The sequence below is a fragment of the Cellulomonas sp. P1_G12_2 genome (assembly GCF_056405535.1).
The window spans coordinates 172,450-228,290 of the sequence record NZ_JBFUBX010000004.1; the positions used below are offsets into that span (position 1 = coordinate 172,450).

56 protein-coding genes (2 of these 56 only partly in view) are annotated in these 55,841 nt (G+C 71.8%); 31 read left to right on the top strand and 25 right to left on the bottom strand.

From position 1 onward, the window contains the following. On the top strand, positions 1-508 hold the final stretch of the coding sequence (locus AC1DXT_RS14770) for an App1 family protein (protein WP_477062053.1). It extends 680 nt beyond the left edge of the window; the window shows 508 of its 1,188 coding nt (coding positions 681-1,188); its start codon lies off the left edge, out of view; the stop codon is at positions 506-508. Here the strand turns inward: AC1DXT_RS14770 and AC1DXT_RS14775 are convergent. Continuing rightward, on the bottom strand, positions 505-711 hold the full coding sequence (locus tag AC1DXT_RS14775) for a hypothetical protein (protein WP_477062054.1): 207 nt from the start codon (positions 709-711) through the stop codon (positions 505-507). The two genes, AC1DXT_RS14770 and AC1DXT_RS14775, sit on opposite strands and share 4 nt — an antisense overlap. Before the next feature lie 218 nt (positions 712-929). Between AC1DXT_RS14775 and AC1DXT_RS14780 the strand changes: the two genes are divergently transcribed. From AC1DXT_RS14780 to AC1DXT_RS14790, 3 genes are all read left to right on the top strand, one after another. Further along, entirely contained in the window at positions 930-3,689 is a 2,760-nt protein-coding gene (locus AC1DXT_RS14780; RefSeq protein WP_477062055.1) for a cellulose binding domain-containing protein, read from the top strand. A 166-nt stretch (positions 3,690-3,855) separates the two neighbouring features. Further along, entirely contained in the window at positions 3,856-5,340 is a 1,485-nt protein-coding gene (gene mqo, locus AC1DXT_RS14785; protein WP_477062056.1) for a malate dehydrogenase (quinone), read from the top strand. 23 nt (positions 5,341-5,363) lie between these two features. Continuing rightward, positions 5,364-5,627 carry a hypothetical protein gene (locus AC1DXT_RS14790; protein WP_477062057.1) on the top strand — a complete coding sequence of 88 codons (264 nt, stop codon included), beginning with the start codon at positions 5,364-5,366 and terminating at the stop codon, positions 5,625-5,627. Here AC1DXT_RS14790 and AC1DXT_RS14795 read toward each other — a convergent pair. Genes AC1DXT_RS14795 through AC1DXT_RS14805 form a run of 3 tightly spaced genes read right to left on the bottom strand, consistent with a single transcriptional unit; the run spans position 5,624 to position 7,055 of the window. After that, entirely contained in the window at positions 5,624-5,974 is a 351-nt protein-coding gene (locus tag AC1DXT_RS14795) for a DUF2277 domain-containing protein (RefSeq protein WP_477062058.1), read from the bottom strand. The two genes, AC1DXT_RS14790 and AC1DXT_RS14795, sit on opposite strands and share 4 nt — an antisense overlap. Before the next feature lie 11 nt (positions 5,975-5,985). After that, complete coding sequence (locus AC1DXT_RS14800; protein WP_477062059.1) at positions 5,986-6,582, bottom strand: methylated-DNA--[protein]-cysteine S-methyltransferase; 597 nt, start codon at positions 6,580-6,582, stop codon at positions 5,986-5,988. Next, positions 6,579-7,055: an RNA polymerase sigma factor gene (locus tag AC1DXT_RS14805; RefSeq protein WP_477062060.1), complete on the bottom strand. Its 477-nt coding sequence runs from the start codon at positions 7,053-7,055 to the stop codon at positions 6,579-6,581. Before AC1DXT_RS14805 ends, AC1DXT_RS14800 begins: the two co-directional genes overlap by 4 nt. Positions 7,056-7,117: 62 nt before the next feature. Between AC1DXT_RS14805 and AC1DXT_RS14810 the strand changes: the two genes are divergently transcribed. The 7 genes from AC1DXT_RS14810 to AC1DXT_RS14840 all read left to right on the top strand — a co-directional run bounded on the left by AC1DXT_RS14810 (position 7,118) and on the right by AC1DXT_RS14840 (position 15,175). After that, positions 7,118-8,098, top strand: coding sequence for a pirin family protein (locus tag AC1DXT_RS14810; protein ID WP_477062061.1), 981 nt, complete (start codon positions 7,118-7,120; stop codon positions 8,096-8,098). Further along, a complete protein-coding gene (locus tag AC1DXT_RS14815; protein WP_477062062.1) occupies positions 8,095-8,580 on the top strand; it encodes a YbaK/EbsC family protein in 486 nt (161 codons plus the stop codon). The genes AC1DXT_RS14810 and AC1DXT_RS14815 overlap by 4 nt, the downstream gene beginning before the upstream one ends. A 47-nt stretch (positions 8,581-8,627) precedes the next feature. Further along, entirely contained in the window at positions 8,628-10,301 is a 1,674-nt protein-coding gene (locus AC1DXT_RS14820) for an NAD(P)/FAD-dependent oxidoreductase (RefSeq protein ID WP_477062063.1), read from the top strand. Continuing rightward, positions 10,298-11,773 carry an ATP-binding protein gene (locus tag AC1DXT_RS14825; RefSeq protein ID WP_477062064.1) on the top strand — a complete coding sequence of 492 codons (1,476 nt, stop codon included), beginning with the start codon at positions 10,298-10,300 and terminating at the stop codon, positions 11,771-11,773. Before AC1DXT_RS14820 ends, AC1DXT_RS14825 begins: the two co-directional genes overlap by 4 nt. Then, positions 11,770-12,114 (top strand): UBP-type zinc finger domain-containing protein, encoded by a 345-nt coding sequence (locus AC1DXT_RS14830; protein ID WP_477062065.1) that lies wholly within the window; start codon positions 11,770-11,772, stop codon positions 12,112-12,114. The genes AC1DXT_RS14825 and AC1DXT_RS14830 overlap by 4 nt, the downstream gene beginning before the upstream one ends. Before the next feature lie 145 nt (positions 12,115-12,259). Next, positions 12,260-13,267, top strand: a complete 1,008-nt coding sequence (locus tag AC1DXT_RS14835; protein ID WP_477062066.1) for an ANTAR domain-containing protein — start codon at positions 12,260-12,262, stop codon at positions 13,265-13,267. Positions 13,268-13,279: 12 nt separating this feature from the next. Continuing rightward, positions 13,280-15,175: an ATP-binding SpoIIE family protein phosphatase gene (locus AC1DXT_RS14840; RefSeq protein WP_477062067.1), complete on the top strand. Its 1,896-nt coding sequence runs from the start codon at positions 13,280-13,282 to the stop codon at positions 15,173-15,175. Between the two features lie 8 nt (positions 15,176-15,183). On the opposite strand, the gene AC1DXT_RS14845 is transcribed toward AC1DXT_RS14840, so the two are convergent. After that, the gene (locus tag AC1DXT_RS14845; protein ID WP_477062068.1) at positions 15,184-15,918 is read right to left on the bottom strand and encodes an anti-sigma factor family protein; all 735 of its coding nucleotides are present in this window, start codon (positions 15,916-15,918) and stop codon (positions 15,184-15,186) included. Further along, on the bottom strand, positions 15,915-16,421 hold the full coding sequence (locus tag AC1DXT_RS14850) for a sigma-70 family RNA polymerase sigma factor (protein ID WP_477062069.1): 507 nt from the start codon (positions 16,419-16,421) through the stop codon (positions 15,915-15,917). Before AC1DXT_RS14850 ends, AC1DXT_RS14845 begins: the two co-directional genes overlap by 4 nt. A gap of 153 nt (positions 16,422-16,574) precedes the next feature. On the opposite strand from AC1DXT_RS14850, the gene AC1DXT_RS14855 reads away from it, so the two are divergent. Next, the gene (locus tag AC1DXT_RS14855; protein ID WP_477062070.1) at positions 16,575-17,084 is read left to right on the top strand and encodes a COG4315 family predicted lipoprotein; all 510 of its coding nucleotides are present in this window, start codon (positions 16,575-16,577) and stop codon (positions 17,082-17,084) included. 57 nt (positions 17,085-17,141) lie between these two features. On the opposite strand, the gene AC1DXT_RS14860 is transcribed toward AC1DXT_RS14855, so the two are convergent. After that, positions 17,142-17,540, bottom strand: a complete 399-nt coding sequence (locus AC1DXT_RS14860; RefSeq protein WP_477062071.1) for a VOC family protein — start codon at positions 17,538-17,540, stop codon at positions 17,142-17,144. A gap of 168 nt (positions 17,541-17,708) precedes the next feature. Here AC1DXT_RS14860 and AC1DXT_RS14865 point away from each other — a divergent pair, with 168 nt between their 5' ends. Next, positions 17,709-18,275, top strand: a complete 567-nt coding sequence (locus AC1DXT_RS14865; RefSeq protein ID WP_477062072.1) for a DUF6529 family protein — start codon at positions 17,709-17,711, stop codon at positions 18,273-18,275. Between the two features lies 1 nt (position 18,276). Then, positions 18,277-18,735 carry a Rieske (2Fe-2S) protein gene (locus AC1DXT_RS14870; RefSeq protein WP_477062073.1) on the top strand — a complete coding sequence of 153 codons (459 nt, stop codon included), beginning with the start codon at positions 18,277-18,279 and terminating at the stop codon, positions 18,733-18,735. 108 nt (positions 18,736-18,843) lie between these two features. Here AC1DXT_RS14870 and AC1DXT_RS14875 read toward each other — a convergent pair whose 3' ends face one another. After that, positions 18,844-19,053 (bottom strand): dodecin family protein, encoded by a 210-nt coding sequence (locus AC1DXT_RS14875; protein WP_056094697.1) that lies wholly within the window; start codon positions 19,051-19,053, stop codon positions 18,844-18,846. 193 nt (positions 19,054-19,246) lie between these two features. Between AC1DXT_RS14875 and AC1DXT_RS14880 the strand changes: the two genes are divergently transcribed. Both AC1DXT_RS14880 and AC1DXT_RS14885 read left to right on the top strand, forming a co-directional pair. Further along, positions 19,247-19,696 carry a DUF6325 family protein gene (locus AC1DXT_RS14880; RefSeq protein WP_477062074.1) on the top strand — a complete coding sequence of 150 codons (450 nt, stop codon included), beginning with the start codon at positions 19,247-19,249 and terminating at the stop codon, positions 19,694-19,696. Positions 19,697-19,715: 19 nt separating this feature from the next. Beyond that, positions 19,716-20,009, top strand: coding sequence for an SHOCT domain-containing protein (locus AC1DXT_RS14885; protein WP_477062075.1), 294 nt, complete (start codon positions 19,716-19,718; stop codon positions 20,007-20,009). A gap of 6 nt (positions 20,010-20,015) precedes the next feature. Here AC1DXT_RS14885 and AC1DXT_RS14890 read toward each other — a convergent pair whose 3' ends face one another. Further along, complete coding sequence (locus AC1DXT_RS14890; protein WP_477062076.1) at positions 20,016-20,999, bottom strand: endonuclease/exonuclease/phosphatase family protein; 984 nt, start codon at positions 20,997-20,999, stop codon at positions 20,016-20,018. Between the two features lie 132 nt (positions 21,000-21,131). On the opposite strand from AC1DXT_RS14890, the gene AC1DXT_RS14895 reads away from it, so the two are divergent. Continuing rightward, positions 21,132-21,608 (top strand): PPOX class F420-dependent oxidoreductase, encoded by a 477-nt coding sequence (locus AC1DXT_RS14895; RefSeq protein ID WP_477062077.1) that lies wholly within the window; start codon positions 21,132-21,134, stop codon positions 21,606-21,608. 25 nt (positions 21,609-21,633) lie between these two features. Here the strand turns inward: AC1DXT_RS14895 and AC1DXT_RS14900 are convergent, their stop codons facing one another. The 4 genes from AC1DXT_RS14900 to AC1DXT_RS14915 form a co-directional block, all read right to left on the bottom strand. Next, positions 21,634-21,861 (bottom strand): CDGSH iron-sulfur domain-containing protein, encoded by a 228-nt coding sequence (locus AC1DXT_RS14900; protein ID WP_477062078.1) that lies wholly within the window; start codon positions 21,859-21,861, stop codon positions 21,634-21,636. Beyond that, a complete protein-coding gene (locus AC1DXT_RS14905; protein ID WP_477062079.1) occupies positions 21,858-22,835 on the bottom strand; it encodes an iron-containing redox enzyme family protein in 978 nt (325 codons plus the stop codon). Before AC1DXT_RS14905 ends, AC1DXT_RS14900 begins: the two co-directional genes overlap by 4 nt. Before the next feature lie 238 nt (positions 22,836-23,073). Next, the gene (locus AC1DXT_RS14910) at positions 23,074-23,514 is read right to left on the bottom strand and encodes an Hsp20/alpha crystallin family protein (protein WP_477062080.1); all 441 of its coding nucleotides are present in this window, start codon (positions 23,512-23,514) and stop codon (positions 23,074-23,076) included. A gap of 156 nt (positions 23,515-23,670) precedes the next feature. After that, positions 23,671-24,192, bottom strand: a complete 522-nt coding sequence (locus AC1DXT_RS14915; RefSeq protein ID WP_477062081.1) for a hypothetical protein — start codon at positions 24,190-24,192, stop codon at positions 23,671-23,673. A gap of 409 nt (positions 24,193-24,601) precedes the next feature. Between AC1DXT_RS14915 and AC1DXT_RS14920 the strand changes: the two genes are divergently transcribed. Genes AC1DXT_RS14920 through AC1DXT_RS14935 form a run of 4 tightly spaced genes read left to right on the top strand, consistent with a single transcriptional unit; the run spans position 24,602 to position 27,325 of the window. Next, complete coding sequence (locus tag AC1DXT_RS14920; RefSeq protein WP_477062082.1) at positions 24,602-25,255, top strand: hypothetical protein; 654 nt, start codon at positions 24,602-24,604, stop codon at positions 25,253-25,255. After that, a complete protein-coding gene (locus AC1DXT_RS14925) occupies positions 25,252-25,662 on the top strand; it encodes a phage holin family protein (RefSeq protein ID WP_477062083.1) in 411 nt (136 codons plus the stop codon). Before AC1DXT_RS14920 ends, AC1DXT_RS14925 begins: the two co-directional genes overlap by 4 nt. After that, on the top strand, positions 25,659-26,264 hold the full coding sequence (locus AC1DXT_RS14930; protein WP_477062084.1) for a DUF3618 domain-containing protein: 606 nt from the start codon (positions 25,659-25,661) through the stop codon (positions 26,262-26,264). Before AC1DXT_RS14925 ends, AC1DXT_RS14930 begins: the two co-directional genes overlap by 4 nt. A gap of 23 nt (positions 26,265-26,287) precedes the next feature. Beyond that, positions 26,288-27,325, top strand: a complete 1,038-nt coding sequence (locus AC1DXT_RS14935; RefSeq protein ID WP_477062085.1) for a YihY/virulence factor BrkB family protein — start codon at positions 26,288-26,290, stop codon at positions 27,323-27,325. A 9-nt stretch (positions 27,326-27,334) separates the two neighbouring features. On the opposite strand, the gene AC1DXT_RS14940 is transcribed toward AC1DXT_RS14935, so the two are convergent. Further along, positions 27,335-27,931 (bottom strand): dihydrofolate reductase family protein, encoded by a 597-nt coding sequence (locus AC1DXT_RS14940; RefSeq protein ID WP_477062086.1) that lies wholly within the window; start codon positions 27,929-27,931, stop codon positions 27,335-27,337. A 140-nt stretch (positions 27,932-28,071) separates the two neighbouring features. Between AC1DXT_RS14940 and AC1DXT_RS14945 the strand changes: the two genes are divergently transcribed. Then, positions 28,072-29,400 carry an FAD-binding oxidoreductase gene (locus AC1DXT_RS14945; RefSeq protein WP_477062087.1) on the top strand — a complete coding sequence of 443 codons (1,329 nt, stop codon included), beginning with the start codon at positions 28,072-28,074 and terminating at the stop codon, positions 29,398-29,400. Between the two features lie 45 nt (positions 29,401-29,445). Here the strand turns inward: AC1DXT_RS14945 and AC1DXT_RS14950 are convergent, their stop codons facing one another. Next, positions 29,446-30,282 carry a helix-turn-helix transcriptional regulator gene (locus tag AC1DXT_RS14950; RefSeq protein WP_477062088.1) on the bottom strand — a complete coding sequence of 279 codons (837 nt, stop codon included), beginning with the start codon at positions 30,280-30,282 and terminating at the stop codon, positions 29,446-29,448. 126 nt (positions 30,283-30,408) lie between these two features. Between AC1DXT_RS14950 and AC1DXT_RS14955 the strand changes: the two genes are divergently transcribed. Both AC1DXT_RS14955 and AC1DXT_RS14960 read left to right on the top strand, forming a co-directional pair. Beyond that, positions 30,409-33,795, top strand: coding sequence for a DUF5107 domain-containing protein (locus AC1DXT_RS14955; RefSeq protein WP_477062089.1), 3,387 nt, complete (start codon positions 30,409-30,411; stop codon positions 33,793-33,795). 159 nt (positions 33,796-33,954) lie between these two features. Beyond that, on the top strand, positions 33,955-34,890 hold the full coding sequence (locus AC1DXT_RS14960; protein WP_477062090.1) for an aldose 1-epimerase family protein: 936 nt from the start codon (positions 33,955-33,957) through the stop codon (positions 34,888-34,890). Positions 34,891-34,920: 30 nt separating this feature from the next. Here AC1DXT_RS14960 and AC1DXT_RS14965 read toward each other — a convergent pair whose 3' ends face one another. After that, positions 34,921-37,299, bottom strand: a complete 2,379-nt coding sequence (locus AC1DXT_RS14965) for a beta-galactosidase (RefSeq protein WP_477062091.1) — start codon at positions 37,297-37,299, stop codon at positions 34,921-34,923. Positions 37,300-37,732: 433 nt separating this feature from the next. Between AC1DXT_RS14965 and AC1DXT_RS14970 the strand changes: the two genes are divergently transcribed. Genes AC1DXT_RS14970 through AC1DXT_RS14985 form a run of 4 tightly spaced genes read left to right on the top strand, consistent with a single transcriptional unit; the run spans position 37,733 to position 43,298 of the window. Beyond that, positions 37,733-40,918 (top strand): [FeFe] hydrogenase, group A, encoded by a 3,186-nt coding sequence (locus tag AC1DXT_RS14970; RefSeq protein WP_477062092.1) that lies wholly within the window; start codon positions 37,733-37,735, stop codon positions 40,916-40,918. A 4-nt stretch (positions 40,919-40,922) separates the two neighbouring features. Next, positions 40,923-41,963, top strand: a complete 1,041-nt coding sequence (locus tag AC1DXT_RS14975) for an ABC transporter substrate-binding protein (RefSeq protein WP_477062093.1) — start codon at positions 40,923-40,925, stop codon at positions 41,961-41,963. Continuing rightward, positions 41,941-42,720, top strand: a complete 780-nt coding sequence (locus tag AC1DXT_RS14980) for an ABC transporter permease (protein ID WP_477062094.1) — start codon at positions 41,941-41,943, stop codon at positions 42,718-42,720. The genes AC1DXT_RS14975 and AC1DXT_RS14980 overlap by 23 nt, the downstream gene beginning before the upstream one ends. Then, a complete protein-coding gene (locus AC1DXT_RS14985; protein ID WP_477062095.1) occupies positions 42,717-43,298 on the top strand; it encodes an ATP-binding cassette domain-containing protein in 582 nt (193 codons plus the stop codon). Before AC1DXT_RS14980 ends, AC1DXT_RS14985 begins: the two co-directional genes overlap by 4 nt. Before the next feature lie 12 nt (positions 43,299-43,310). On the opposite strand, the gene AC1DXT_RS14990 is transcribed toward AC1DXT_RS14985, so the two are convergent. From AC1DXT_RS14990 to AC1DXT_RS15000, 3 genes are all read right to left on the bottom strand, one after another. Further along, complete coding sequence (locus AC1DXT_RS14990; RefSeq protein WP_477062096.1) at positions 43,311-43,733, bottom strand: SRPBCC family protein; 423 nt, start codon at positions 43,731-43,733, stop codon at positions 43,311-43,313. Positions 43,734-43,912: 179 nt separating this feature from the next. After that, the gene (locus AC1DXT_RS14995; RefSeq protein WP_477062097.1) at positions 43,913-44,521 is read right to left on the bottom strand and encodes a GNAT family N-acetyltransferase; all 609 of its coding nucleotides are present in this window, start codon (positions 44,519-44,521) and stop codon (positions 43,913-43,915) included. A gap of 195 nt (positions 44,522-44,716) precedes the next feature. After that, positions 44,717-45,253 (bottom strand): hypothetical protein, encoded by a 537-nt coding sequence (locus AC1DXT_RS15000; RefSeq protein ID WP_477062098.1) that lies wholly within the window; start codon positions 45,251-45,253, stop codon positions 44,717-44,719. 555 nt (positions 45,254-45,808) lie between these two features. Here AC1DXT_RS15000 and AC1DXT_RS15005 point away from each other — a divergent pair. Further along, positions 45,809-49,021, top strand: a complete 3,213-nt coding sequence (locus AC1DXT_RS15005) for an nSTAND1 domain-containing NTPase (protein ID WP_477062099.1) — start codon at positions 45,809-45,811, stop codon at positions 49,019-49,021. A gap of 169 nt (positions 49,022-49,190) precedes the next feature. Further along, a complete protein-coding gene (locus tag AC1DXT_RS15010; RefSeq protein ID WP_477062100.1) occupies positions 49,191-50,501 on the top strand; it encodes a vanadium-dependent haloperoxidase in 1,311 nt (436 codons plus the stop codon). Positions 50,502-50,547: 46 nt separating this feature from the next. On the opposite strand, the gene AC1DXT_RS15015 is transcribed toward AC1DXT_RS15010, so the two are convergent. The 4 genes from AC1DXT_RS15015 to AC1DXT_RS15030 form a co-directional block, all read right to left on the bottom strand. Then, positions 50,548-50,757, bottom strand: a complete 210-nt coding sequence (locus tag AC1DXT_RS15015) for a hypothetical protein (RefSeq protein WP_477062101.1) — start codon at positions 50,755-50,757, stop codon at positions 50,548-50,550. A 405-nt stretch (positions 50,758-51,162) separates the two neighbouring features. Then, entirely contained in the window at positions 51,163-52,179 is a 1,017-nt protein-coding gene (locus tag AC1DXT_RS15020) for a TIGR00341 family protein (protein WP_477062102.1), read from the bottom strand. A 102-nt stretch (positions 52,180-52,281) separates the two neighbouring features. After that, positions 52,282-52,545 carry a hypothetical protein gene (locus AC1DXT_RS15025; protein WP_477062103.1) on the bottom strand — a complete coding sequence of 88 codons (264 nt, stop codon included), beginning with the start codon at positions 52,543-52,545 and terminating at the stop codon, positions 52,282-52,284. Between the two features lie 25 nt (positions 52,546-52,570). Next, a complete protein-coding gene (locus tag AC1DXT_RS15030) occupies positions 52,571-53,380 on the bottom strand; it encodes an S-methyl-5'-thioadenosine phosphorylase (RefSeq protein ID WP_477062104.1) in 810 nt (269 codons plus the stop codon). A gap of 65 nt (positions 53,381-53,445) precedes the next feature. Here AC1DXT_RS15030 and AC1DXT_RS15035 point away from each other — a divergent pair, with 65 nt between their 5' ends. Further along, positions 53,446-54,504: an NAD-dependent epimerase/dehydratase family protein gene (locus tag AC1DXT_RS15035; RefSeq protein WP_477062105.1), complete on the top strand. Its 1,059-nt coding sequence runs from the start codon at positions 53,446-53,448 to the stop codon at positions 54,502-54,504. 10 nt (positions 54,505-54,514) lie between these two features. Here the strand turns inward: AC1DXT_RS15035 and AC1DXT_RS15040 are convergent, their stop codons facing one another. Then, positions 54,515-55,663 (bottom strand): sensor histidine kinase, encoded by a 1,149-nt coding sequence (locus tag AC1DXT_RS15040; RefSeq protein ID WP_477062106.1) that lies wholly within the window; start codon positions 55,661-55,663, stop codon positions 54,515-54,517. Continuing rightward, positions 55,660-55,841, bottom strand: the end of a protein-coding gene (locus AC1DXT_RS15045; protein WP_477062107.1) for a response regulator transcription factor. The gene runs 538 nt beyond the window's last position; 182 of the gene's 720 nt are visible here — the last part of the coding sequence; its start codon lies off the right edge, out of view; it ends in the stop codon at positions 55,660-55,662. Before AC1DXT_RS15045 ends, AC1DXT_RS15040 begins: the two co-directional genes overlap by 4 nt.

Consider the following 55,841-nt stretch of genomic DNA (forward strand, 5'->3'; position numbering starts at 1 on the left):
GGCCCGGCTGTACGCGGAGCTGCGCGCGGGCGACCGCGAGGTCCCGGTGGTCTACCTCTCCACCGGCGCCTGGAACGCCGCGCCGACTCTCGCCCGCTTCCTGCGGCGGCACCGCTACCCGGCGGGCCCCCTCCTGCTCACCGACTGGGGCCCCACCAACAGCGGCTGGTTCCGCAGCGGTCCCGCGCACAAGGTCGCCCAGCTGCGGCGGCTCTTCGACGAGCTGCCGGACGTCCAGTGGGTGCTGGTGGGCGACGACGGCCAACGGGACCCGCAGATCTACGCGGGCGCTGCCCAGCACTTCCCGGAGCGTGTGCGGGCGATCCTCATCCGGCAGCTGACGTTCGGGGAGCACGTCCTCGCGCACGGCGTGCCGGTGCCGACGACGGACCAGGTCCGTGCCGAGCAGGACGCCGCCCGACGTCCGGACGGCATCCCGGTGATCCAGGGGGAGGACGGCAAGGCGCTGCTGCGGGGCGTCCGCGAACGCGGCGTCGACCTGTCCTAGAGCCGCTCGGGGTCGTCCCACTCGTCGCTGCTGGCGATGGCCTCGTCGTCGGCCTCGAGCTCGACGGCGTGCAGCGAGCGGGGGGCGTGGTCGGGGTCGCCGCCGGAGCGTGCGTCGGCGGCATCGAGCTCGGCCTGGGCACGTGCGGGGTCGGCAAGGTGCTCGGCGGAGGGGTCGGACGTCAGGTCGCGGTCGCGGCTCATGCTTCGGTTCTACCGCTCGCGGTCTCCCCGCGCACGCGCGGACCAGCACCTGGTCCGGCGCGTCCCGCGCCTCGCACCCGCCGGGCTAAACGATTCGCGCTCTGCTGCACGTTCGAAGCGCTTCGATACGGTCGCGGCGGTCGTCGCTCGGCGTCGATCCCAGGGACCCGGCACCGCCGCCGGAGGCCCCTCACGGCCCTCACGAAGGAGTGCTGCGGATGTCCGCCCCCTCGCTCGTCGCTCGCACGCCCGCCCGGTTCGCGGCCCTCGCCGCCGCCGGCGCCCTGGTCGCCAGCGCGCTCGTCGCCGTCGCCACCCAGGAAGCCGCCCATGCCGCCGTCTCCCCGTACACCTGGGGGAACGTCGAGATCGTCGGGGGCGGCTTCGTGCCCGGCATCGTCTACAACCAGTCGGAGAAGGGGCTCGTCTACGCCCGGACCGACATCGGCGGCGCGTACCGCCTCGACCAGGCCACGAAGCGGTGGATCCCGCTGCTCGACCACGTCGGCTGGGACGACTGGAGCCACAACGGCGTCCTGTCGCTGGCCACGGACCCGGTGAACCCGAACAAGGTGTTCGCCGCGGTCGGCACGTACACGAACAGCTGGGACCCGAACAACGGCGCGATCCTGCGGTCGTCGGACCGCGGCGCCACCTGGGCCAAGACGACCCTCCCGTTCAAGGTCGGCGGCAACATGCCCGGCCGCGGCATGGGCGAACGGCTGCAGGTGGACCCCAACGACGACCGTGTCCTGTACTTCGGCACCGAGGGCGGCAACGGTCTGTGGCGGAGCACCGACTCCGGCGTGACCTGGGCGAAGGTGTCGAGCTTCACCAACGTGGGCAACTACGCGCAGGACCCCAGCGACCCCAACGGGTACCTGACCACCAACCAGGGCGTCGTGTGGGTGACGTTCGACCCGACGAGCGGCACCAAGGGCTCGCCGACCAGGACGATCTACGTCGGCGTGGCCGACAAGGAGAACACCGTCTACAGGTCCACGGACGCCGGGGCGACCTGGTCACGGATCGCCGGGCAGCCGACGGGGTACATCGCGCACAAGGGCGTGTTCGACGCCGTCGGCAAGCAGCTCTACATCGCGACGAGCGACACGGGCGGCCCCTACGACGGCGGCCACGGTGACCTGTGGCGGCTGGACGCGGCCACCGGCGTGTGGACGCAGATCAGCCCCGTACCGTCCTCGAGCACGGACAACTACTTCGGGTACAGCGGGCTGACGATCGACCGCCAGGACCCGGACACGATCATGGCCGTCACGCAGATCTCGTGGTTCCCGGACATCCAGGTGTTCCGGTCCACCGACCGCGGCGCCACGTGGTCGAGGATCTGGGACTGGAACGGCTACCCCGACCGCACCCTGCGCTACACCCAGGACATCTCGGCCTCCGGGTGGCTCACGTTCGGCAAGCAGTCGGCGCCGCCGGAGACCAGCCCGAAGCTCGGCTGGATGACCGAGTCGTTCGAGATCGACCCGTTCGACTCCGGCTCGTTCCTCTACGGCACGGGCGCCACCATCTACGGCGGCTCCAACCTGACCGCGTGGGACACCGGCGGCAAGGTGGCCATCTCCGTGAAGGCCCAGGGCCTGGAGGAGACCGCGGTGCTCGACCTGGCGGCCCCTCCGGGCGCCACGCAGCTGGTGTCGGGTCTCGGGGACATCGGCGGGTTCGTGCACACCGACATCACCAAGGCGCCGCCCGCCTACTCGGCCACCGCTCCCTTCATGGGCTCGGTCAACGGCACCGACTTCGCCGAGAAGACGCCGGCCACGATGGTGCGCGTCGGGTCCGGGGACGCCGGGAGCTCCCACCTCAGCGTGTCCACCTCCGGCGGCAGCTCCTGGTGGGCCGGCCAGGAGCCGGGCGGCGTGACGGGCGGCGGCAACGTGGCCATGGGCGCCGACGGCAGCCGCATCGTCTGGAGCGCCGACGGAGCCGGCGTCCACACGTCGTCGACGCTGGGCTCCAGCTGGACGAAGTCGACCGGACCGGCCACCGGTGCGCGCGTCGAGTCCGACCGGGTCAACCCGTCGAAGTTCTACGCGTTCTCGGGCGGCACGTTCTGGACCTCGACCGACGGCGGCGCCACGTTCACCGCCTCGGCGGCCAGCGGACTTCCGAGCGCGGGCAACGTGCGGTTCGCCGCGGTCCCGGGCAAGGAGGGTGACGTCTGGCTCACCGGCGGCACCACCACAGGCACCTACGGCATGTGGCACTCCACCAACTCGGGCGCGTCGTTCACCAAGATCGCCGCGGTCGACCAGGGCGACGCCATCGGGTTCGGCAAGGCCGCGCCCGGCGCCACGTACCCGGCCATCTACACCTCGTCCAAGATCAGCGGGGTCCGCGGGATCTTCCGCTCGATCGACGCTGGCGCCACCTGGGTGCGGATCAACGACGACCAGCACCAGTGGGGCTGGACGGGGTCGGTCGTCATCGGTGACCCCGACGTGTACGGGCGCGTCTACGTGGGCACCAACGGTCGGGGGATCATCGTCGGCAACCTGACGGGAACGGACCCGACGACGTCACCGACGCCGACGCCGACCACCCCGACGCCGACGGCCACACCGACCCCGACCGCCACGCCCACCCCGACGGTCACACCGACCCCGACCCCGACGCCCACGGTCCAGCCCGGGGCGTGCTCGGTCAGGTACACGATCAACGACTGGAACACCGGCTTCACCGCGTCCGTGCGCATCACCAACGGGAGCAGCGCGGCGATCACGGGCTGGAGGCTCGGGTTCACCTTTCCCGCGGGCCAGCAGATCACCAACCTGTGGTCGGGCGCCTACACACAGTCCGGGTCGACCGTGACGGTGACCAACGCCGCGTGGAACGGCTCGATCCCCGCGGGCGGCAGCGTGGAGCTCGGGTTCAACGGGTCCCACACCGGGACCAACCCGAGGCCGGCCGCGTTCACGGTCAACGGGAGCACGTGCAGCAACGGATGAGCTGCGGGGTGGGCGGCGTGTGACACGGACCCGCCGCCCGCCCCGCTCCCGGGCCCGGCTCGCCGCACCGACCCCGCGGCGGGCCGGGACCTCGGTCCCTTGACGTAAGGAAGATCACACGCACACGGGCGGAAGGGTATCTCGACGTCAACATACGATCGAAAACGTGTCAGAACGCGAAGAGACCATCGACGTCGTCCTCGTCGGGGGCGGGATCATGAGCGCCACCCTCGCCGCGCTCATCACCACCCTCGAGCCCACGTGGACGGTCGAGATCCACGAGCGGCGCCCGGCTCTCGCCGAGGAGAGCTCGAACGCGTGGAACAACGCCGGGACCGGTCACGCAGCCCTCTGCGAGCTGAACTACACGCCCGAACGGCCCGACGGCTCGATCGACATCACCAAGGCCGTGACGATCAACGAGCAGTTCGAGCTGTCCCGCGAGCTCTGGCACCACCTGGCGACGCACGACCGCCTCCCGGGTGGCGACGGGTTCCTGTCGACCACGCCGCACATGACGTTCGTGCGCGGTGCCGACAACGCCGACTACCTTCGCCGGCGCTTCGAGACCCTGCGCAAGCACCCGCTGTTCTCCGACCTCGAGTTCAGCACCGACCCCGCGCAGATCGCCCGGTGGGCCCCGCTGCTCGTGGACGACCGTGACCCGGCCGAGCCGATCGCGGCGACGCGCGCTGCAGCGGGCACCGACGTCGACTTCGGACGACTGACCCGCGCGATGATCGGTGACGCGGTCGAGCGCGGCGCGCGGCTGCACCTCGAGAGCGAGATCACCCGGCTGCGCCAGAAGAGGGACGGCACCTGGTCGCTGCGCGTCGCCGACCGGCGCTGGAACGGGCACCTGCGCACCCGCAAGGTCCACGCTCGGTTCGTGTTCGTCGGCGCGGGCGGTGGCGCCCTGCCGCTGCTGCAGAGCTCGGGCATCCCCGAGGCCAAGGGCTTCGGCGGCTTCCCCATCAGCGGGCAGTTCCTCAAGACCACCAACCCGCAGATCGTCGCCCGGCACCAGGCCAAGGTGTACGGCAAGGCCGACATCGGTGCTCCCCCGATGTCCGTCCCGCACCTCGACACCCGCGTGGTCGACGGCGGCACCGCCCTGCTGTTCGGGCCGTACGCCGGCTGGAGCATGAAGTTCCTCAAGGGCGGCTCGTGGACCGACCTGATCCGGTCGATCCGCCCGGGAAACCTGGTTCCGATGCTCGCGGTGGGCGTGCGGAACCTCGACCTGCTGAAGTACCTGATCGGCGAGGTGACCGCCACGGACACCAGCCGCCTGCGCACGCTGCGCGCGTTCATGCCGACCGCGCACCCGCGCGACTGGGAGCTCGTCACCGCAGGCCAGCGCGTCCAGGTCATCAAGAAGGACAGGGCCAAGGGCGGGGTGCTGGAGTTCGGCACCGAGCTGGTCACGTCCGCGGACGGCTCCATCGCCGGCCTGCTCGGTGCCTCTCCGGGGGCGTCCACGGCGGTCGCGACGATGCTCGACCTGCTCGAGCGGTGCTTCCCGGAGCGCTCCGAGGCCTGGCAGCCGCGCCTGCGCACGATGATGCCGAGCCTGGGTGGCGCCGCGTGGGACGAGTCGTTCGAGCTGGAGCACCTCGCGGACGACGAGCAGGTGGGGTCCGAGCGCTGACCGGGATGCGCGAGTATGGGGCCGTGACCGACCCCGTCGAAGCCGTCAGCGCAGAGATGCGCCACGCCAAGGTCCGCGCGGCCACCGACCACACCACGGTCGGTCAGGTGATCACCACGGCCGACGGGCGAGTCACCATCGCCTGCGCGTGCGGCATGGAGCTCACCAACGGCCCCACGTGGTCGCTCGACGAACACATCCGCCTGCACCGTGCCGAGGCACGGTTCCTCGCCCTCGCGGCCGTCGCCCCCCTGGGCATCCCCCGACTGGTGCGCTGGCCCCTCTAGACCCTCGCGTGGACGTGCTCGTCCGCGTCGTCGTCCTCGTGCTCGTGAGGCAGCCCGAGCTCGTGCGCCCGCTCGTGGGCCTCCCGCGCGGCGATCCGTGCCTGCACGTCGGCCCGGCGCAGCGGCGGCACCGTGGTGGGCGGCTGGCGGCGCTGGGGCAGCTCGTCGAGCAGGCGGGCGGTGATCGCGGCGACCTCCCGGACGGCGGCCTCGAACGGCTCGCGCGTGGCGTCGCTGAGCGACTGGACGCCCGTGACCTTGCGGACGTACTGCCGCGCGGCGGCCTCGATCTCCTCCGAGGTGGCCGGCGGCTCGAGCCCTCGGAGCGTGGTGATGTTCCGGCACATGCCGACCGACGTTACGCCGCCACCCCCACACGCGTCTCGAGGTCGAGGAGCGTCAGCTTGGCCGCTGCTCCGCCCGCGTACTGCCCGGGCGAGCCGTCGGAGCGCACCACCCGGTGGCACGGGAGCACCACGGGCAGCGGGTTGAGCGCGCACGCGGTGCCGACCGCCCGGACAGCCCGTGGGCTCCCCGCCAGGCCGGCCATCTCGGCGTAGCTGGCCGTGTGCCCGTACTCGATGTCGGGCAGGTGGAGCACGACGTCGCGACGGAAGCCGCGCAGCAGCTGCAGGTCGAGCGGCAGGTCGAAGGTGGTGCGCCGACCCGAGAAGTACTCGTCGAGCTCACGGGCCACGTCGTCCAGCTGCCCCGGCGCCTCGAGCACCCGCGGGCTGACCGTCGAGGCGAGCGCGGTGAGGACGGCGTCGTGGTCCTGCACCCCGAACGCGACGCGGACCAGTCCCACGGGTGTGCGGGCGATCAACAGCGGGCCGACCGGGCTGTCCACGGTGCGGTAGGCGACGTCGAGCAGGTCGTCCGCGGCTGCGCGGACCGCGAGGTCCCGGTGCAGCCGGACGAGATCGGACTCGTCCACGTCGGGCACGTAGGTCATGACTCCTCCTGGTCGATCGCGGGGTAGGTCCGGCGCAGGGTCGCGACGCCGTCGGACGCCGCTCGCCTGGCCGCGGCCGCTGTGCCGCCGACGAGCGCGGCGACGTCGTCGTAGGGCAGTCCGCCGAGGTGGTGGTAGGCGACCACCTGCCGCTGCTTCGTCGGCAGCTCGGCCAGGGCCGACCACAGGTCCAGGTCACGGCTCGGTGCTGCGACCGGGCGGTCGGGCACGTCGGCGACCGGGAGCGCGTGCCGGGCCGCCCGCCGCACGATGTCGATCGCCTTGCGGTGCGCGATCGTCACCAGCCAGGCCTCCACGTTCGCGTCGGCCGGGAGGTCCGGGTAGGCGCGCAGGGCGGCGAGGAACGTGTCCGACCACGCGTCGTCGGCGTCCACAGGTCCCACCACCGCGCGGCACACACGCAGCACGGTGGCGCCATGGACGGACACCACGCGCTCGAAGGGTTCCTTCACGCTCACAGTGTGCAGACGCACCAGGTCCCCCGCGCGTGAGGTCCGACTTTTACAGTGGGGCCATGACGAACCTCGAGGTACGGCCGGTGCCGGAGCTGTGCGACCTCGTACCGTCCCGTGGACCCGTCGTCGAGCTGCACGAGGCGCGGGACGTCCCGCTCGGCGGGGTGCGTGCCATGCGCGTGCGGCGGACGCTCCCCCAGCGCGCCCTGCCGATGGTCGGGGCGTGGTGCTTCCTCGACGAGTTCGGCCCGCAGCACGTCGACATGCGCGTGCTCCCCCACCCGCACACCGGCCTGCAGACGGTCACCTGGCCCGTCGCGGGCGAGATCCTGCACCGCGACAGCGTCGGGTCCGAGGCGGTGGTCCGTCCCGGGCAGCTCAACCTCATGACGGCCGGCCACGGCGTCTCCCACTCCGAGTTATCGCTCGGCTCCGAGCCGATGCTGCACGCGGTGCAGCTGTGGGTGGCGCTGCCCGACGGGGTGGCCTCGGGTGCGCCGGGGTTCGTGCAGGTGAGCGGCCTGCCCGTGTGGGAGGCGCCCCGCGCCCGTGCGACCGTCTTCGTGGGCGACCTCGACGGCTCCTGGTCGCCGGCGCGCGTGCACACGCCCCTGCTCGGCGCGGACGTCGTGGTGGATGCGGGCGCCGACGTCGAGATCCCGCTGGTGCGTGGCTTCGAGCATGCCGTGCTCCTGCTGAGCGGGACCGCCGAGGTGGCCGGGACACCCCACACCACCAGCGGGCTGCTCTACCTCGGCGACGGTCGCGACCACGTGCGGGTACGGTCGCGCGACGGCGCCCGGCTCCTCCTGCTCGGCGGCGCACCGTTCGCCCACGACCTGGTGATGTGGTGGAACTTCGTCGGCCGCACCCATGCCGACATCGCCCAGGCGCGCGCCGACTGGGAGTCCGACGACCGTGCCGAGCGCTTCGGGGTGGTCGCAGGCCACGACGGCGCGCGGATCCCCGCTCCCGAGCTGCCCAACATCCGCCTCCAGCCGCGCCGTCGGCTCCCCCGCACCCCGCAGGAGAACCCGTGACCGACCTGTCCCACCTGCCGACCCGCTCCCGCCTGGTGGCCAACGCTCTGGCCGACGCCGGCGTGGTCGGCACCGTCGTCACCCTGCCCGACTCCGCCCGCACCGCTGCCGAGGCCGCGGCAGCGCTGGGCATCGAGGTCGGGGCGATCGCCAACAGCCTGGTCTTCTGGGCCGACGAGCGACCGTTGCTGGTCCTGACGAGCGGCCGGCACCGCGTGGACACCGCTGCGCTGGCCCGTCAGCTGAGCCGCTCGCACGTCGGACGGGCGACCCCCGAGCAGGTGCGGGCCGCCACCGGCCAGGCGATCGGCGGCGTCGCGCCGCTCGGTCACCCGCACCGGATCGAGACGGTGGTCGACGTGGCGCTCGCGGACCACCCGCAGGTCTGGGCGGCGGCAGGGACTCCGCACACGGTGTTCCCGACCACGTTCGACGAGCTGGTCCGCATCACCGGCGGCGCCGCACTGGTCGTCGGCGACTGACCCGGTCGCCCGCACCGCACCACACTGGGCACGACGAAGGGAACCGCGTGGAAGCCACCTCGACCCGCAAGCCCGCGCTGCTGACCGTGGACGACGATCCCGCGGTCAGCCGCTCGGTGGCACGTGACCTGCGGCGACGCTACGGCGACGCGTACCGGGTGGTCCGCGCCGACTCCGGTCCGCTCGCCCTGGACGCCCTGCGCGAGCTCAAGCTCCGCGGCGACCAGGTGGCGGTCCTGCTCGCGGACCACCGGATGCCGGCGATGACCGGCATCGAGTTCCTCGAGCAGGCCATGGACATCTACCCCCACGCGCGTCGCGTGCTGCTGACCGCGTACGCCGACACGGACGTGGCCATCGACGCCGTCAACGTGGTGGACCTCGACCACTACCTGCTCAAGCCCTGGGACCCACCGGAGGAGAAGTTCTACCCGGTGATCGACGCGCAGCTCGAGGCGTGGAACGCGAACCCACCGAGGACCGTCGCCGAGACGAAGGTGGTCGGGCACCGCTGGTCGGCGCGCTCGTCGGAGGTCCGCGAGTTCCTCGCCCGCAACCAGGTGCCGTACCGCTGGTACTCCTCCGACTCCCCCGAGGGCAAGCGGCTGCTGGACGTGGCGGGCGCCGACGAGAGCCAGCTGCCCGTGCTCGTCACCAGCGAGGGGACGGTGCTCGTCTGCCCCTCCGACGGCGAGATCGCCGCGCAGGTCGGGCTCGCGGTCAGCCCGGCCGAGCGGTTCTACGACCTCGTCGTCATCGGCGGCGGCCCCGCAGGCCTCAGCGCCGCGCTGTACGGGGCGTCGGAGGGGTTGCGGACCGCGCTCGTCGAGCGGAGCGCGACCGGCGGCCAGGCGGGACAGAGCTCGCGCATCGAGAACTACCTCGGTTTCCCCGACGGGGTCTCCGGGGCGCAGCTGACCGACCGGGCCCGCCGGCAGGCGCTGAAGTTCGGGGCGGAGATCGTGATGACCCGGGACGCGGTCGGGCTCGAGGTCAAGGGCGCGGCCCGCTCGGTGCGGTTCGACGACGGCACCTCCGTGGACGCCCACACCGTGATCGTGGCCAGCGGGGTCGCCTACCGGGAGCTCGACGGACCCGGGATCGGCGCCCTCACCGGCCGCGGGGTCTACTACGGGTCGGCCCTCACGGAGGCCACGGCCTGCGAGAACCAGGACATCTACGTGGTCGGCGGCGCCAACTCCGCGGGCCAGGCGGCCATGTACCTGTCCCGGCACGCCCGGTCCGTGACGCTCGTCGTGCGCGCGGCGTCGCTCTCGCTGTCCATGTCCCGGTACCTGGTCGAGCAGGTCGAGGCGAACGAGCGCATCCACGTGCGGACGCAGAGCGAGGTGGTCGAGGCCGTCGGCGACGACCACCTCGAACGGATCGTGCTGCGAGACACCGCGACCGGGCACAAGGAATCTGTGGACACCGGTTGGTTGTTCGTGTTCATCGGGGCCGCTCCGCTGACCACGTGGCTGGACGGCACCGTCACCCGCGACGAGCACGGCTTCGTGTGCGCAGGCCACGACCTCCTCGTCGAGGGCAAGGTGCCGGACTCGTGGCCGCTGGACCGACCCCCGTACCACCTGGAGACCAGCGTCCCCGGGGTCTTCGCGGCCGGCGACGTGCGCGCCGAGTCCGCCAAGCGTGTGGCGTCCGCCGTGGGCGAGGGCGCCATGGCCGTGATGCTCGTCCACCGTTACCTGGAGCAGCTGTGACCACCACCGAACCGATCGCGACGACCGTCCGCACCCAGCTGGCGTGCGACATCGACGAGCTGCGGACACTGTTCCTGTTCGAGCACCTCAGCGACGAGCAGCTGCTCTGGCTGTGCTCGCACGGGCACGTCGAGATCATCGACCCGGGCGTGCTGTACCGCGAGGGTGACCCGGCGACGGACTTCTACGTCATGCTCGAGGGCTCGCTGGCCATGTACCGCCGTGTCGGGGCCGACGACGTCGAGATCGCCCGGACGAACCAGGTGGGGGTCTACGCCGGCGCCTGGGCGGCGTACCTCGGCGACCGGGTACCCCAGACGTACACGCAGACCCTCCGGGTGCTCGAGCCGTCCCGCTACTACGTGCTCGCCGCGGCCGACTTCGCCTCGTTCATGGACGACTGGTTCCCCATGGCGGTGCACCTGCTGGAGGGCCTGTTCTTCGGTCAGCAGAGCTCGCAGGCGGCGACCGGCCAGCGCGAGCGGCTGCTGGCGCTCGGCTCCCTCTCGGCGGGGCTCACCCACGAGCTCAACAACCCGGCGGCCGCCGCCACGAGGGCGACGGCGACCCTGCGTGAGCGCGTCGCGGGGATGCGGCACAAGCTCGCGATGCTCGCGTCCGGGATCTACGACCGGGAGCAGCTGGAGCAGATCATCCATCTGCAGGAGAAGGCCGTGAAGGCTCTGGCGGCCCAGCGCGCGTCCGAGGTCGTCCCGACGGCCCTCGAGGTGACCGACCTCGAGGACTCCCTGGGCGAGTGGATGGACGAGCACGACATCAGCGGCGGGTGGGAGCTGGCCCCCAACTTCGTCGCCGCCGGCCTGGGCCCGGAGTGGCTCGACGCCGTGGCCTCCTGGGTGGGACCGGACGTGCTCGAGGGTGCGGTCCGTTGGCTCTCCTACACGCTCGAGACCGAGTCGCTGATGAACGAGGTCGAGGACGCCACCACACGGATCTCCTCACTGGTCGGCGCCGCGAAGCAGTACTCGCAGATCGGCCGCGCACCCGACCAGACCGTCGACGTGCACGAGCTGCTCGACAGCACCGTCACCATGCTCGAGCGACAGCTGGGCGAGGGCATCACTGTCGTCAAGCACTACGACCGCACCCTGCCGCCCATCCACGTGTTCGCCGCCGAGCTCAACCAGGTGTGGACCAACCTCATCGACAACGCCGCGCAGGCGATGGAGGGCCACGGCACGCTGACCCTGACGACTCGCCGGGTCGACGACTGGCTGGAGGTCGAGGTCGCCGACACCGGACCGGGCATCCCGGACGGCGTCGTCGACCGGATCTTCGAGCCGTTCTTCACCACCAAGCCCGTCGGCTCCGGTACGGGGCTCGGGCTCGACATCTCGTGGCGGATCGTCGTGGGCAAGCACCACGGCGACCTGACCGTCACCTCCGTGCCGGGCGACACCCGCTTCCGCGTCCGGCTGCCCTACACCTCGACGGAAGGACCTACCCCGTGACCGAGACCGTCATCGACCCGACCGTCCCCCCGAGCGGCACGGGCTGCGTCGAGTGCGACGCCACCGACGGCTGGTGGTTCCACCTGCGCCGGTGCGCGACCTGCGGTCACGTGGGCTGCTGCGACACCTCACCGTCCCAGCACGCCACCGCGCACTACCGGGAGACGGGCCATCCGGTGGTGCGCACGTTCGAGCCCGGGGAGGACTGGTTCTGGTCCTACCCGGCGGACGACTACACGGACGGCCCGGCGCTCGCGTCGCCCGAGCACCGCCCGCTGGAGCAGACCGTGCCGGGCCCGGCGGAGAGGGTCCCGGACGACTGGCGCCGACGCCTGCACTGACCCTCTCGACAGGTGGCGGGCGCGATCCTGACGTACGCTGCGGTCGCGCACGGCGGGCCCCCGCGCCCGGGTGGCGCACCGGGTTCAGCCTCGAGCCCGCGTACCGATCTCTCGCCCCGAACGCTGGGGCGTCGGGGAGGATGTCGTGCCCACTCCCACTCCCATTCCTGCGCAGGTCGGTCGGTTCGGCTACACGGCTCCGACCGGTAGATGGTCGTGGTCGGACGGGATGTTCCTGATCCACGGGATGTCCCCGGGCGACGTCGTACCCACCCTCGCCCTCATGTCGAGGCACATCCACCCGGAGGACCGCGGGCGGGTCCTGGACGCCCTCGGCCGGTGCGGTGTGGACGGGCAGCCGTTCGGTTGCCACTACCGCCTGCTCGACCTCGGCGGGGCCGAGCGGTCGGTCACCCTGTCCGGGGCCGGCACGTCGGACGACGGCGTCCTGCGGACCGTCACCGGATTCCTCGTGGACATCACCGCGTCCCAGCGCGACGCGGTCGCGCACCGCGTGAACGAGGAGCTCTCGCAGGCGCTGCGGTCACACGCCGTCATCGACCAGGCCAAGGGCGCGTTCATGCTCGGGTACGGCCTCGACAGCGACTCGGCGTTCGAGCTGCTGCGTTGGGGCTCCCAGCAGCGCAACGTCCGGCTGCTGACGCTGGCGGAACGCATCGTCGCTGCGGTCGAGGTGGGTGGCGGGCTCGGCTCGGACACCCGCCAGCGGCTCGACGACTTCTTCTTCGCCAGCCTCGACGAGAGTGCAGGTGAACCGGTGACCCAGCACACGAGCCCGACCCTGGGGATCACCTTCGACACCGCCGGTGACGTCCCGCTGGTCCGGGTCGAGGGTCCGGTCGACCTGGCGACGGCGCACCAGCTGACTGCGGCCATCACGCAGCTGATGATCGCCGCCCGCGAGGTCGGCGCCATGGTCGTGGACCTGCGGGACGTGACCCACCTGGGCTCGGTCGGCGTGTCGGCTCTGACCGCCGCCCACCGGCGGAGTGCGTCCGCAGGTGTGAGGATGCGTATCGTGCTCTCCCCCGGGGCCAGCCTCGGCCTGGCCGGAGCGCACGGGCTTGACGTCATCAGCGCATCCGCCGACGACGGCGCGAGCACGCACGGACGCGCGATCCCCACGAGCTGAGGAGCGGAGCCTATGGCGCCCGACGCGTACGTCGACCAGGACGCCGTGCTCTCCGCGTTCGACGCCTCCCCCGGCGTTCAGCTCGTGGTCCGTGCGGACGGTCTGCGGATCGTCGCCGCGAACCAGGGCGCACGCGAGGCACTCCAGCGTGGCCCGTTGCTCGACGTCAGCCTGTACGACCTGCGGGACCCGGGCTTCGAGGCTCTCGTCGCGGCCCTGACGGAGGTGGCGCACGGTGGGAAGCCGGTCCACGACGACCAGGTCTCCGTGGTCCCCGACTGGTCGGACCCGGCGTCGGGGATCTGGCTCGACCTGACCGTCACCCCCTGGCGCGACGCCGACGGCACCGTCCTGGGCGCGATCGCCGCGGGGATCGACGTCACCACTGCCACCCGTGCCGCCATCCTCGAGCGTGCGGGAGCAGCGACCGCCGACCGACGTCTGGCGCGGGCGCGCGAGGTGGTCCTGCGGCTGCAGGGGGCGCTCCTGCCGTCCACCGTCCCCCTGCTCCCCCGCGTGGACGTCGCGGCGTCCTATCTGGTCGCCGGCCTGGAGCAGGCCGCCGGGGGCGACTGGTTCGACTCGGCGACGCTGCCCGACGGACGCGTGTCGCTGACCGTCGGCGACGTGGTGGGCCACGGCGTGGAGGCGTCCGCGATCATGAGCCAGCTCCGGGCGGTGCTGGCGGCCCGCCTCCTGGAGGGTGCCGGGATCCCGAGCGCGCTGGAGGCCGTCGAGGCGTTCGCCGGGCGGGTCTCGGGCGCGTTCGCTGCCACCCTGTGCGTCGCCCTGCTCGATCCGCACACCGGTGACCTCGAGTACGCCACGCGCGGCCACCCCGCTCCCCTGGTCGTGGGACCGGACGGCGCGCACCTGCTGCCGACCACCGGCGACGGGCCGCTCGGCTCCCGGACCAGCGGCAACGTGCTCAGGGCGAACCTGCCGGACGGGCACGCGATCCTGCTGTTCACCGACGGGCTCGTGGAGAACATCCACCGGCCGGTGCGCGACGGGCTCGCGGTGCTCGAGCGCACCGCCTTCGACGCGTACCGCGACTCGGCCGGGGGGCGCTCGGTGGCGGGACGCATCTGCCAGGTGGTGCCCCGCGTTCTGACCGACGACGGGTTCACGGACGACGTCACCGTGCTCGCGGCGCACCGCCGCAGCGCCCCGCACCCGCTCGACCTGAGCGTCCCCGCCGACCCGCACGAGCTCGCCGGGGCGCGCAGCGCGGTGGACGCCTGGGGCCTCGGCGTCGGACTCGGCTCGCGCGACCGGTCGGCCCTGGTCCTCGGAGTCAGCGAGGTGATGGCGAACGCGATCGAGCACGCCTATCGCGGGACTGCGGACGGCACCGTGGAGCTGCACGCGACCATCCGGGACGACGCGATGATCGAGGTCGTCGTGCGGGACCACGGACTGTGGCGCGAGCCCGACCGAGACCCGGGAGATCGCGGCCGCGGCTTCAGCATGATGGCGTCCGCGGGCCTCCAGGTGGACGTGGCGACCAGTGTCGACGGCACCACCGTGACGCTCGAGTGCCCGGCTCGTCGGCCGGCACCCGTCGACCAGGCCGACGCGGTCGCGGAGTCCGTCCGGCTGGCCTCCGCTCCCTTGGTGATCAGCGCAGACCCGACCGAGGCGCACGTCGTGCGTGTCGGGGGCGCGGTCGACCACCGGGCGGCGGCGGCGCAGGTCGAGGCCGAGGTCCTGCGACGCTCCCGCAACGGGCTCGTGCCGGTGACGGTCGACCTCGAGGGCGTAGTGCATCTGGGCAGCGCCGGTGTCCGCGTGCTCGAGTCGCTGCTGCGGACGACGGACCGGCTCAACGTCGTCGCGCCGCCCGGGACCCCGGCGGCGCAGACGCTCGACGTGGCGGGAACGCCCTTCCGGCCCTCGCTGCCCTGACGGTCGCGTCAGGTCTGCGCGGCCGCCACCGCCGCGTCGGAGCCCTGCACGCGGATCTCCACCCGCTGGATCGTGCCCGTCGGGATGCTCGACGACGCTCCGAGTCCTCGCGCGCCGCCGTCGAGCGCGCGCCAGGTGGCCACCACGGTGCTGGTCCCGTCGTCGGCCACCAGGACCAGCTCGTACGTGGCGTCGGTGCCGTACGGTCCGGGATCGGCGGGGTAGCGGCACTCCCAGTCGATCCGGGTGCCCCAGGCCTTCTGCTGCAGGGTGAGGTCCGCGGTGACGGCCACGGACCCGACCGGCTCCAGCTGGAGGGCGGTGACCTGGCTGGTCGACGACGGTGCCGGCGAGGCCACCGGTGCTCCCGCGTCGACCGGTCGCCCGAGAAGGACCCCGGCTATCCCGCCGAGCAGCAGCAGGGCCGCCGCGGCTCCGACGAGGCCGGCGACGCGGCGTCGCCGGTCCCGGTGGGCGGCTCGAGCGAGGGTGGCCAGCTCGACCACCTCGGCGTCGGGTGCACCGCCCAGTGCCTCCGCCTCGTCCGGCGTCACCATCCGGAGCAGCCCGGGCAGCCCGACGAGGTCGGCCACGGCCGACTGGCAGGCGTCGCACGTGCGCAGGTGCTCCTCGAAGGTGCGTCGCTCCTGCGAGCTGAGCGCTCCGAGGACGTAGGCGGCGTCCCAGTCACGGAACGGGTCGTCGCCCGGTCCGTACCGCTCGTCCGCGTCCCGGCCGGTCATGCGGACACCCCTCTCTCCTGGAGCGCGAGCCGCAGCGCGCGCAACGCGTAGTGCAAGCGGGACTTGACGGTGCCCTCGGGGATCTCGTGCTCGGTGGCCAGCTCCGCCACGGACCGCCCCCGGTAGTACGCGCCCACGACGACCGCCCGGTGCTCCGGAGTCAGCTGCTCGAGGGCGTCCGCGACCAGCCAGCTGTCGAGCACCGCCTGCGTCCCGTCGGGCTGGACGGAGTCGGGCGTCTGGTCGGTGGTCCGCTCCCGCACGTGCCGCGCGCTCCTGCGGTCGTCGATGACGAGGTTGCGCACCACGGTGTAGAGCCACGCGCGGGTCGCGTCCTGCTCGCGGGCCAGCACCTCGGGGTGCTTCCACGCCCGCACCATCGCCTCCTGCACGACGTCCTGCGCGAGCGCATGGTCGCCCGTGAGACGCACGACGTAGTGCTGCAGGGGGCGCGCGTAGGCCTCGTGGAGCGCGCGCAGGAGCGCGTCGGGTTCCTCGGCCACGCCGCCTCCCTCCCCACAGTCGCTGCGTCCTACCCGGTCAACGATGCACCCGTGCCCCAGGTTCACCGCACGGTGAACCTGCACGCGCCCGGCCTCGTGGTCCCAGGTAGCAGGTCCCGGGGGCGGGACCGGCACCGACCAGAGGAGACCACCGTGCGACGCACCATCACGCTCACGATCACCGCCCTCGTGGCGGCGGCCACGCTGACCGCCTGCGGGGGCTCCGACGGCGACACCACCGAACCTGCGAGCGAGGCCACCACCTCGGAGGAGTCCACCGCCGCGGAGACGCCCGCCGACGAGATGTCCACCGACCTCGCGACGGCGGAGACGTCGCTGGGCACCATCGTCGTGGACGGCGACGGCATGACGGCGTACTACTTCCTGAAGGACACCAAGGACTCCGGCGCGAGCGCCTGCTCGGGCGACTGCGCGACCGCGTGGCCGGCCATCACCACCGAGTCCGACACCCCCACGGTCACGGGGGTCACGGGTGAGGTGGGGACCATCACCGGCACCGACGGCGCCAAGCAGATCACCATCGACGGTCGGCCGATCTACACGTTCGCGCAGGACACGGCCCCGGGCGACGTCAAGGGTCAGGGCGTCAACGACGTCTGGTACGTCATCGCGCCGGACGGCTCGGAGATCGACGACGACTGACACAGGTACCGGGCGGCGACCTGCGCGGTCGTCGCCCGGCGCCTCCGCCGCGGCCCCTCAGCCCGCGGCGCCCTCCGGGTGCGTCTCGACGTTGAGGACGTTCCCGTCGGGGTCGGCGAACCAGGCGGCCCGCATGTTCCCGTCGGACAGGACTCCGTCGGCCCACGTGACCTCGCCGGGCAGGTCGAACGTCTGGAACTCGATCCCGGCTCCCCGTAGTGCGGCCACCTCGGCATCGAAGGCGTCGGTCGGTAGCTGGAACGAGATCGCGGTCGCCTTGTTGGTCCCGGCGTACGCGGACGGGTACACGAGGAACCCCCCGTTGGACGTGCTGTAGACGACGCCGTCAGGCACCTCGCCCGCACTGGTGAATCCGAGCGTCCCCTCGTAGAACGCTCGCGCTCGCTCCATGTCGGTGACGGCGAGCACGGGCATCGAGGCGTGGTCGGAGAGCATGAGTGTCCTCCCGTGCGGGCCCACCGTCCGTCGGCGGACCGGCACATCGACGCTAGAACCAGTTCGGACATCCGTCCAGCGTCCTTGCACATCCGTGCAGCACCTCACCCGCCCACTCGTCGTCGCCAGGGCTACCGCTGCACACCCTCCGGGCAGCACGATCGACGGGTGAGCACCGCGACGCGAGCGGCGGACCTGCCGCCGCAGTGGGGGCTGGCCGCTCTCGGCGCCGTCGGCCTGGCGGTCGCGGCCGCGCTGGCCGCCTACGCCCAGGTGCACCCCGGCGACGGCGCCGCCCTGACCACGCTCGGGTTCAGCGGCATGCTCCAGATGAAGTCGTGGCTCACCACCGCGGCTGCCGCCCTGGTCGTGGTCCAGATCCTGTCCGCCCTGGCGATGTGGGGCCGGCTGCCCGGGGTGAAGGACGCCCCCGGCTGGGTCACCGGACTGCACCGCTGGAGCGGCACGGTCGCGTTCCTGCTCACGTTGCCGGTGGTGTTCCACTGCGTCTGGTCGCTCGGGTTCGAGGTCGAGTCCGCCCGGGTGCTCGTGCACTCCGTGGCGGGCTGCGTGTTCTACGGGGTCTTCGCCGCCAAGATGCTGGCGCTCCGCCTGCGCCGCCTGCCCTCGGCGGCGGTCCCTGTGCTGGGCGGTCTCCTGGCGGGCGTCCTCGTGGTCCTCTGGTTCAGCTCCGCGCTCTGGTTCTTCGGCCAGAGCGGGTTTGCGAGCTACTGACGTGGACGCCCCCGAGGTCGGTCGGCGGTCGGTGCTCGAGGGCGCCGGCGTCGCTCTCGCGGCCGGTGCCGTGGGGTACGTGGGGTTCGCCACGCTCGGCCCGGCACCGGGCGCGGACGACGACGGCCAGTACTCCACCGGCCCGGACGCCGAGCAGGACGACGGCGTCGACTCCCACCGGCTGGCCGCCGTGGACGACATCCCGGACGGAGGAGGCCTCGTCATCGCCGACAGGAAGCTCGTCCTCACGCGCGACGGGGACACGGTCCGGTGCTTCTCGGCGGTCTGCACCCACCAGGGGTGCCTGGTCGGCGGTGTGCGCGACGGTGAGATCCGGTGCCCGTGCCACGGCAGCGCGTTCGACGCCGCCACGGGAGCGGTGGTCCAGGGACCCGCGACGGAGCCGCTCGAGGCCGAGGAGATCGAGGTCACCGACCAGGGAGAGGTGCTGCGCGCATGAGGTCGTTCTGGACGCGGCTGCCCACGCTCGTGTGGATCGCCGGTGCCGGTCTCACCGCGGGCGCGCTGCTCGCCGCCCTCCGGGGGTGACGCTCGGCTGCCTCCAGGGCTACTGGTCCAGGACGAACGTGACCTCGAGGACCACCTGGTAGGCGGTGATCTTCCCGTCGGACACCTCGACCTTCTGATCCTTGACCCAGGCACCCTGCACGTTGCGCAGCGTGGTCGACGCCCGCTCGATCCCGCCGCGGACGGCGTCCTCGAAGCTCGTGTCGGAACGGGCACTGATGTGCGTGATGCTGGCGACGGTCGTGGACATGGGGTCTCCTCGTCGAGTCCGTGTGCGGACCTCCAGCCTTCACCCGAGCCACCCCCGCCGCAATCGGGATGCGGCCCCTGGACACGCGAAGCGCCGGTGGTACGTTTCGGGAGTATTGGGACCTCGGGTGGCTGCGACTCTCCCCCGCCCGGCCCCGTGACAGATCTCAGCCGACGATGGCGAGGGGACGGTCATGACAGAGGACCTGGCAGGGTTCGAGGAGATGGGGCCGATCGACTACGTGGTGGTCGCGTTCCCCCGGGCACACTTCACCGGTGAGGCGTTCCCGCTCCTGATCGACCTGGTCGAACGCGGCATCATCCGCATCCTCGACCTCGTGTTCATGCAGAAGGCGGCGGACGGTACGGTCACCGCGCTCGAGCTCTCCGAGCTGCGCGACGGCGGCGTCGACCTGACGATCTTCGAGGGCGCATCGTCGGGTCTGCTCGATGACGACGACCTGAGCGAGGCGGCGAACGCGCTGGAACCCGGTGACGCGGCCGGGGTGTTCGTCTACGAGAACGTCTGGGCCGCACCGTTCGCGGTCGCCCTCCGTCGCGCCGGCGGTCAGCTGGTCGCCGGCGGACGCATCCCGGTGCAGGCGATCATCGCCTCCCTGGACGCCAGCGAACCCGTCGCCTGAACTCGCCGAGGAGCACACCATGCCCGGACTGATCCGAGGTGTCGCACGCACCGCCGCCATCGCGGGGACGGCCACGGCCGTCTCGAACCGGGTGTCCCGCCGCCAGGCCGGACGCTGGGCCGCCCAGGCGGAGCCGGAGCCGCAGTACGCAGCCCCTCCGCCGGCTCCTGCCTATGCACCGCCCCCGGCCGCCGAGGCACCCGACATGGACGAGAAGCTCGCCCAGCTCGCGCAGCTGGGCGCGCTGCGGGACTCGGGCGTGCTCAGCGACACGGAGTTCGAGGTGCAGAAGAACCGCATCCTCACCAGCTGACACCGCCTAGACGAACTGGAACGTGCCCACCACCGGCGCGTGGTCGGACTCCGGGTACTTGCGGTCCACCGCGAAGGCAGCGGACTCGTCGTGCAGCAGCTCGTTGTGGATCTCCGAGCCGCGGTAGCGGGCCAGGAGGTTCCGGGTGACCAGCATGTGGTCGAGCATCTGCCCCCGACCCTGGTGGTAGAGCGTGAAGCGGGCGGGCTCGGGCACGGTCTGCTCGATGGGGACGAGCACGCGCGAGACGAGCGCAGGGTTGCCGGTGTTCTCCACGTCACCCCGGACGGCCGTGACGGAGACCTCGTCGGGCTCCGCGTTGAAGTCACCGGCGACGACGATCTGCGCGTCCGGGTCGACGTCGAGGATCCGGTCGACCAGGCGGCGCGTCTCGAGCGCCTGGGCCATCCGCTTCATCGAGGACACGAAGCTGCCCTCCGCCCACCCGTCTGCGGTGCGCCAGGTGAAGTTGTCGATGCGTTGGCCCGGGATGTCGGTCGGGATCTTGGACTTCCAGTGCACGTTGACCACGTGCAGGGTCGATCCGTCCGGCACCGTGATCTCGACGTGCAGGATCGGGCGCTCGACGCCGATCTCGACGGCTGACGCGTCGGGAGGGACCGCGCTCAGGCGGCGGTAGGTCACGGGTGCGACGAGGTCGTTGCGCAGCTGCTCGGCCCCGGTGACAGGCAGGTGCGTGACGACGACGAGGTTGCGCTCGTTGTAGACGGCGTCGCTCAGCGGTCTCGTGCTCGTCATCGTCGCCCCCTGCAGCGGGGTGCCGTGGAGGAGCTCTGCCAGCGCCAGCAGTGCGCGGGGTTGTCCCGGACGTTCCTGACCATGGACCTCCTGGAGGCACAGGATGTCGGCCCGCAGCCGCAGGATCTGGGGGCGCATCAGGGCGATCCGCTCGGCCAGGGTGGGGAGCTCACCCGGCGCGGTCTCGTCCAGGTTCTCCAGGTTGAACGTGGCGACTCGCAGCTCGACCATCGCAGCCCCCCGGCGCGTGCGGCGGCGCAGCCGGTGCCACGCCGCACCACTGCCAGGATCCTCCCGCCATGACGGCACGGGAAGGCCTCCGCAGGGCGAACGCAGACAGAGCGCCGGCCGTAGCGTGGGGCCATGCCCCGACCCGTCGCCACCACCCGCACCGTCGACCTGACCGGACTGCTCGACTTCGTCCGCGACCGGCACAGCTTCATCCTCGTGACCACGCGCACCGACGGACGGCCCCAGGTCTCCCCGGTCTCAGGCGGGGTAGACGACCACGGCCGCCTCGTCATCTCCACCTACCCCGGACGAGCGAAGTCGGTCAACGCGGAGCGGGACCCGGCGGTGAGCGTGTGCGTGCTGTCCGACGACTTCGGCGGGGCCTGGGTCCAGGTGGACGGCGACGCCGAGGTGCTGCACATGCCGGAGGCCGAGGACGCCCTCGTGGACTACTACCGCTGCATCGCCGGCGAGCATCCCGACTGGGACGAGTACCGCGCCGCGATGCGGGTCCAGGGCAAGTCGCTGATCCGGATCACCCCGACCCGGTGGGGTCCGGTCGCCACCGGAGGGTTCCCCGCCGACGTCGCCGCCCGCCTGGACGGCTGACAGCGCTGCTCGTGGCTGGTGTCGGTCAGGGTGCGGTGAAGCCGATGGCCTTGTGCGTCCCGTCGCAGTACGGCTTGATCGCGGACGCGCCGCAGCGGCAGAGGGCCACGGTCGAGCGACGGCGCGGGATCGGCTGCCCGCTGTCGTCGGTGATCATCACGTCGCCCCGGACGAGGATCGGGCCGTCCGGGCACGCCACGATCGACGGCGTCCGGGTCGGTCGGCGGTCCACGGGGCGGTCGGAGGTGGTCATGCGGTCCGCAGCGAGGAGACGCCGGCCTCCCAGGCGGACAGGAGGTGCTGCCCGACCACCTCGTCCAGGTACAGGCACGTCGCGGCGCCGAACAGGACGTCGTGCAGCAGCTCCGGCTCCTGCTGGACCAGGGCACCCGCCAGGTCGCGCCCGGCGATCTGCTCGTGCACGGCGTCCGCCTCGACGTGCTCGTCGAAGTACTCCGTCGTGCTCTGGTCGAACCCGTGGCGGCGGAACCCGTCGCCGTAGAGCCGGTTCGGCAACGACGACGTCATCTCGAAGGCGGCGAGGTGTCCGGCGGTCGCACCGCGCCACCGCCGGTGCAGCCCGAACAGGGACATGACGTTGACGCCGGCCAGGGTGACCGCGGGGATCTGCTCGACGTAGGCGCCGTACTCCGGGTCCAGCGCGGCGCCCCGCATGGTCCGCGCGAACAGCTCGCAGTGCATCCGCTCGGGGTCGCCGCCTCCGTACTCGTCGGCCTGGATCTCCACCAGTGCGGCCTTGGGTCGTCCGACGAGGCGCGGGATCGCCCACGTGTGGGGGTCCGCCTCCTTCAGCTGGTAGATCGACCGCTGCACCAGGAGCTCGCGGAGCTGCTCCTGCGTCGCCCGCTTGGCCACGTACCGCGCGACGCTGGGACCGGGGCTCGGCGCCGTCAGGGCGAACAACGCCTCGGCGACCGCCGCCCGTTCGGGCGCGACCTCCTCAGGGACCTGGACCCGCTCGGACAGGTGCCGCTCGACCGCGGACTCGATCAGGCGCCGCGCACCCAGCACCTCCGGCGACCACTCCCAGTCGTCGTCGACGCCCTCGAAGCCGCGGTAGAAGAGCTCGTACATGACGTAGAGCGTCAGCTGCACGTCCTCGTCCGAGAGCAGGTCGGCGGAACGCTCGAGCACCCGCCGGGTCAGTGGCGCCAGCTCTCCGACGCCCGTTCCCCCGTCGAGCGGAGTGCTCAGGACCTCCGTCACGGCACGACTCAGTGGCCCCCGCGGGCTGGGTAGTTTCACGGCCGGTCCTTCTCGACGCCGGCGTCCCTCCAGCCCGACCCTGGAGCGGGGGGCGCCTGCGAACAGCCTCACATGTGTCGCGGCTGCCGCAACCGGGAACACGGGGCGGTGGCGGGGGCGCGGGCCTCGGCTCGCCCGCACAAGGCGTGCACTCGTCGCCCGGTGTTGCTCTCGCAGCCGAGCGCCCCCGCCACGACCCTCACGCGATCGCGTCGCTCCCGGACGTGATCGCTGCGGTGTCACCCGCGTGCTGCACCTCGATGCGCCGCGGCTTGGCATCCTCCGCGACGGGGATCGTCAGGGTCAGCACACCGTCGGCATACGTCGCCGAGATGGCGTCCAGCGCGAGGCCCCGGCTCACGGTGAGCTGTCGGGCGTAGGTGCCGACGGGGCGTTCCTTGGCCAGCCACTGCACGTCCTGCTCGGCGCGCGCCGTGCGCTGCGCCCGGATCGTCAGGGTGCGGTCCTCCACGTTCACGTCGATCGTTCCCGGGTCCGCGCCCGGCAGGTCCACGTGGAGCACGTAGTGGTCGCCCGAGCGGTACAGATCCATCGGCATGGTCGCCGACGCCCGTTCGGCAGTCAGCACCTGGGCAAACAGGCGGTCGAACTCCTGGAACGGGTCGAATCGCGTAGCCATGACCCCACCTCCTCTGCGTCGAGGGCACCGGACCGTCCGGGCCCCGAGTGTCGGCCGACCCCGCAGGGCCGGACTGGCTACACCAGCAGACTTAGCACTCTCGCCGCGAGAGTGCCAGTGGTGAGAACGGGCGTTCGCGCGCGGCGAACGCCCGCGTCAGGTCTCGCTCACGTCGCGCGCGCCGGCCGCGACACGGTCCCGTGCCACCGTCGCGAGCCGCTCCAACAGCTCGACCTGGGCGAGCCCGCGCCGGTCGAGCTCCTCGAACCGCTCGCGCTCCAGACCGAGCGCGCTGCTCCAGGACGCGAGCGACTCCCAGAGGCCGCGCTTCGCGTTGACACCGCCCCGCAGCAGCTCGAGCTCGAGCAGTGCGGACAGGGGTGACGCCGAGGTGAGCCGTCCGTTGGGCTTGAGGCGGCCGAGCCGCTCTCCGGCCGCGGCACCCACGGGCTTCCAGCGGCTCAGCCGCACCCCGAGACCCTCCGCGAGATCGAGCAGGGTCGCGCGCTCTCGCGTCAGCTCCTCCGCGAAGCCGCCGATCGGGTGGCCCAGCGGTGTGCCGTCATACGCGCGCGCCATCCGTCGCGACCTCGCGATCGCACCCGTCGCACCGGCGACGTGGTCGGAGAGGTAGATCCTCAGCAGTCGTCGGTCGACGTCGACCCCGTGCGAAGCCATCGGTCCTCCTCGAGGTGCGCGCGCTGGGACGGCGATCGGTCCCGACCGTACCCGCGCGACCACCGCTCGCAACCGGCGGCGACTTGCGCAGCGGAACCAGCAGGAACAGGACGGCTCGGGTGGCGAGCGCGGAACGACGGGCCTACCGTCCGATGAGTCGGATCGACATCGTCACCGGCACACCGTCACCCGGGACAAGAAGCGTCTCCGGGGCAGGGCACGGGCTCTGGGCACAGGAGCGCAGGCCCGCGCACACGCCTGATCGCGTTCTCTGAAGCGATCGGCCTGGACCCGTGCGGACGGTCGCGCGGCAGAAAGTCCGCGCCCACCCAACCCCTCTCGGATCGGTTGCGCCCGGCCACGTCGGCCGGGCTGTCGGCCGTCCGACGACTCGAGATGAGACCGCACCATGACTGACGACTACACCAGCAGCTATCCCCTCCCGGAGAACGGGAGCACCGCGGACACCGCCAGGGAGCAGGCCAGCACCCTCAAGGCGAAGGCCGCGGATGCCGGCGGGCACCTGCTCGACGACGCGAAGGGCGAGGCCGCGGCGGTCACCCACGAGGCCCGGCGACAGCTGGGCGACCTCTGGTCGCAGGCCCGCACCGAGGTGACCGGACAGGCCGCCACCCAGCAGTCCCGGCTCGCCGGCGGACTGACCTCCGTGGGCGGTCAGCTGTCACAGATGGCGTCCGCCCCGGCCGAGCAGAACCTCGCCACCGACCTCGTTCGCGAGGTGGGCGACAAGGTGGACGCCCTGGGCCGCTGGCTCGAGGGCCACGGGCCGGACGAGGTGCTCGACGAGGTCCGCAGCTTCGCCCGGCGCCGCCCGGGCACGTTCCTCGTCATCGCCGCCGGTGCAGGTGTCGTCCTCGGCCGGCTCACCCGTGGACTCAAGGACGCGCCCTCCGCACCCGCCCCCGCACCCGCACCCGTCCGCAGGTCGGTGACCGAGCCCCTGCCCGCGACGGCGTACTCCGACCCGGTGGAGGAGCGTCCCCGCTTCACCGACCCGTTCGCGTCGCCCGTCCCGAGCTCGACCGCATGGGACCAGCGATGAGCGACCCGGTCGGCGCTCCCCCGCGCCAGTCCGTCGGCGACCTGCTCGGCGACGTTACGCGCGACCTGTCGACCCTCCTGCACCAGGAGGTCGAGCTGGCCAAGGCGGAGCTGCGTCAGTCCGCGAAGGCGGCGACCAAGGGCGGCTCGATGTTCGCGGGCGCCGCGGTGGCCGGCCACTTCGTCCTGCTGTTCCTGTCGATCGCCCTGTGGTGGGCCCTCGGCGACGCGATGGACTCCTGGGCGTGGTCCGCAGTGATCGTCGCGGTCCTGTGGGCGATCGTCGCCGCGGTCCTGGCCGCCCGCGGTCGTGCCGAGACCAAGCGCGTCTCCGGTCTGCCGCAGACCACCGACACCGTCAAGAAGATCCCGAACGCCCTGCAAGGACATGAGGAGAAGAACGCATGAGCACCGACCCGGACCAGATCCGCGAGGACATCGAGCGCACACGTGCCGAGCTCAGCTCGGACGTCGACGCCCTGACCGACAAGGTCAGCCCCACCCAGGTCGCGCAGCGGCAGGCCGACAAGGTCCGCTCCGCGGTGTCGGACGTGAAGGAGCGCGTCATGGGCGGTGTCGCCGGCGGCGCCGACTCGGCGGGTCACGCCGCCGCCACGGTCGGGGACGCCGCGTCCCAGCTGCCGCACGCCGCCAAGGACAAGGCTCGGGGCAACCCGCTGGCCGCCGGGCTGGTCGCGTTCGGCGCGGGGTGGCTGATCTCGTCCCTGCTGCCCAGCACCCGGCAGGAGCAGCAGCTGGCGCAGTCCGCCAAGGAGCAGGCCGCGCCGTTGGTGCAGGAGGCCAAGGACGCCGCCCAGGGCCTCGCCGACACGCTGCGTGAGCCGGCTCAGGAGGCGGCGGCCGCCGTCAAGGACCGCGCCGCAGAGGCCGGTTCGACGCTGCGGGACGAGGGCCGGTCGGCCGTCGACGACCTGCGCACGGACGCCACCGACGCGGCGGACGCCGTGAAGGGCGCCCACGCCGCCGACGACACCGCGCGCGGCTACTAGGGAACCGCGCGACGGGGCACAGCGTGGTGCCCCGTCGCGCGGATCCCCGCAAGCCCGACTCCCCCGACGACATCACGAAGCGGTCCTGGCTCTACGTGCTGCGCAAGACCCTGCGCGAGTTCGGCAAGGACCAGTGCACCGACCTGGCGGCCGCGCTCACGTACTACGCCGTGCTCGCGATCGCACCCGCCCTGCTGGCGATCGTCTCGCTCCTCGGCCTCGTGGGTGACCCGCAGAAGATGGTCGCGGACGTGCTGAAGATCGCCGGCGACGTCGGTGTGAGCGGCGTCGACGACACCGTGGAGCCCATCCTCACCCAGCTCACCGAGGCGCCGGCCGCCGGGTTCGCGCTGGTCCTCGGGCTCGTCCTCGCGCTCTGGTCGGCCTCCGGCTACGTGGCCGCGTTCAGCCGGGGCATGAACCGCGTGTACGAGATCGACGAGGGCCGCCCGATCTGGAAGCTCCGTCCGACGCTGCTCCTCGTCACCGTGCTCCTCGTGGTCGTCGCCGTGGCCATAGTGACGGCCGTCGTGCTCTCCGGAGCCGTGGCCCGGTCGGTGGGGTCCGCCGTCGGACTGAGCGACGTCACGGTCACCGTCTGGAACGTCGTGAAGTGGCCGGTCATCGTCGCGCTGGTCGTCGTGGCGATCGCGATCCTCTACTACGCGACGCCGAACGTGCGGCAGCCGAGGTTCCGCTGGATCAGCCTCGGCGCCATCGTCGCGCTCGTCGTGTGGGTGCTCGCCTCGCTGGGGTTCGGCTTCTACGTGGCCAACTTCGGCAGCTACGACAAGACCTACGGCTCCCTGGCCGGCGTCATCGTCTTCCTGCTCTGGCTCTGGATCACCAACCTGGCCCTCCTGTTCGGGGCCGAGCTGGACGCCGAGATCGAGCGCGGGCGGCAGCTGCAGGGCGGCATCGAGGCCGAGAAGACTCTCCAGCTCCCGCCGCGGGACACGCGTGCGAGCGAGAGGAAGCAGGCCAAGCAGGAGGAGGACGAGCGGCTCGGTCGCGCCCTGCGCGAGTCGCGCGGCGCGAGCGCCCAGGACGACGACGCCTGACGAGGGGAGCTACGCCGTGCGGACGGGGTAGCGCAGGTGTGTCACCCCGACGCCCTGGCTCACCGTCGGATCGCCGAGGGTGGAGGGCGTGCCGACGAGGTGGTCGAAGAGACGAACTCCGGAACCCAGCAGGACCGCCGCGACGTCGACGCTGATCTCGTCGAGCAGGCCGGCGTTCAGACACTGCTGGATGGTGTCGGCGCCGTGCACCCCGACGGACTTCCCCCCGGCAGCGGCCTTCGCCTGTGTCACCGCGCTCTCGAGGCCGTCGGTCACGAAGTGCACGGTCGAGTCCGGTCGCGGCCATCCATCGGGTACGTGGTGGGTCAGGACGAATGCTGGCCCCCACGCGTGGTTGCCACCCCAGCCTTGTGCGACCTCGAACGTCCGTCGGCCCGTGAGCACGGCTCCGAGCCCGCCGGTGAGACCGCGGACGTGCTCGGCGCTCGGCTCGGACACCCTGAACGTCATGGGGTCCGATCCTCCGGTCCGGATCTCGACGTCCCCCGAGCCGAAGTACCAGCTGAACACCTCGCCTACGCCGTCGTCGGGGTCGGCGACGAAGCCGTCGAGTGACACGGACATGATCGCGACGAGCCTGCTCATCTCGCCCTCCTCGGTGCCGGGTGGTCCCGATGACCACATTCTCCTCTGTCCACGAACGGCGCTCGCCGGATTCGACAGGGTGGGCATGCGGCACGAGTGACCCTTGGCAGACCCGCCCGTCACCCGCCAGAGTCGTGCCCATGCCCATGCCCACGGCCGGAGCGCTGCCCGCCAGGTTCGAGGGCGAGGTCCTCGCCCCCGGCTCCCCCGACTACGACCTCGCGCGTGCGGTCTGGAACGGCGCCGTCGACCGCCGCCCGGCGTACGTCGTCCGGTGCGCCGGCGCCGAGGACGTGCGCACCGCGGTCCGGGTCGCGCGCGAGCTCGGCCTGCCCCTGGGTGTGCGGGGCGGCGGGCACAGCGCCGCAGGGTGGGCGGTGCCCGACGGCGGGCTGATGATCGACCTCTCCCGGATGCGGGGCGTCGTCGTCGACCCGGGGTCCCGCACAGCGCAGGTGCAGGGCGGTGCGCTCCTCGGGTCGCTGGACGCGGCCACGCAGCCGTACGGGCTCGCGACGACGGCAGGGATCGTGTCGCACACCGGCATCGGCGGGCTGGCCCTCGGCGGGGGCGTCGGCTGGCTCGCCCGGCAGGTCGGTCTGACCTGCGACAACGCACTCGGGTACGAGGTCGTCACCGCCGACGGCGAGCTCGTGCGCGCGACCGCCGACGAGCACCCCGACCTGTTCTGGGCGCTGCGGGGCGGCGGGGGCAACTTCGGTGTCGTCACGCGGTTCGACCTCGCGCTGCACGACATCGGCACGCAGGCACTCGTCGCCGAGGTGGACCTCGACGCGGCGAGCGGCCTCGACGCGCTCCGGACCTGGCTGGCGGCGTCGGAGGCCGCACCGCGGCGCGCGACCCTCGTCGCGGAGGCCCGCGCAGGGGGTCCGCTCACGCTCGGGTTCGTCTGGGTCGGACCGCCCGACGACGCCGCGCCGTTGGTCGCGCAGCTGGACGGCCTCGGGACCCCGCTGGCCCGACGTGTCACGCCGATCAGCTACCTCGACCTGCAGCGACAGTCGGACGTGGGAGCGGCGCACGGCTTCCGGCGCTACGCCAAGAGTCACTACGTCCGGGAGCTGCCCGATGCGGCGCTCGAGGCGTTCCTCGCCCACACCGAGGCGGACGTGGGGGCGGCGAGCCTCACGGCCTACGGCGGCGCGGTCGCGGACGTCGACCCGGACGCCACGGCCTTCGCGCACCGCGACACGCGGTTCGAGTACGACGTCGGCGCCAGGTGGGCGGACCCGGCCGATGACGAGGGCCACGCCGCGACGTGCCGGCGGCTCGCCGCGACGATCGAGCCATGGAGCGTCGGGGTGTACGTCAACGCGCTCGGGGCCGAGGGTGCCGCGGGCGTGCACCGGGCGTACGGAGCGGCCACGTACGCACGGCTCCAGGAGGTCAAGGGAGCCTGGGACCCGGACAACGTCTTCCGGCACAACCAGAACATCCCACCGGCGTGAGCCGGTCCGGGCGACCGGTCCTCTCGCAGTCGTCGGAGCGCGACCTCACCCCTTGTCGTGCGAGCGGTACTCCGTGGGGCTCATGCCGTGGATCCGCCGGAACTGCCGGGAGAAGTACAAGGGGTCGCTGAAGCCGACCTGGGCGCTGATCGACGCAACCGAGCGGTCGGTGGTGTCGAGGAGCTCGCGTGCGGTGCCCATCCGGAGACGGGTCTGGTACTCCAGGGCGCCGTAGCCCGTGGCGCGTCGGAACAGCGCCGAGTAGTGGGACACGCTCAGCCCTGCCATGCCGGCGAGGTCTGCCAGCGAGATGCGAGTCGAGACGTTCGCGCGCAGGTGCTCGAGCGTCGCCTCGATCGGGTCGGCCTGCTGCCTGCTGATCGTGCGACGGTCGGCCGCCAGGAGCGCCATCGCATGCCAGGCAGCGCCGGAGGACGCCAGCAGCGTGGCCATGGTCTCGTCGCGCTCCATGCGCCGGATGATCGTGTCGATCAGCGAGACGACGCGCGCCGGGTCGCTCAGGCCCAGGACCGGCTGGTCCGGCGTGGCGCCCATGGCTGCGAACAGCGACGGGACCTGCTGGCCGACGAGGTGCACCCACCAGATGGTCCAGGGGTCTGCGGCGTCCGCCTCGTACCTGTGCGGCAGGCCTGCGGGGATCGCGAGCGCCTGCCCCGCCCGCACCTGGTGGACGCCTGAGGGCAGCGTGCAGGTCCCCCGCCCCGCCGCGCAGACGATCACCACGTGCTGCGCCGCCCCGTTCTTGCGGGCACGTCCGTGCGACGAGGCCCGGGGGAAGTAGCCCACATCGGTGACGAGCAGCTGCGACATCGGTGCCGACGAGAGTGCCTCGGCGACCAGTGGTCGCGGGAGGACCCGCATGCGCTGACCGGGGAACCCTTCGCGCCGGCGAGGCTGCGGCTCAGGCATCGGATCCATTGATTCGTCCATATCCGTCGAGGGAACTGCCATTCTGCACCCCCGTGGCCGGACCGTAGCGTCCTGCACATGCTCGAAGAAGAGTCCCGCCTGGACCTCCCGGCCGTGCCCGACGACCTCGTGGGTCAAGGCGTCGCCGCATGGCGCCAGCCGGTCACGATCGACACGTACATGCCGGATCCGGCAGACCGCTACCCGGCGTTCCTGGAGAACCGCGTCTACCAGGGCTCGTCGGGCCGCGTCTACCCGCTGCCGTTCCACGAGCGCATCAGCCCCACCAAGGCCCCCCACTCGTGGGACGCCATCCACCTGGAGAACTCGTGGATCCGGCTGATGATCCTGCCGGAGCTCGGTGGGCGCATCCACGTCGGGATGGACACGACCAACGGGTACGACTTCTTCTACCGGAACAACGTCATCAAGCCGGCTCTCGTCGGCCTCGCGGGTCCGTGGCTCTCCGGCGGCGTCGAGTTCAACTGGCCGCAGCACCACCGCCCCGCGACGTTCCTGCCGGTCGAGGCGACGATCGAGCACGAGGCCGACGGTGCGGTGACGGTGTGGTGCTCGGACCACGACCCGTTCGCCCGGATGAAGGGCATGCACGGCATCCGCCTGCGGCCGGACTCGTCGGTGATCGAGCTGCGCGCCCGCCTGTTCAACCGCACGGACGAGGTCCAGACCTTCCTGTGGTGGGCGAACGTCGCCGCGGCCGTCAACGACGACTACCAGTCGTTCTTCCCCACCGACGTGCACGCCGTGGCGGACCACGCCAAGCGCGCGGTGACCGCGTTCCCCGCAGCTGATCGCCCGTACTACGGGATCGACTACCAGGCCCGCAAGGACGCCGAGCACCCGGACGGCGACAGGATCGACTGGTACCGCAACATCCCGGTGCCCACCTCGTACATGGCGCTCGGCACCCGGTCCGACTTCTTCGGGGGCTACGACCACGGCCGCCGCGCGGGCTTCGTGCACTGGGCTGACCACCACATCGCGCCCGGCAAGAAGCAGTGGACGTGGGGCAACGGTGCGTTCGGCAAGGCGTGGGACGCGAACCTCACGGACACGGACGGGCCCTACGTCGAGCTCATGGCCGGCGTCTTCACCGACAACCAGCCGGACTTCGCCTTCCTGGCCCCCGGCGAGACGAAGACGTTCAGTCAGTACTGGTACCCGATCCAGGAGACCGGTCCGGTCCACGAGGCCAGCCTCGAGGCCGCCGTGCGGCTCGACGCCACGCCGGGAGCGGCGTCGACCGACATCCGGGTGGCCGCTGCGGTCACCCGCGTCCGCGACGGGGCCACGGTCCGGGTCACCGGACCCGACGGCGAGACGTTGTGGCAGGCCACGGCGGATGCCGCACCAGACCGTCCGATCGTGCATGCCGCGCAGCTCGCCGGAACGTGGCACCCCGAGGACCTGACCGTCGTCGTGGAGCACGACGGCGAGGAGCTGCTTGCCTGGCGGCCCCATGCGACACACACCCTTCCCGACCTCCCCGAGCCTGCGCAGGAGCCGGTGGCACCGCGGGACGTGCCGTCCGTCGACGAGCTCTACCTCACGGGTGTCCACCTGGAGCAGTACCGCCACGCGACGCGCTCACCGGAGCCGTACTGGCTCGAGGCGCTGCGGCGCGACGAGGGCGACCACCGCTCGCACACCGCGCTGGCGGCGCGGCGGTACCGGGCCGGGCAGTACGCCGAGGCAGAGCACCACCTGCGCGCCGCGTTGGCGCGGCAGACACGCCTCAACACCAATCCGGCCGACGGCGAGACGGCCTTCCGCCTCGGGCAGGTGCTCGCGCGGACCGGCCGCACCGACGAGGCCTACGAGATGTGGGGCAAGGCGCAGTGGAACCAGGCGTGGCGGGGGGCGGCACACCTGGCGATGGCGCGGCTCGACGCAGCACGCGGTCGCGACCGCTCCGCTCTGGACCACGCCCGCGTCGCGGCTGTCGCCGACGCCGACCACCTCCAGGCTCAGTCGGTGCTGGCCGTCCTGCTGCGACGTGCCGGCCGCGACGCCGAGGCCGCCGAGGTGCTTGCCCGTGCCCTCGACCGGGACCCGCTGGACGTCTGGACCCGCGACCTGGCGGGCATGGACGTCGCCACCGACGCCCCCACGCTGCTCGACGTCGCCCTGGAGTACGACTCTCTCGGCTCCTGGAGCGACGCCGTCCGGCTGCTGGAGGTCGCCGCCACAGTCGAGCCCACCCCGGGTCAGGTCGAGGTTCGGCCGCTCGTGCACCTGCACGCTGCCCGAGTTCTCGAGCGAGCCGGCGACCGCGCGGCGGCCGAGCGGCACCGCGACCTGGCGCGCACGGCACCCGTCGAGCACTGCCTCGCCTCGCGGCTCGACGACGCCGATACGCTGAGGGCCCACGTGGCGAGCCATCCGGACGACGCACGTGCGTGGGCGATCCTCGGTCACTGGCTGAACTTCCAGCGCCGCCACCTCGACGCGATCGACGCGTGGCGGACCTCCGCGGACCTCGACCCGAGCGACCCCGTCGTGTGGCGCAACCTCGCAGTTGCGTCGTTCAACGTCGCGGCCGACCCCGACTCCGCGTCGGAGCTCTACGAGCGGGCGCTGGCCGTCGCCCCCGGCGACCCCCGCCTCGTCTACGAGCGCGACCAGCTGGCGAAGCGCTCGGGCGTCACGCCCGAGGAGCGCCTCGCGGCGCTCGCCGGCGAGCGTGCCGCCGTGGACGCCCGCGACGACCTGAGCGTCGAGCTCGCTCAGCTGTACACCGCGACCGGCGCGGCCGAGGTCGCTCTCGAGCTCCTCCTGGCCCGGTGGTTCCAACCGTGGGAGGGCGGCGAGGGGCAGGTGCTCTCCGCATGGGACGAGGCGCTGCTGGCCCTCGCACGCCGGTCGCTCGAGGAGGGCGACGGCGCGGTCGCGCTCGAGCACGTGCGCGCCGCGCTCGAGCCCGTCGCGAACCTCGGCGAGGCCCGGCACCCGTTGACCAACAGCGCGCAGCTCCACCTCATGCTCGGTGACGCGCTCGCAGCGACGGGCGACGACGCCGGTGCGCGCGCCGCATGGTCCAGCGCAGCCAGCTCGACGGGCGACTTCCAGAGCATGGCGCCCGTCGCGCTCTCCGAGATGACCTACTACGCCGTGCTCGCGATGCGCCGCCTCGGCGACGAAGGCCCTGCCGACTCGCTCGTCGAGGAGCTTGCCGAGCACGCGGCTGCCCTGCGTTCGGCGCCCGCGACGGTCGACTACTTCGCCACCTCGCTGCCGACGCTCCTCCTGTTCCAGGACGACCTGCAAGCGGCCGGCACGACGACGGCGATGCTCCTCGAGGCCCAGGTCGCTGCGCTGCGTGGAGACCACGTGACCGCCGCTGCGCGCGTCGACGAGGTCCTGGTCCGCGAGCCCAGCCGGCTGCGCGCCCTCGACCTGCGGCGCGAGCTGTCCGGGCTCCTGGACTCCGAGCCCGGCCGATGATGCCGAGCCGCGGGTCCCGCGCGGTCGACCGAGGCGGTGGCGGTCACCACACCTATACAGTTCCGCACCCCGCACGTCGAGAACCACCCGACACCCTCAGAGAGAAGCGATGACGATCCAGCAGGTCCGCAACGGCGAGCGACGGGTCGGGCTACCCAAGTGATCGACGCCCGGGGGGCCGAGCGGACCGGACGGCTGGTCCGCCTGGCCTCGCCGGGTGGGCGGACCCACGCCACGGTCGACCTGCGCGGAGGCGGTCTGCACAGCCTGACGCTCGACGGAGAGCCGCTCGTCCACACCTACGACGCCGCGGGATCCGCGCCGTACTGCTCCGGTGCGCTGTTGTTCCCGTGGCCCAACCGGGTGCGCGGCGGGCACTGGTCGCACGACGGCACCGAGCACCAGCTCGAGGTCGACGAGCCGGAGCTGGGACATGCCAACCACGGCTTCGTCCGGGAGGCCATGTTCCGCATCACGTCGATGAGCCCGGAGAGCGTCACGGTGTCGACCGTGGTCGAGCCGCGGCCCGGCTACCCGTTCCAGGTCGGCCTCGACACGACCTACACCGCCGAGGCCACAGGGCTCCGCGTGGACCACACGGTGCACAACCTGTCGGCCGGACCGGCACCGGTGGCACTCGGCGCCCACCCGTACGTCCGCGTCGGCACGGCACCCCTCGACGCTCTGCAGCTCACGGTCCACGCTGCGCGCCACCTGCCCGTCGACGCCACGCTGATCCCGGTGCGGGACGAACAGGTCGACGGCGACGTCGATCTGCGGGCGGGTCGGGGCCTGGCGGGCAGGGAGGTCAACACCTGCTATCACGGCCTCAGCCCCGAGGGGCACGCGTACCGACACAGGCTGGCAGCTGCCGACGGGCGCGCGGTCGAGGTGTGGACGGACATGTCGTTCGCCTATGTGCAGATCTACGTCACGGATCAGTTCCCGGACCCCGACCAGGGCCGGACCCGTGCCATCGCGGTCGAGCCGATGACGGCGGCGCCCGACGCGCTCAACTCCGGACTCGGCCTGCGCTGGCTCGCCCCCGACGAGACGTGGGATCTCAGCTGGGGGCTGCAGTCGCTGGGTTGGTAGTCCGTCCGCCGGCTCTCGGCTCCAGGTGGATCAGGTGTCGAGCAGCTCCAGCTCGACGCGCTGGACGCGCAGCACGTCGACCGCCTGCACCACGATGCCGTCCTCGACGCCGCGGACGGAGGGGTCCACCCAGACACCGGCCTCGTGCCGCCACGGGAACAGCTGCAGCGTGAGCCCGTCGGCGGAGACGTCCGAGCGATGGGGAGTGAGGTCGACGTCCCAGACCCGTCCGTGCCAGAAGTGGTCGCTGACGACCTCGTCGCCGATCACTGCCCGCCCCACGTCGCCGGTCCACGTCACGCGCAGGAGCGCCCTGTCGGCACCCTCCAGGAGATGTGCAGGGACGTCGAGGTGGACCCGGGCCGCGCCGTCGAAGTCGGTCGGCGCGCTCAGCCGGTGCATGGGTCCGCCGCGCACCGGGTCGGGCACGTCGGCGGCGACGGGTCGAAGCCCTCCCGCGATCCGATGGGTCCCAGCGGACGGGATCTCGACCGTCCAGCGCGACCATGGGCCGTCCGCGACCGGTGCGCCCGACGCGCCTCGCAGGCCGGCCGGCGCGGGCAGCACGGCGACCGAGGCGACGTCCTGGCTCGTGCGCAGGACCAGCGACCCCTCCAGCGCCGTGGCCGGGACGTCGCAGAGCACGAGCCGTTCCCTCCCACCCAGCTCCAGCCGGTAGAGCTGGTTGGCGGTGACCTCGTCGAGCACGAGGATCCGGACCCCCGGCAGCTCCACCACGGTCGACGGACCGGGTGCCTGCGTCAGGTCGACGACGGTCGCGCCGTCGATAGCCCGCGCCGCCCCAGCGCCCCCGACCGGGACGTGCCCTTCGAGGACGAGCTCGACCGGGAGACCGTCCGTGGCGGCCAGCACGACCAGGTCGGCGTCGACCAGCGCGATGCGGGTGACCAGCTGCGCGGTCGCGCTGCGCAGCACCACGTCGTCGGTGAGCGGGTACCGCAGCGGCCACACCACGCTGACGCCTGCCGGCAGATCGACCGGGTGCGAGGGCATCCGGACGACGGCACCGTCGTCCAGCTCGACCTCCACCTGGACGGCCGTCTGGGCGGCGATCGGGTGGTGGCTCGGCTGGTAGGTGCTGAGGAAGACGTACCCGCGGTGCCCGTCGGAACGGACCGACCAGCGCAGCTCCTCGGGGTCCTCGCTGCCGCCCCCGACGGTCGTGGTCATCGCCGCCAGCGCCGCCCCCTCGGTCGCGAGCCACAGGTGCTGGCGTCGCAGGAGGTGGTGGTGCGGTCGGATCTGACCGTGCTCGCCGATCGGCGCGTGGAAGTCGTACGTGCGGGAGGGGACGTCGTTCGGGTAGCCGGTCACGTGGGACTCCTGCTGCGTCCCGCCAGGCCCGGTGCGCTGCGTCCCGCCGGCGTACATGTAGTAGCCCTGCCAGATCGAGCCGCTGCCGATCTTCGCCAGGGAGAGCGCGGCGACGTCCTGCGGCTCCACCAGCGGCCGGCGGTGATAGGCGACGTGCATGCCGCCGCCCAGCTCGCAGGTCGCGAACGGCAGGGCGTCGTCGTCCTTGAGTACGACGGCGCCCGGGTCCACGGCGATGCCGTCGAGCGCCTCGCGCAGGTCCGCACCGACGCTCAGGTCGTCGCGCACCGGGCTGTAGCGGAAGTGGAACGCTGCGAAGGCCGGCCACCCGGTCGTCGCCTCCTCCCAGAACCCATCCGCGTACGCGCCGTACAGCGGGAGCAGCGAGTCGGGGACCTGCGCACCGCCCCAGCCGGTGGCGGTCCAGAGGGGTACCCGCAGACCGAGGTCCTCCGCGATGGTGCGCAGCCGAGCGAGGTGCTGCGGCTGGTCGTAGAGCTCGTTGTCCATCTGGGCGCCGACGACCGGTCCGCCCTCCGCATGGGTGAGGTCGGCGATCTGGGCGACGATCTGCGCGTAGAACCGCTCGACGAGCTCGAGGTACGCGGGATCGTTCGTCCTGGTCGCTGTCCCGCGGTCGAGGAGCCAGTCGGGGAAGCCGCCGTGGCGCGCCTCGCCGTGGGCCCACGGACCCATCCTCACGACGACCTGCAGCCCGTGGCTGCCGGCAAGCTCGACGAACGCCCGCAGGTCGAGGTTGCCGGTCCAGCTGAACTCCCCGGGCTGCGGCTCGTGCGCCTGCCAGAGCACGTAGGTGGCCACGGAGTCGAGCCCTCCGGCTCGCGCGTGACCGAGGACCTCCGACCAGCGCTCGCGGGGGATGCGGGAGTAGTGGATCTCGCCCGTGACGGGGATCCAGGGACGGCCACCGCGTTCGATCGAGCGGCTCGTGACCTCGACGCGGTCCGGCGTGCCCTCCGGCTCCCCCAGGGGCAGGTGGTCCCGACGAGGTTCCGCCGGGAGCGGCACACGGATCCGCGGGAGGGTCCGGGAGGGATCGACCTGCGCGTGCATCTGTCTCCTTCGAGCAGAACACCCCGCGCCGGGGTGCTGGACGTGTCTGGGGGCTCGGTGCGCCGAGGCGGCAACGGTGCCGCCCGTCCGCGGCGAGACGTGCTCGATGGAGCCGCGATGCGAGGCTATGCCGCGCGGCGGCGCACCCGCGATGGTGGTTTCGACGGACTCACATGGATGAACCGCCAACGGCCCATCGTCCGCGCTGTCGTCCGCGCCGCGCACGCGGCTGCCGGGGCCCGTTGGCTCGCCCGCGGACAACACGGCCGGGTCCCCACTCCACCGGCCCTCACCTGGGCAGAAGGTCCCGGGGTGGGCGCGCGCCGCGGACCTAATGTGCGCCCTGTATCCATCGTCGACGACGACCGATGGACCACGTGCCAGCGTCGGCACCCGCCCTCGTTGCACCGAGTCACACCCCCGGAGGGCTGGCGTGCGCGAGATCTCAGACCGCGACCGAGTGACCGTCACGGTGAACGACCGCGAGATCGAGGTCCTCGACGGCCTGACGATCCTGCAAGCGCTGACGAACGAGGGGATCGACGTCCCGTCCCTCTGCCACGACATCCGGCTCAAGCGGTCGAACGGCAGCTGTGGCCTGTGCGTCGTCGAGCTCGGGACGGACACCCCGAGGGACGTGAAGGCGTGCCTCACCCCCATCACCGCCGGCATGGTGATCACCACGCACTCGCCGCGCCTCGATGCCTACCGCAAGGTGCGGCTCGAGCAGCTGCTGTGCGACCACAACGCCGACTGCGTGGCGCCCTGCGTCGTCGCCTGTCCGGGCAACATCGACATCCAGACGTACCTGAGCCACGTGGCGGACGGCAACTACGAGGCCGCCATCCGCGTCATCCGGGACCGGAACCCCTTCCCGTCGGTGTGCGGCCGTGTGTGCCCCCACCCGTGCGAGTCGGAGTGCCGGCGCAACCTCACCGACGAGCCGGTCGCCATCAACGCCGTCAAGCGGTTCGCGTCCGACTGGGACATGGCCCGCGAGACGCCGTGGATCCCGCGGGTCGCCGAGCCCACCGGCAAGCGGATCGCGGTCGTCGGTGCCGGTCCCTCCGGCCTGTCCGCCGCCTACTACAGCGCCCTCGACGGTCACGCGGTGACGGTCTTCGAGAAGCAGGACCACGCCGGCGGCATGACGCGCTACGGCATCCCCGAGTACCGGTTGCCCAAGTCGACGCTCGACCAGGAGATCGGCGTCATGCAAGCCATGGGTGTGCAGATCCTCACGGGCCAGGCGCTCGGCACCCACCATCGGCTGGAGGACCTGCAACGCGACTTCGACGCGGTCTACCTCGCGATCGGCTCCTGGCGCGCGTCGCCGCTGCGGGTCGACGGCGAGACCCTCGACGGCGTCTGGCTCGGCATCCACTACCTCGAGCAGGTCACCAAGGGCGTCGAGGTCCCGCTGGGCGACGACGTCGTGATCCTGGGGGGCGGCAACACCGCGATCGACTGCGCCCGCACCGCCCTGCGTCAGGGGGCCAAGACGGTCAGGCTCGTCTACCGCCGCACCCGCGAGGAGATGCCGGCCGAGCCGTTCGAGGTCGAGGAGGCTGTGCACGAGGGCATCGAGATGGTGTTCCTCACCGCACCGACGAGGATCAGCGCGGGCGACGAGGGCCTGCAGCTGCACTGCCTGACGATGGAGCTCGGCGAGCCCGACCGTTCCGGCCGTCGGCGTCCGGTGGCCGTCGAGGGCAGCGACTTCGTCATCGAGGCCGACACCATCATCGGGGCCATCGGTCAGAGCACCGACACCGGCTTCCTGTTCAACGACCTGCCGGTCCGGCTGAACGAGTGGGGCGACGTCGACATCGACGGCCACACGATGCAGACGAGCGAGGGGAAGATCTTCTCCGGCGGCGACTGCGTCACGGGTCCGGCGACCGTCATCCAGGCCGTGGCGGCAGGGCGACGTGCAGCCCTCGCGATGGACGAGTTCGTCACCCGCGGCTCCGTGCGCCCCAGCCAGGAGGACTACACCTGCAGCCGCGGGTCGCTCGAGGACCTGCCTCGCGCGGAGTTCGAGGACCTCCCCCGGCTCGCCCGCGCCACCATGCCCTCGCTCGTGCCCTCGCAGCGGACCAGCAGCTTCGTGGAGGTCGAGCAGGGTCTGACCGAGGAGCAGGCCCAGGCCGAGGCCGCGCGCTGCCTGAGCTGCGGCTGCGGCACGCAGAACGCCTGCTCGCTGCGCCAGGAGGCCAGCGCCCATCAGGTCGTGTTCGCCACGCCGTTGCACGTGCGCCCGTACGTCCCGCTCACCCAGGACCACCCCTTCATCGTCCGCGACGACAACAAGTGCATCTCGTGCGGGCTGTGTGTCGCCGCCTGCTCCGAGATCGAGGGACCGGGCGTCCTGGCCTTCCAGTTCCACGAGGGCCGGCTGACCGTCGGCACCCACAACGGCCAGCCCCTCGGACTGACGGACTGCGTGTCGTGCGGCCAGTGCGTCCGGGCCTGCCCGTGCGGCGCGCTGGACTACGTGCGCGAGCGTGGCGACGTGTTCACGGCCATCAACGACCCGAAGAAGGTCGTCGTCGGCTTCGTCGCCCCGGCGGTCCGCACCGTGGTCGCCGAGCACTTCGGCCTGCCGTTCGACGAGGCGTCCGCCTTCATCGCCGGTGTGATGCGCAGGATCGGGTTCGACAAGGTCTTCGACTTCACCTTCGCCGCGGACCTGACGATCATGGAGGAGACCACGGAGTTCCTGGGCCGGGTCGAGTCCGGTGGCGTGATGCCGCACTTCACGTCGTGCTGCCCCGGCTGGGTCAACCTCGTCGAGCGCCGCTTCCCCGACCTGATCCCCCACCTGTCCAGCTGCAAGTCCCCGCAGCAGATGATGGGCGCGACGGTGAAGAACCACTTCGCCCAGCAGGCCGGCATCAGCCTCGACGAGCTGTACGTGGTGTCGATCGTGCCGTGCCTGGCCAAGAAGTACGAGGCTGCCCGCCCGGAGTTCGCGCCGGAGGGCGTTCGCGACGTCGACGCCGTGCTCACGACCACCGAGTTCCTCGAGATGGTCGAGATGCTGCGCCTCGAGCCGGCCGACATCACCCCGGCGGAGTTCGACGAGCCGTACAGGCGGGTCACGGGCGCCGGCATCCTGTTCGGCGCCTCCGGCGGGGTGGCGGAGGCCACGCTGCGGATGGCCGTCGAGAAGCTCACGGGCGAGCCGCTGCTCGACAAGCTCGACTTCGAGGCGGTCCGCGGGTTCGAGGGCATCAAGGAGACGACCGTGACCGGCGGCGGTGTGACCGTGCGCGTCGCGGTGGTCTCCGGCCTGAACAACATCGAGCCTCTCGCCCGGCGCATCGCCGCAGGTGAGGACGTGGGCTATGACCTCATCGAGGTCATGGCGTGCCCGGGTGGCTGCATCAACGGTGCCGGGCACCCGGTTCCCGGCAGGGCCGGCGAGATGGCGGCCCGGCAGAAGGTGCTGGTCAACATCGACCGCACCTCGAGCCTGCGCAAGTCCCACGAGAACCCGGACGTCCTGCGGCTGTACGACGAGTTCTACGGAGAACCCAACTCCGAGGCCGCCCACCACCTCCTGCACACCAGCTACGCCCCGTTCCGGGACGCGGCTGTCCCGACCGAGAGATGATCCTATGAAGCGAATGACAGGCGTCGCGGCCGCGGTGCTGTTCACGAGCGCGCTGCTCGCCGGCTGCGGCGGCACCGCACCCGCGGCCGCTCCCCCGGCCTCCCCCGCCGCTTCTCCCTCGACTTCTCCTGCGGCTGAGCCGACCACCATCCGCATCGCGTCGCTCAAGGGCCCCACGACGATGGGCCTGGTCCACCTGATGGACGAGGCGGAGGCGGGCGCGGGCGCCGAGGACTACCAGGTGACCATGTACGGCACGCCGGACGAGGTCGTGCCGCTGGTCGTGCAGGGCGCGGTCGACGTCGCCCTGCTCCCGTCCAACCTCGCGGCGGTCCTGTACAACAAGACGCTCGACGACGCCGACGCCCAGATCCAGGTCGCCGCGATCTCCACCCTCGGGGTCCTGGACATCCTCGAGGCCGGTGACACGGTGCACAGCATCGCCGACCTGGCCGGCAGGACCGTCATCGCCTCCGGCAAGGGTGCCTCGCCGCAGTACGTGCTGGAGCACCTGCTGACCAGCAACGGCCTGGACCCGGCGACCGACCTCACGATCGAGTACCGCAGCGAGCACACCGAGGTCGCCGCCCTGCTGGCGACGACGCCGGGCGCGATCGCCCTGCTGCCCCAGCCCTTCGCGACCGTCGTGACGGCGAAGGACCCGGGCATCCGCACCGCGCTCGACCTCACGGACGAGTGGGCCAAGGTCAGCCCGGACTCCGAGCTGGTCACCGGTGTCGTCGTGGTCCGCACCGCCTTCGTCGAGGAGCACCCGGACGCCGTCGCGGACTTCCTCACCGACTACGAGGCGTCCACGACGTTCACCAACGAGCACCCCGCCGAGGCGGCCGTCCTCGTGGCCGAGGCCGGCATCGTCCCGGCGGCGCCGATCGCCGAGGCCGCCATCCCCTCGTCCCACATCACCTTCATCGACGGCGCCGAGCTCAAGAGCCTCCTGGGCGGCTACCTCCAGGTGCTGTTCGACGCCGACCCGGCCTCAGTCGGTGGGAGCGTGCCAGGGGATGACTTCTACCTCCGCCGCTGAGAGCACGGCAACGCTCGCCCGGGGGGCTGTGCGCCCCCTGGCGGTCGTCGCCTTCTGGGTCGTCGTCTGGCAGGTGGCGGCCCTGGTCGTCGGGCACGAAGTGCTGTTGGCGTCGCCCGGCAGCGTCGTCGTCCGGCTCGGCGAGCTGAGCCTGACCGCGGACTTCTGGAGCACCGTCTGGACCTCGTTCGCCCGGATCGCCGGGGGCTTCGCGGCAGCTTCGGTCCTCGGCACGCTCGGCGCGACCTTCGCGGCGTCGTCCCGGGTCGTCGACGCCCTCGTCACCCCGGCTCTCGCCGCCGTCCGCAGCGCTCCGGTGGTGAGCTTCATCATCCTCGTGCTGATCTGGGTGAGCAGCGACCAGCTCGCCCTGGTCATCAGCTTCCTCATGGTCCTGCCGATCATCTACACCAACGTCCTGGAGGGCATCCGGCACCGCGACCGCGCGCTCCTGGAGGTCGCCGACGTGTTCCGGGTGCCGAGGCTGCGGCGGCTGCCCGCCATCGACGTCCCCGCCGTCCTGCCGTTCTTCACCGCCGCCTGCCGCGTCGGGGTCGGCCTGGCCTGGAAGAGCGGAGTCGCCGCGGAGGTCATCGGCCTCGCCGAGGGCAGCATCGGCGAGCGGCTCTACGAGGCGAAGATCCTGCTCAGCAGCGCCGACCTGTTCGCGTGGACCGCGGTGATCATCGCCGTGAGCTTCGCCGTCGAGAAGCTCCTGGTGGCGGGCCTGCGGTACGTCGAGAGGCGCCTGGCGTGATCGCGCTCCGAGGCATCCGCCACCGGTTCGGCGCCGAGGTGGTGCTCGACGACCTCGACCTCGACCTGGACGAGGGCCGAGTCACCGCGCTGACGGGGCCCAACGGGTCCGGCAAGACGACCCTCTCCCGCTTCCTGCTCGGACTGTCCGTCCCCGACGACGGTGAGGTCCTGGGAGTGGACGACCTGCGCCGCGCCGCCGTCTTCCAGGAGAACCGGCTCTGCGAGCAGCTCTCGGCCGTCGGCAACGTGCGCCTGGTGCTGCCCCGCTCCGTCCCGTCCAACGCGATCGCTGCCGAGCTGCGCCGCGCCGGCCTGGACGACACGGGCCTCGCCAAGCCGGTGCGCGACCTGTCCGGCGGGCAGCGGCGCCGGGTGGCGATCGTCAGGGCGGTGATGGCCGATGCCGACCTCCTCGTACTGGACGAGCCCTTCACGGGTCTCGACGCCCTGGGCAAGGTCCAGGTGATGACCTGGCTCCGTGAGCGCTGTGCCGGGCGGACGACGCTCCTGATCACCCACGACCTGGCCGAGGCGCACTGGTTCGGTGCCCGTGTCGTCACGCTGGCGCGGCGCTGACCTGGTCTGCTTCTACGTGGTCTCGGCGGCGAGCTTGATCGAGGCGGCCTCCGTCTCGACGTACCGCTCGGTCAGCGACCGCGTCATCAGCCAGCCGACCCCGGACATCGGACCGGACACCGTCAGGGCGAGGGTGAGCCGGCTCCCGTCGGGGTGCGGCTCGACGACGTGCGAGGCCGTGATGGTGACGCCGGGCGAGCTCGACTCCCAGGTGTACAACGATCCGTCCACCAGCTCGGTGACCGTCCACACCGCTGGGGACAGCCGTGGCTGCTGCAACCGCGTCCGGGAGCCGACTGCCAGCGGTCCGTCGTCCAGACGCTCCACCGCGTCGACCGTCGGGATCCGCTCGGGCCAGCGCTCGACGTCGACGACCACCGCCCAGACCGTCTCGGGCGGCGCTGCGATGGTGACGGCGTGCTGCAGGCCACGCATGCGCCGAGTCTAGTGACGGCACCCCCGTGACACCGTGGCCACCGGACGCTCAGGAAGCGAGATCCGGCGGGTGCTCAACTGCCGGACGGACCGCGCGGCACCCGGTGGGCGGCGTCACCCGCCCGTCGGCTGGCGTCCGGCTCGGCCAGAGGTTCGCGAACGCACGCCGCACCCCACTGCTACGGCTGGCGGGCGGGCACCTCGGTGGTCATCACGCAGTTGCCCTGGCCCTTAGGCCGCTGGTAGTCGAACCCGAGCTGCTCGTACATGGTCCGCGTCGCGTTGTACAGGAAGGACGAGGAGGTCGTCTTGCCCGGCGGGAGGTCGTGCGGGTACGACTCGACCAGGCCACCCCCCGCGTCGGCGATCAGCGCGAGCGCTCCTCGGACAGCCACCGACGCCACTCCCTTGCGACGGTAGTGGCGGTCCACGAACAAACAGGTGATCCGGAAGTCCGGCCGTCGCACGACACCCTTCTCCCACTCCTTGCGGTGTTGGATGTTCGGCAGCTCGGCGACCGGCCCGTACTGCGCCCAGGCGACCGCGACGTCGCCGTCGAACACCAGCGCCGCGTGGGTCCGGCCCGCCATGACGAGCTGTCGCTTGAACTCGCGGTTGCCGATCGCGCGGCGCTCCTCCACGGGGTCGGGGTAGAGGTGGAAGTGGGTGCACCAGCACCCGCCCCAGACACCGTTGTGCCGCTCCGCCAGATCCGCGAACGCGTCCCAGGTCTGCGGCCCGAGCGGTTCGATCTGGTAGCCGTCAACCGTGAGGCCCACATCGCCCATTCGCACGACAGTAGCCGCGAAGGTGCGCCTGTGGCACCCGTCCGCCGTTTCCTCGACGCGTCCCGCAGCGAGCGAAGACAGTCCTGGTCCAGTCGCATCAACCGTCCGGTGCACCGGCAGGGCAAGGAGAGGTCGAGGTCTTCCCGATGCGAAGAGCCACGTTCTCACCGCTGACGGCGAGGAGCGGGCCGACCGTCAGTCGTCGGGCCTGACGAACTCGATCGAGTCGAAGACGGCGCGTGCCTCTCTCGCCAGCGCCGGATTGACCGAGACGTCGGATCCCATCGCGATCACGGCGCGCTCACCATTCAGGTCGACCGCTCGGTAGGTCTGGCGCTCGTCAGCGTTTCCGGTGTCGAACCAGCTTCCGTTGCAGTCCTGCGCGAAGTCCGAGTAGATGCACACCTTGGCGAAGTCGCAGTCGGTGACGTCGACGTCGCTCTCGGCCGCGTGCTCGAACTCGAAGCCGGCGTAGTCGCCCACCATGACCTCGACGGCAGGGGTGCTCACCGTGGACGCCTGCGCCGCCATCGCATCGACGAACGCTTGCGCCGTCGGATCGATCTGGACCAGCGCGCCCCTCCAGGCGCATGCGTCCGTCGGGACGTAGATGACGGGGTAGAAGAACAGGGCGGCATCCCATGTGTTCGGGAGAAGATCCGGGTCGTCCTTGCCCAGGCTCGCGCCGTCGAAGGTCTCCCAGCCGTCTGGGACGGTGATCTCGAAGGGCACCGGGTAGCCGGTCACGAGGTAGGTGCCGGCGTCGATGTCGCCGCTCTGCGGGAACGGTTGGATCGTGTCAGCCTCGGGCGTCGATGCGGGGGACGGCGGTTCGGTCGCGGTGCACGCGGCGAGGCCGACGCACGCCAGCAGAGCGACGGCAACACCCGCTCGCCGCGAGCGTGTCGCGTGAGCGGCGCGGGAGCGCCGGGTCGATGTCCACATGTCCAGGTCCTCTCCTTCGATCCATGCAGCGCCGGGGCTGCTCGATCAGTCAAGGACCAGCGTGTATCAGCAGGATAATGGCGCCCATCGCGTGTGTATCGGCCCGATATCAGCCGTCTTGACGGCTGTGGGAGTCGGGGTCACGGTGGCGTCATGCAGGTGCACGTCCTGGGAGCGCTGACGCTCGACGACGGTGCGATTGCACTGGCTCCACGCGATCGTGCGGTGATGGCTGCACTCACGGTCCGCCTGGGTGCGCCGTTGTCGGCTCCATCGCTCGCTGCGGCGCTATGGGGCGACGACCCACCGCCGTCGTGGTCGCACATCGTTCCAGGGTGCATCATGCGGTTGCGTCGGCTGATCGCACCGGCTCAGATCGAGACCACCACGCACGGATACCGACTGGTCGCAGAGCACGTCGAGGTCGACGCCGAGCAGTTCGAGCGACTTGTCACGCGGGGCTCGCAGCAGCTGGAGCTCGGTGAGCCCGAGCGTGCTGCGCACACGTTCTCGGAGGCTCTCGCACTCTGGCGGGGAGAACCGTTCGTCGAGCTCATCGACTGGGAGCCGGCGCGGATCGCGTCAGGTTGCCTCGAGGAGATACGCCTCGGCGTCGAGGAGCTGCTCCTGGACGCGCGCCTCCAGGCGGGTGAGGTTCACGAGGTCGCCGCCTCGGCGCGCGCCCGCGTCGCGGAGGCGCCGTTGCGCGAGCGGCGCTGGGTCGTGCTGAGCGTGGCCCAATATCGCCAGGGGCGGCAAGCGGATGCGCTCGCCACCGTCCGCCGGGCGCGGGGGTTGCTCGCTGCCGAGCTCGGGCTGGATCCGTGCACGGAGCTCGCTGAGCTCGAGCAGGCGATCCTCCGGCAGGATCCCTCGCTCGTGTCCGACCGGGTCTTCCGGGCCGCGAACCCGGAATGTCCGTACTTCGGCCTACCTCCCGCGGGCACGGGTGACGCGGAGCGGTACTTCGGTCGCGAGCAGGAGCTGTCCGGGGCGCTGCGGGCGCTCGAGGAGAATGGCGTGCTGCTCGTCGCGGGCTCATCGGGCGTCGGTAAGTCCTCCTTCGTGAGGGCGGGGATCGGTGCGCAGTTCCTTGCGCGCGGCGTCGCGGTAGCCGTCGTGACGCCCGGCGAGCACCCGGTCGATGCTCTTCGCAATGTCGACCTTCCCGCCGGGGAGTCGCTGCTCATCGTCGACCAGTGCGAGCAGGCGTTCGCCGTGGCCGACCCGGCCGAGGTCCGGGAGTTCTTCGACGCCCTGTCGCGCACCCTGTTCCGCGGTCCGCTCGTCGTGACGATCCGCGCCGACCGTCTCGGAGACCTGGCCGATCGCGAAGGCTTCGCCCAGATCATCCAGTCGCACATGCTCATGCTCACGGCGCTCGACCCCGACGGGCTGCGGGCCGTGATCGAGAAGCCCGCCGAGCAGTCCGGACTCATCTTGGAGCCGGGCCTCGTCGAGATCCTGGTCCGCGACTCCGACGGGCGAAACCTTCCGCTCCTCTCCCACGCCCTGCGCCAGGTGTGGTCCCGACGTGAGGGCCGCGTTCTGACCGTCGAGGGCTACCGCGCATCTGGAGAGATCGACGGTGCCGTCGCGAAGACCGCGGAAGACGTCTTCGAAGCACTGTCGCAGGACGGCGCGCGGCTGCTGCGCGACATCCTCCTGCGGCTCGTCGAGTCCTCCGCAGACGGCGCGGTGATGTCTCGCCGGGTCGAGCGCACCCGGATCGCCATCGACGACGCCCATGCGAAGATCGTCGACCGGCTGGCCGACGCACGCCTGCTCACCACCGATGACGAGTCCGTGCAGCTGTCGCACGAAGCACTCGCACGGGAATGGCCACGGTTGAAGGAGTGGCTCGCCGATGATGTCGAGGGCCAGCGCATCATGCGACACCTCGGCTCCGCGGCCGCCGCCTGGGATGCGATGGGACGACCCGACAGCGAGCTCTATCGCGGCAGCCGACTGACGACCGCCCAGCACTGGCGGGACACGGCCGGTCCCGCGCTCACGGGCGTCGAACGAGAGTTCCTCGATGCCTCGTCGGCGAACGAGACCGCAGGACTCGCTGCCGCGCAGAACCAGCTTCGCAAGGAGCGCCGCATGGTGCGGCGACTCTCCTTCGTGTCCGCCGGCGCGGCCGCGCTCGCGATCTTTGCGGTGACGGCGAGCCTCGTTGCCGGCGTCCAGGCGAACCTCGCAGGCGAGCGCGAGACGGTCGCAGAGGCCCGGCGGGTCGCTGGGATGGCGCTGGAGGAGCCGGACTTCGACCGTGCGCTCCTGCTCGCCGTGGAGGCCATCCACATCTGGGACGCTCCCGACACTCGAGTCAACCTCGCACGCGTCATCTCGCGCGCACCCCGGCTGACCAGCATCATCCGCATACCGGAAGACGGAGTCGCCGCCGTGAGCATGTCGCTTGCGGAGGCCGGGACGCGAGCATCGGTGATCGACAGCGACCACGACCTGCGGCTGTTCGATCTGGACGACCGATCGCAGCTGGGCGAGTACTCCCCGTTCGGAAAGACGGTGGTGACATCGGCCGTCGACCCCGTCTCAGGCTCCGTCGCGTTCAGCGAGGCATCCGACGCCTGTACTGACGCCGGTTGTGCTCGGCGGACGGGGACGCTCGATGTCGCAGAGCAGGGCCGCTCCGGCGTCGCAACCTACGAGGGGATGGGCGGGACCGCGACAGACGTCGAGTACTCGGCCGACGGATCCCTGTTCGCAGCGCTCGCGGCGACACAGCAGCCTGAGTCATCCATGACCATCGCCCTCTGGCGGGGCGGCGCGGGAGACCCGACCGGCCCGATGCTCCTGGAGCTCGGCGTGATCGGTTCCGATCCGACCTCCACGCCCGTTCAGGCCTTGCCCGGTCCGGCCTGGCAATACGGTGCGGTGAAGTTCTCGCCGGACGGCTCGCGGCTGTACGCCAGCGGGTTCGGGCCGACCGTCGTACTGGACACGGCATCGGGCGAGGAGCTGGAGCGGATCGCCGGCACCGGGGTCCTCGCCGTCAGTCCGGACGGCCGCCGGATCGCCGTCCGCGACGGCTCGCGCGCGGTGCGCATCGTCGACTCCTCCGCAGGACCCATCACCGTCTCGCTGTCGTCCTTTCCCACGGTGGCCGACTTCAGCCCGGACGGCACTCGGCTCGCCATCGCCGCCGGCGCCGGCGTCGTCGTGGCGAGCACCGAGACCGGCGAGATCGCGGAGACGCTCCGGGAGCATGACGGCGAGGTCACCGCGGTCGAGTTCCGACCGACCGGCGAGCTGGTCACGGCCGGAGACGACGGCACGATCATCACGTCGGACTTCGGCGACTGGGAGGCGGCCTTCGGCAGCGACCTGCTCCTACGGGAGCACGCACCCGCCGAGCTCGATGAGCGCACCGTCGCGCTCGAACAGTCCGACGGGCGATGGCAGGTCGTCGTCGCCGAGCCCGCGGTGTGGGAGGAGCGCGCGTGCCAGGTCGCCGGACGAGTACTCACCCAGCAGGAGTGGGCGGAGTTCATGGGATCTCGTTCGTACGCCCCGGCATGCGGGGAATGAGCGCGGCCGGCGCTCACCCGACCACGCTCGGCTTCTTGTCACGCACTAGAGAAGGAGGCTGACCGTATTTGCAGGTTGTGAGGCGTCTATTCGTATCGACCGGACCTGATGGCCCTGCCGATGTCTCGGGATGCCCGAGGTATCCGAAAGTCAGCCGAAGGAGACAACGATGTCCAGTCGCACAAGCAGCTCCCTGCACGCACGCAACCTCGGTGGCCGTCGATGGCGTACTCCCGCCGTCGTGGCGGCGCTCGCCGTCGGCTGCACGATGGCCGGGTCCGGGGTCGCCGTCGCCGGTGACCGCACCCACGGCGCCCCCGATCTGTTCGTGGCCGCGTGGGACCTCACGGCCACCCAAGCCCTCGCCGCCGCGGGGTTCAACCCCGTCGAGAGCCACGTGATGTTCGCCTACGTCGCGATCGCGGAGTACGACGCCGCGGTGGCAGTCCACGGCCACGGCGACCACTTCGCCGTGGACGCCGACGCCCCTCGCGGCGCATCCGCCGAGGCGGCGGTGTCGACCGCCGCGCACCGGGTCCTGGCCCACTACCTGCCCGCGCAGAAGCCGACGATCCTGGACCCGGCGTACCAGACGGCGCTCGGGTCGATCCCCGACGGCAGCGCCGAGACGGCTGGCGTCGCAGTCGGCGAGCGTGTCGCCGCGGCCTTGATCGAGCTGCGCCGCGACGACGGCTTCCGCGCCACGGTGCCCTACACGCCGCCGGTCCCGGCGCCTGTCGGAACATGGATCCCGACCGCTCCGACCCCGCCGCTGGGGACGTTCCTCCCCGGGATGCGCCCGTTCGCGCTGCGCTCGGCCGACCAGTTCCGCCCCGACGGACCGCCGGACCTCGACAGCCGGCGGTGGGCCAAGGACTACGCCGAGGTGAAAGCGTTCGGTTCAGCCACGAGCACCGTTCGGACGCCGGACCAGACGGCGGCCGCCCGGTTCTGGGGCGAACCGCCGTTCACGCAGGCCCACGCCTCGTTCCGCCTCTTCCTCGACCAGCACGACCTCGACCTGGCCGACGCGACACGTTTCCAGGCCATGATGTCCGTGACCTACGCCGACGCGTTGATCGCCTGCTTCGACGCCAAGTACCGGTATGCGTTCTGGCGCCCGGTGACTGCGATCCCCGCTGGGGACACCGACGGGAACCGCCGCACGATCRCTGACCCGTCCTGGACGCCGCTGATCCCGACGCCGAACCACCCCGAGTATCCGAGCGCGCACGGCTGCATCACACCCGCCTCCGGGATCGTGATCTCGCGCTTCCTGGGCACCGCCCACATCGACTTCACCGTGCCCAGCGTGACCGGCGGCGCAGCCCGGCACTTCGCAACCCGGCAGGACCTCACGCTCGAGGTCGGAAACGCCAGGATCTGGGGCGGCGTGCACTTCCGCAGCGCCGTCGACGACGGCACCGCGATCGGCCAGCAGACCGCCAAGTACGTCCTGCGCCACCACTTCGACCAGTAGGAACGCCCGGGCGGGCCTCGGGGAACTGGCCCCACCGATCAAGACCTCAGGCCTGGTGAGACACCTCCCCCGCGGCCAGCAGCTGATACATGAAGGTGCGGCCGATGCCGAGCCTGGCGGCGGCTTCGGCCACTGTCAGAAGGAGGCGCTCATCGGACTGCACCGTGACGTTGATGACGCGCATCTCCCCCGCTGGCCGGCGTCGCGCCAGTCTCGGCGGGGCCGCGAACAGCTCTGCGTGGACGTCGTTGGACATGGGCGTACTCCCGTCTCTCGGTGCTGCCATCGTCGGGACCATCGATAGACAGACTCATCACACGCTCGCCAGGTCACTCCAGACATCGCGCGATGGCTGCCGCGATCAGTAGACAGATGACTTACAGGCGCCCCAGCCGGTCCGCAGCCCGGCCAGACTTAGCCTGTAAGTCACGGTCCACGTGTCAGGGAACTCGAAGGGCAGCGTCAGGCCGTCGAGTGCTTGCCGGCAGGTGCACTCCTCGTCCAGCGGCAGAGAGCCTCGCCGAGCTGGCCGAGCAATGTGCGCACTCCACCACGTTGGCGCACACCACCTCGCGACACAGGCGATGTAGCCCTGTGGCATCGTCGCGAAGCTTGGACGCACGCCCGATTGCTGGTCCCGGTCCCGGTCCCCGCTCCGGCGTCAGTCTGCCGGACCGACCGAGCCCAGATCTTCGCGCTCACCGAAGCTCGTAACGAGGATCACAGGGGTGCCGCTCGGCACCGCCCCCTCGAGCGAACGCATGAGGACGTCCGGGTCGGGCAGCTCTTCCGGTGCGCTGACGTCGATCTCGATCTGAGACCCGCTGTATGACACCTGCGTGACGGTCGATCCGGTGACGTCCGCCAGCCAGGCAGCTGTCGCCTGCTCGACGCGCTGCGTCTCCAGCGCGATCTGGTAGGCGAGAACGGTGTTGCCCACGAGCGGCAGCGCGACGATCGCCAGCACCGCGGTGATCGTCCCATACGTGCGTCGCCTCGATCGGCCGCCCTGGCCCGCGGGGGCGACGCCGTATCCGGTGGTGGCGAACACGAGCGTTCCCGCCAGGATCAGTGCGACGGCGTTCGAGAGGAACAGCAAGAACGCGCCACCCGCCAGGCTCGGCGCGCTGTCCCCCAGGCACACGCCGACGACGGCCAGCGGAGGAACGAGCGAGATGGCGATCGCCACGCCCGGCAGGACCGCTGCGACGTCGCGGCGGGCCAGCGCGATCGCGCCGGCGAACCCTGTGGCGACAGCTGCGATCAGGTCGAGCAGACCGGGTGAGGTGCGGGACGCGATCTGCTCGTTCGACAGAAGGTCGAACGACGTGGGCACGACGAGGGAGAACACCACGCCGACCGCCACGACGAGGGCAACACCAAGGAGCACGTTCCATGCGGAGTGCAGGCTTGCGCGGGGCGCACCCTTGGCCAGTCCCAGAGCAAGACCCATGATCGGGGTCGACAGCGGCGCGATGATCATGGCTCCGATGACCGTTGCGGTGGAGTCGGCCAGCACTCCAGCGGTCGCGATGACGGCGCTCAGGAAGAGCATCGTCCAGAAGGCCGAACGTTTGGCCGACACCTCGCCCGCCGACAGGTCGAGATCGGCCGTGAGGTCGTCATTGCTCCGACGCTGGCTGTCGGGAAGCACAAGCCGCAGCAGGTTCCACCCCATCCCCGCATGCTTGCAGCGGCGGAGCATCCGGCCTGCCGCGACATGCCGGTCGTCCCTCGCCGCGAGAACTGGCACGACGAGGCGATCGGTCCTGCAACGCGGTCAGATGAGCTTGGGGAGTTTCACCTGGAGAGCCGCCGCAGCAACGAGGAGAACGATGCCAAGTCCCGGCCGGACACTGCGCCCTCGCGGTGTCCGCATCCGCTCGGAGATCGCCGTGAAGTACAGCACCGAGGCAGACGCCACGGTGAGCACCGTGTAGTTGTCTCCACGTTGGTTGTCGGGTAGCGCCTGCGCGCGACAGGAGCGCGACGACGACCTTCCGCCACTCGACCCGCCGTTCGCCCCGTTCTCGACGATGCTCACATCGCGACTGTCGACCGCCCGTCCGTCACGGGAGCTCGAACGGCAGCGTCAGTCCGTCGAGGGCGTGCGCGCAGGTGCACTCGTCGTCCAGCGGCACTGCCGCGACGAGCTGCCCGAGAAGGATCCGCAGGCGGTCCACACTCCGCGCGAACTCTTCCAGGACCGCCTGGTGCGACACTGCGCCGGACGCCTCGACGCCGGCGTCCGCGTCGGTCACCACGGCGAGGCTGGTGTAGCACATGGCTAGTTCTCGGGCGAGCGCCGCCTCGGGCATGCCGGTCATCCCGACGACGGTGCCGCCGGCCGCGGCATTGCTGCGCGACTCGGCACGCGTGGAGAAGCGAGGGCCCTGGATCACGATCATCGTGCCGCCGTCGACCACCTGCATCGCTGGGTCGGGTAGCGCCCGGACGGTCTCGCGGCCCTGGGGGCAGTAAGGGTCCGCGAGCCCGACGTGCACGACCGCCCCGACGTCGTCGTAGAACGTGTGCGGCCGCCCCCAGGTGCGGTCGACCAGCTGGTCCGGCACGGCGAGCGTGCCCGGAGCAAGGTCGGGACGCAGGGCGCCCACTGCTGACGGGGCCAGGATGCGCCGCACCCCGAGCATCCGCAGCGCCCACAGGTTGGCCCGGTAGTTCACGCGGTGCGGAGGGAACCGGTGGTCCGCACCGTGGCGCGGGAGGAACACCACTCGCCGGCTCCCGAACTGGCCGACCAGCGGAGGATCGCTGGGTTCGCCGAACGGTGTGAGCACCGGCACCGGCTCCGCGTCGTCGAGGAGACGGTAGAGGCCGGAGCCTCCGATGATGCCGACGGGCGACGCGCTGCTTGCCATGCGATCGACGGTAACGGGCGGCCGTGACGTCCACCTGGTTCTCCACGATCCGTCAGCCTCTCGTCATGCCCCGGGTCTCGGAGCCCGGGCATGCTGGGCGGGTGCGCATCCTCGTCACCGGCGGAGCCGGGTTCATCGGCCGACCCACGGTTGAGCGGCTCATGGCGGACGGACACGACGTGACTGTCCTCGACCTGGTGCGGCCGGCTTCCCGACCGGGAGAAGTCACAGCGTTGCCTGGGGCGCGCCTGGTGTTGGGCGACGTGCGGGACGAGGACACTCTCGTGCCGGCGGTCCGGGGCGCAGACGTCGTCGTGCACCTGGCAGCGAAGGTGGGCCTCGGTGTCGACGTCGACGACATCGTCGACTACGTCTCCGCCAACGACCTGGGCACGGCCACCCTCCTGCGCGCTGCGCACCGCGCCGGCGTGGGTCGCGTCGTGTTCGCCAGCTCGATGGTGGTCTACGGGGAGGGCGCCTATGACTGCCCGGAGCACGGCCGCGTCGGTCCGGGGCCTCGGCGTCTGGCGGACCTCGAGGCGGGCGTCTTCGATCCCCGCTGCCCGCGGTGCGACGCCGTGCTGGTTCCCGCGGTGGTGACCGAGGATGCACCGCTCGATCCGCGCAACGTCTATGCCGCGACGAAGGTCCATGGCGAGCACCTGCTCCGGGCCTGGGCGCGAGAGACGGCCGGCGGCGCGTTCGCGTTGCGGTTCCACAACGTCTACGGACCGGGGATGCCCCGCAACACGCCGTACGCCGGGGTGGCCTCCCTGTTCCGGTCGGCGCTCGCCTCGGGACGCGCGCCGCGCGTGTTCGAGGACGGCGCCCAGCGTCGGGACTTCGTGCACGTGGACGACGTCGCCCAGGCTGTGGTCGCGGCCACCACGGCAGACGCCGGTCCCGGGCTCGTCGTCCCGCTCAACGTCGGCTCCGGCGCGGTGACGACCGTCGGCGGACTGGCGGAGGCGCTGGCGGACGCCCTCGACGGGCCAGCGCCGGTCGTCACCGGAGAGTTCCGGATCGGTGACGTCAGGCACGTGACCGCCTCGTCGGACCGGGCCGCGCAGGTGCTGGGCTGGTCGGCGCAGATCGGGCTCCGCGCCGGTCTGGCGACCTGCTGATCAGCTGCGGTCAGTCCTGGAGAACGGTGGCGGTGGTCTCTCCCTGCGCCGGGAGCCGGACCTCGAACAGGCATCCTGCGTCGGTCGGCTCGACGTCCACCCGACCGCCGTGTGCCGCGACGACGGTCCCGACGATGGCCAACCCGAGCCCCCTCGACCCAGTCTCCCGCCGGTGTGCGCCATGGACCCCGCCACCCTGGAACCCCTCCTCGAACACGTGCGCGCGCTCTTCGGCCGGGATCCCCCCGCAGGTGTCCTCGACGGCGACGCGCACCTGACCGTCGTGCCGGTAGCCGGCGACGCGCACGGTGCCGCCTCGTCCGCTGCTCCGCACGGCATTGCCGACAAGATTGTCGAGAACCCGGGCGAGCTCGTCGGGGAGGCCGACGACCTCCAGCCCAGGCTGGACGTTGGCGATCAGGACAACGTCCTGGGCGACGGCCGCGGGCGCCGAGTGGGCGAGCACGTCGGTCAGGACTGCGCTCAGCTCCACTGTTTGTGGCGGCCGGGCCGGCGCCGGCCCGTCGGGGCTCGACAGATCGGTGAGGTCGTCGATCATCCGCCCCATCCGCTCTACGGCGGCCCCGATGCCGAAGTAGGCGGTGTCGGTGTCCGTGATCACCCCATCCTTCAGCCCCTCGATCGTCGCGCCGACGCCGGACAGCGGCGACTTCAGGTCATGACTGACGAACGCCACGACCTGCCTGCGAGCGGACTCCAGGGCACGCTCCCGCTCCCGCGACGCCTCGAGGCGCACACGGGTCCTCGCCAGCTCGGACGAGAGCTCCGCGAGCTCGGCCGTCACGGGGGACGCCGCCGGGAGGCTCGCCTCGGTCGCCAGGCCGCGGGCCTGCGCACCAACTGCACGGACGTCGGCAAGCACGAAACGCCCGAGCAGCACCGCGAGCACAACAGCGGGGAGTGAGGAGAGTCCCAGAACGAGGCGAGCGACTGCCGCGTCGTGCTCCGACAGGAACATCGCGCCGACATTCACCCAGATCGCCAGCGCGACGACGGCGACCGGAACAAGGGCCGTGACCACCATCGCCGCGACGAGGGAGACGCGGCGGACCCGGTTGACGACGAGCGCGCCGACGACCCCGACACCGGCGGCACACAGTGTGGTCATGCCGGCGATGAACCAGAGGTCCCGGCTCATCTCGAGGCCTCGGCTAGCGACGCAGTCAGCTCGTCGGCCGTGCCGAGCCGGTAGCCGGTTCCGCGAACGGTCGTGAGCAGCATCGGCTCCGACGGGTCGGGCTCGAACTTCCTGCGGAGGCGACGAACGTGCACCACGACCGTCGAGTCGTCGCCGAAGTCCCAGCCCCATACCCGAC

Coding starts and splice junctions, on each gene's coding strand:
- AC1DXT_RS14775 (WP_477062054.1), bottom strand. CDS start 711: ATGAGCCGCGACCGCGACCTGACGTCCGACCCCTCCGCCGAGCACCTT.
- AC1DXT_RS14780 (WP_477062055.1), top strand. CDS start 930: ATGTCCGCCCCCTCGCTCGTCGCTCGCACGCCCGCCCGGTTCGCGGCC.
- AC1DXT_RS14795 (WP_477062058.1), bottom strand. CDS start 5,974: ATGTGCCGGAACATCACCACGCTCCGAGGGCTCGAGCCGCCGGCCACC.
- AC1DXT_RS14800 (WP_477062059.1), bottom strand. CDS start 6,582: ATGACCTACGTGCCCGACGTGGACGAGTCCGATCTCGTCCGGCTGCAC.
- AC1DXT_RS14810 (WP_477062061.1), top strand. CDS start 7,118: ATGACGAACCTCGAGGTACGGCCGGTGCCGGAGCTGTGCGACCTCGTA.
- AC1DXT_RS14840 (WP_477062067.1), top strand. CDS start 13,280: ATGGCGCCCGACGCGTACGTCGACCAGGACGCCGTGCTCTCCGCGTTC.
- AC1DXT_RS14845 (WP_477062068.1), bottom strand. CDS start 15,918: ATGACCGGCCGGGACGCGGACGAGCGGTACGGACCGGGCGACGACCCG.
- AC1DXT_RS14860 (WP_477062071.1), bottom strand. CDS start 17,540: ATGCTCTCCGACCACGCCTCGATGCCCGTGCTCGCCGTCACCGACATG.
- AC1DXT_RS14875 (WP_056094697.1), bottom strand. CDS start 19,053: ATGTCCACGACCGTCGCCAGCATCACGCACATCAGTGCCCGTTCCGAC.
- AC1DXT_RS14880 (WP_477062074.1), top strand. CDS start 19,247: ATGACAGAGGACCTGGCAGGGTTCGAGGAGATGGGGCCGATCGACTAC.
- AC1DXT_RS14885 (WP_477062075.1), top strand. CDS start 19,716: ATGCCCGGACTGATCCGAGGTGTCGCACGCACCGCCGCCATCGCGGGG.
- AC1DXT_RS14890 (WP_477062076.1), bottom strand. CDS start 20,999: ATGGTCGAGCTGCGAGTCGCCACGTTCAACCTGGAGAACCTGGACGAG.
- AC1DXT_RS14895 (WP_477062077.1), top strand. CDS start 21,132: ATGCCCCGACCCGTCGCCACCACCCGCACCGTCGACCTGACCGGACTG.
- AC1DXT_RS14900 (WP_477062078.1), bottom strand. CDS start 21,861: ATGACCACCTCCGACCGCCCCGTGGACCGCCGACCGACCCGGACGCCG.
- AC1DXT_RS14910 (WP_477062080.1), bottom strand. CDS start 23,514: ATGGCTACGCGATTCGACCCGTTCCAGGAGTTCGACCGCCTGTTTGCC.
- AC1DXT_RS14915 (WP_477062081.1), bottom strand. CDS start 24,192: ATGGCTTCGCACGGGGTCGACGTCGACCGACGACTGCTGAGGATCTAC.
- AC1DXT_RS14920 (WP_477062082.1), top strand. CDS start 24,602: ATGACTGACGACTACACCAGCAGCTATCCCCTCCCGGAGAACGGGAGC.
- AC1DXT_RS14925 (WP_477062083.1), top strand. CDS start 25,252: ATGAGCGACCCGGTCGGCGCTCCCCCGCGCCAGTCCGTCGGCGACCTG.
- AC1DXT_RS14930 (WP_477062084.1), top strand. CDS start 25,659: ATGAGCACCGACCCGGACCAGATCCGCGAGGACATCGAGCGCACACGT.
- AC1DXT_RS14940 (WP_477062086.1), bottom strand. CDS start 27,931: ATGAGCAGGCTCGTCGCGATCATGTCCGTGTCACTCGACGGCTTCGTC.
- AC1DXT_RS14945 (WP_477062087.1), top strand. CDS start 28,072: ATGCCCATGCCCACGGCCGGAGCGCTGCCCGCCAGGTTCGAGGGCGAG.
- AC1DXT_RS14950 (WP_477062088.1), bottom strand. CDS start 30,282: ATGCGGGTCCTCCCGCGACCACTGGTCGCCGAGGCACTCTCGTCGGCA.
- AC1DXT_RS14955 (WP_477062089.1), top strand. CDS start 30,409: ATGCTCGAAGAAGAGTCCCGCCTGGACCTCCCGGCCGTGCCCGACGAC.
- AC1DXT_RS14965 (WP_477062091.1), bottom strand. CDS start 37,299: ATGCACGCGCAGGTCGATCCCTCCCGGACCCTCCCGCGGATCCGTGTG.
- AC1DXT_RS14975 (WP_477062093.1), top strand. CDS start 40,923: ATGAAGCGAATGACAGGCGTCGCGGCCGCGGTGCTGTTCACGAGCGCG.
- AC1DXT_RS14980 (WP_477062094.1), top strand. CDS start 41,941: ATGACTTCTACCTCCGCCGCTGAGAGCACGGCAACGCTCGCCCGGGGG.
- AC1DXT_RS14990 (WP_477062096.1), bottom strand. CDS start 43,733: ATGCGTGGCCTGCAGCACGCCGTCACCATCGCAGCGCCGCCCGAGACG.
- AC1DXT_RS14995 (WP_477062097.1), bottom strand. CDS start 44,521: ATGGGCGATGTGGGCCTCACGGTTGACGGCTACCAGATCGAACCGCTC.
- AC1DXT_RS15005 (WP_477062099.1), top strand. CDS start 45,809: ATGCGGTTGCGTCGGCTGATCGCACCGGCTCAGATCGAGACCACCACG.
- AC1DXT_RS15015 (WP_477062101.1), bottom strand. CDS start 50,757: ATGTCCAACGACGTCCACGCAGAGCTGTTCGCGGCCCCGCCGAGACTG.
- AC1DXT_RS15020 (WP_477062102.1), bottom strand. CDS start 52,179: ATGGGGTGGAACCTGCTGCGGCTTGTGCTTCCCGACAGCCAGCGTCGG.
- AC1DXT_RS15030 (WP_477062104.1), bottom strand. CDS start 53,380: ATGGCAAGCAGCGCGTCGCCCGTCGGCATCATCGGAGGCTCCGGCCTC.
- AC1DXT_RS15035 (WP_477062105.1), top strand. CDS start 53,446: ATGCCCCGGGTCTCGGAGCCCGGGCATGCTGGGCGGGTGCGCATCCTC.
- AC1DXT_RS15040 (WP_477062106.1), bottom strand. CDS start 55,663: ATGAGCCGGGACCTCTGGTTCATCGCCGGCATGACCACACTGTGTGCC.